Origin of the sequence: Haloferax sp. KTX1, assembly GCF_902410085.1 — an archaeon.
GTDB lineage: Archaea > Halobacteriota > Halobacteria > Halobacteriales > Haloferacaceae > Haloferax > Haloferax massiliensis.
This window is the reverse complement of record NZ_CABPRH010000009.1, coordinates 1-57,371: the sequence shown is the minus strand read 5'-3', so window position 1 is coordinate 57,371 and position 57,371 is coordinate 1. Positions and strand designations below refer to the sequence as shown.

The 57,371-nt window shown below is 68.5% G+C and carries 48 protein-coding genes and 1 tRNA gene (1 of these 49 running past the window's edge); 23 read left to right on the top strand and 26 right to left on the bottom strand.

Annotated elements, in window-relative coordinates; all coding sequences use genetic code 11:
- Nucleotides 1–232, bottom strand: partial view of an NOP5/NOP56 family protein gene (locus tag FY251_RS14220; protein ID WP_148415672.1) — the beginning only. 611 nt of this gene lie to the left of the window's left edge; only the first 232 of its 843 coding nucleotides appear in the window; it begins with the start codon at nt 230–232; its stop codon lies off the left edge, out of view.
- A 115-nt stretch (nt 233–347) separates the two neighbouring features.
- Here FY251_RS14220 and FY251_RS23415 point away from each other — a divergent pair, with 115 nt between their 5' ends.
- The 8 genes from FY251_RS23415 (at nt 348) to FY251_RS14185 (ending at nt 4,782) form a co-directional block, all read left to right on the top strand.
- Nucleotides 348–482: a rubrerythrin-like domain-containing protein gene (locus FY251_RS23415; RefSeq protein ID WP_139043109.1), complete on the top strand. Its 135-nt coding sequence runs from the start codon at nt 348–350 to the stop codon at nt 480–482.
- Complete coding sequence (locus FY251_RS14210) at nt 479–901, top strand: hypothetical protein (RefSeq protein WP_148415671.1); 423 nt, start codon at nt 479–481, stop codon at nt 899–901. The genes FY251_RS23415 and FY251_RS14210 overlap by 4 nt, the downstream gene beginning before the upstream one ends.
- A gap of 38 nt (nt 902–939) precedes the next feature.
- Nucleotides 940–1,311: a hypothetical protein gene (locus FY251_RS14205; RefSeq protein WP_148415670.1), complete on the top strand. Its 372-nt coding sequence runs from the start codon at nt 940–942 to the stop codon at nt 1,309–1,311.
- Between the two features lie 126 nt (nt 1,312–1,437).
- On the top strand, nt 1,438–2,064 hold the full coding sequence (locus FY251_RS14200) for a DUF6517 family protein (RefSeq protein ID WP_187367419.1): 627 nt from the start codon (nt 1,438–1,440) through the stop codon (nt 2,062–2,064).
- Between the two features lie 82 nt (nt 2,065–2,146).
- Complete coding sequence (locus FY251_RS22610) at nt 2,147–2,302, top strand: hypothetical protein (protein WP_167344110.1); 156 nt, start codon at nt 2,147–2,149, stop codon at nt 2,300–2,302.
- Nucleotides 2,299–3,282: a magnesium/cobalt transporter CorA gene (gene corA, locus FY251_RS14195; protein ID WP_148415668.1), complete on the top strand. Its 984-nt coding sequence runs from the start codon at nt 2,299–2,301 to the stop codon at nt 3,280–3,282. The genes FY251_RS22610 and corA overlap by 4 nt, the downstream gene beginning before the upstream one ends.
- 223 nt (nt 3,283–3,505) lie before the next feature.
- The gene (locus FY251_RS14190) at nt 3,506–4,504 is read left to right on the top strand and encodes a transcription initiation factor IIB family protein (RefSeq protein ID WP_089777662.1); all 999 of its coding nucleotides are present in this window, start codon (nt 3,506–3,508) and stop codon (nt 4,502–4,504) included.
- A 98-nt stretch (nt 4,505–4,602) separates the two neighbouring features.
- Complete coding sequence (locus tag FY251_RS14185; protein ID WP_008574529.1) at nt 4,603–4,782, top strand: hypothetical protein; 180 nt, start codon at nt 4,603–4,605, stop codon at nt 4,780–4,782.
- Nucleotides 4,783–4,839: 57 nt separating this feature from the next.
- On the opposite strand, the gene FY251_RS14180 is transcribed toward FY251_RS14185, so the two are convergent.
- Nucleotides 4,840–5,247, bottom strand: a complete 408-nt coding sequence (locus FY251_RS14180; protein WP_148415667.1) for a translation initiation factor IF-2 subunit beta — start codon at nt 5,245–5,247, stop codon at nt 4,840–4,842.
- Between the two features lie 266 nt (nt 5,248–5,513).
- Here FY251_RS14180 and FY251_RS14175 point away from each other — a divergent pair, with 266 nt between their 5' ends.
- Nucleotides 5,514–5,750 carry a UPF0058 family protein gene (locus FY251_RS14175; RefSeq protein WP_004041569.1) on the top strand — a complete coding sequence of 79 codons (237 nt, stop codon included), beginning with the start codon at nt 5,514–5,516 and terminating at the stop codon, nt 5,748–5,750.
- 166 nt (nt 5,751–5,916) lie between these two features.
- Here FY251_RS14175 and FY251_RS14170 read toward each other — a convergent pair whose 3' ends face one another.
- From FY251_RS14170 to malQ, 4 genes are all read right to left on the bottom strand, one after another.
- Complete coding sequence (locus FY251_RS14170; RefSeq protein ID WP_148415666.1) at nt 5,917–6,357, bottom strand: DUF555 domain-containing protein; 441 nt, start codon at nt 6,355–6,357, stop codon at nt 5,917–5,919.
- A gap of 61 nt (nt 6,358–6,418) precedes the next feature.
- On the bottom strand, nt 6,419–7,333 hold the full coding sequence (locus tag FY251_RS14165; protein ID WP_148415664.1) for a DNA-3-methyladenine glycosylase: 915 nt from the start codon (nt 7,331–7,333) through the stop codon (nt 6,419–6,421).
- 90 nt (nt 7,334–7,423) lie between these two features.
- Nucleotides 7,424–8,368, bottom strand: a complete 945-nt coding sequence (locus FY251_RS14160) for a mechanosensitive ion channel family protein (RefSeq protein WP_148415662.1) — start codon at nt 8,366–8,368, stop codon at nt 7,424–7,426.
- Between the two features lie 65 nt (nt 8,369–8,433).
- Nucleotides 8,434–9,924, bottom strand: coding sequence for a 4-alpha-glucanotransferase (malQ, locus tag FY251_RS14155; protein WP_148415660.1), 1,491 nt, complete (start codon nt 9,922–9,924; stop codon nt 8,434–8,436).
- 207 nt (nt 9,925–10,131) lie between these two features.
- Between malQ and thrS the strand changes: the two genes are divergently transcribed.
- Nucleotides 10,132–12,063, top strand: coding sequence for a threonine--tRNA ligase (thrS, locus tag FY251_RS14150; RefSeq protein ID WP_148415658.1), 1,932 nt, complete (start codon nt 10,132–10,134; stop codon nt 12,061–12,063).
- A 12-nt stretch (nt 12,064–12,075) separates the two neighbouring features.
- Here the strand turns inward: thrS and FY251_RS14145 are convergent, their stop codons facing one another.
- The 3 genes from FY251_RS14145 to FY251_RS14135 form a co-directional block, all read right to left on the bottom strand.
- Nucleotides 12,076–13,518 carry an alpha/beta hydrolase family protein gene (locus FY251_RS14145; RefSeq protein ID WP_148415656.1) on the bottom strand — a complete coding sequence of 481 codons (1,443 nt, stop codon included), beginning with the start codon at nt 13,516–13,518 and terminating at the stop codon, nt 12,076–12,078.
- A 78-nt stretch (nt 13,519–13,596) separates the two neighbouring features.
- Entirely contained in the window at nt 13,597–14,094 is a 498-nt protein-coding gene (locus FY251_RS14140) for a pyridoxamine 5'-phosphate oxidase family protein (protein WP_148415655.1), read from the bottom strand.
- A gap of 36 nt (nt 14,095–14,130) precedes the next feature.
- Nucleotides 14,131–15,438: an MFS transporter gene (locus FY251_RS14135; RefSeq protein WP_148415653.1), complete on the bottom strand. Its 1,308-nt coding sequence runs from the start codon at nt 15,436–15,438 to the stop codon at nt 14,131–14,133.
- A 119-nt stretch (nt 15,439–15,557) separates the two neighbouring features.
- On the opposite strand from FY251_RS14135, the gene FY251_RS14130 reads away from it, so the two are divergent.
- Nucleotides 15,558–15,809 carry a hypothetical protein gene (locus FY251_RS14130; protein WP_148415651.1) on the top strand — a complete coding sequence of 84 codons (252 nt, stop codon included), beginning with the start codon at nt 15,558–15,560 and terminating at the stop codon, nt 15,807–15,809.
- Nucleotide 15,810: 1 nt separating this feature from the next.
- Here the strand turns inward: FY251_RS14130 and FY251_RS14125 are convergent, their stop codons facing one another.
- Together FY251_RS14125 and FY251_RS14120 are read right to left on the bottom strand one after the other, a co-directional pair.
- A complete protein-coding gene (locus tag FY251_RS14125) occupies nt 15,811–16,041 on the bottom strand; it encodes a hypothetical protein (RefSeq protein WP_148415649.1) in 231 nt (76 codons plus the stop codon).
- Nucleotides 16,042–16,155: 114 nt separating this feature from the next.
- Nucleotides 16,156–16,229: transfer RNA gene (locus FY251_RS14120), tRNA-Lys, on the bottom strand.
- A gap of 132 nt (nt 16,230–16,361) precedes the next feature.
- Here FY251_RS14120 and FY251_RS14115 point away from each other — a divergent pair.
- Nucleotides 16,362–17,819 (top strand): DHH family phosphoesterase, encoded by a 1,458-nt coding sequence (locus FY251_RS14115; RefSeq protein WP_148415647.1) that lies wholly within the window; start codon nt 16,362–16,364, stop codon nt 17,817–17,819.
- Nucleotides 17,820–17,823: 4 nt separating this feature from the next.
- Here the strand turns inward: FY251_RS14115 and FY251_RS14110 are convergent, their stop codons facing one another.
- From FY251_RS14110 to FY251_RS14090, 5 genes are all read right to left on the bottom strand, one after another.
- Nucleotides 17,824–18,117, bottom strand: a complete 294-nt coding sequence (locus FY251_RS14110) for a PRC-barrel domain-containing protein (RefSeq protein WP_004041580.1) — start codon at nt 18,115–18,117, stop codon at nt 17,824–17,826.
- 208 nt (nt 18,118–18,325) lie between these two features.
- On the bottom strand, nt 18,326–20,527 hold the full coding sequence (locus FY251_RS14105) for an LUD domain-containing protein (protein WP_148415645.1): 2,202 nt from the start codon (nt 20,525–20,527) through the stop codon (nt 18,326–18,328).
- Nucleotides 20,520–21,023 carry an LUD domain-containing protein gene (locus tag FY251_RS14100; RefSeq protein ID WP_148415642.1) on the bottom strand — a complete coding sequence of 168 codons (504 nt, stop codon included), beginning with the start codon at nt 21,021–21,023 and terminating at the stop codon, nt 20,520–20,522. The genes FY251_RS14105 and FY251_RS14100 overlap by 8 nt, the downstream gene beginning before the upstream one ends.
- Nucleotides 21,024–21,101: 78 nt before the next feature.
- Entirely contained in the window at nt 21,102–22,946 is a 1,845-nt protein-coding gene (locus tag FY251_RS14095; protein ID WP_148415640.1) for an Nramp family divalent metal transporter, read from the bottom strand.
- 122 nt (nt 22,947–23,068) lie between these two features.
- Complete coding sequence (locus FY251_RS14090; RefSeq protein ID WP_148415638.1) at nt 23,069–23,719, bottom strand: helix-turn-helix transcriptional regulator; 651 nt, start codon at nt 23,717–23,719, stop codon at nt 23,069–23,071.
- A 373-nt stretch (nt 23,720–24,092) separates the two neighbouring features.
- Between FY251_RS14090 and FY251_RS14085 the strand changes: the two genes are divergently transcribed.
- The 3 genes from FY251_RS14085 (at nt 24,093) to FY251_RS14075 (ending at nt 30,008) form a co-directional block, all read left to right on the top strand.
- Complete coding sequence (locus FY251_RS14085) at nt 24,093–25,805, top strand: L-lactate permease (RefSeq protein WP_148415636.1); 1,713 nt, start codon at nt 24,093–24,095, stop codon at nt 25,803–25,805.
- A gap of 155 nt (nt 25,806–25,960) precedes the next feature.
- Nucleotides 25,961–29,041 (top strand): FAD-binding and (Fe-S)-binding domain-containing protein, encoded by a 3,081-nt coding sequence (locus FY251_RS14080; RefSeq protein WP_148415634.1) that lies wholly within the window; start codon nt 25,961–25,963, stop codon nt 29,039–29,041.
- A gap of 178 nt (nt 29,042–29,219) precedes the next feature.
- Nucleotides 29,220–30,008, top strand: a complete 789-nt coding sequence (locus tag FY251_RS14075; protein WP_148415896.1) for a CBS domain-containing protein — start codon at nt 29,220–29,222, stop codon at nt 30,006–30,008.
- Nucleotides 30,009–30,050: 42 nt separating this feature from the next.
- On the opposite strand, the gene FY251_RS14070 is transcribed toward FY251_RS14075, so the two are convergent.
- The 4 genes from FY251_RS14070 to FY251_RS14055 all read right to left on the bottom strand — a co-directional run bounded on the left by FY251_RS14070 (nt 30,051) and on the right by FY251_RS14055 (nt 33,242).
- Nucleotides 30,051–31,178, bottom strand: coding sequence for a pyridoxal phosphate-dependent aminotransferase (locus FY251_RS14070; protein ID WP_148415632.1), 1,128 nt, complete (start codon nt 31,176–31,178; stop codon nt 30,051–30,053).
- Nucleotides 31,179–31,247: 69 nt separating this feature from the next.
- Nucleotides 31,248–32,045 carry a winged helix-turn-helix domain-containing protein gene (locus tag FY251_RS14065; RefSeq protein WP_148415630.1) on the bottom strand — a complete coding sequence of 266 codons (798 nt, stop codon included), beginning with the start codon at nt 32,043–32,045 and terminating at the stop codon, nt 31,248–31,250.
- A gap of 222 nt (nt 32,046–32,267) precedes the next feature.
- Nucleotides 32,268–32,789, bottom strand: a complete 522-nt coding sequence (locus FY251_RS14060; protein WP_148415628.1) for a DUF123 domain-containing protein — start codon at nt 32,787–32,789, stop codon at nt 32,268–32,270.
- A gap of 21 nt (nt 32,790–32,810) precedes the next feature.
- Nucleotides 32,811–33,242, bottom strand: a complete 432-nt coding sequence (locus FY251_RS14055) for a DCC1-like thiol-disulfide oxidoreductase family protein (RefSeq protein WP_148415626.1) — start codon at nt 33,240–33,242, stop codon at nt 32,811–32,813.
- Between the two features lie 105 nt (nt 33,243–33,347).
- Between FY251_RS14055 and FY251_RS14050 the strand changes: the two genes are divergently transcribed.
- The 6 genes from FY251_RS14050 (at nt 33,348) to FY251_RS14025 (ending at nt 43,396) form a co-directional block, all read left to right on the top strand.
- Nucleotides 33,348–35,699: a DEAD/DEAH box helicase gene (locus tag FY251_RS14050; RefSeq protein ID WP_148415624.1), complete on the top strand. Its 2,352-nt coding sequence runs from the start codon at nt 33,348–33,350 to the stop codon at nt 35,697–35,699.
- Nucleotides 35,700–35,826: 127 nt separating this feature from the next.
- Nucleotides 35,827–36,984, top strand: a complete 1,158-nt coding sequence (locus FY251_RS14045) for an alpha-1 4-glucan-protein synthase (RefSeq protein WP_148415622.1) — start codon at nt 35,827–35,829, stop codon at nt 36,982–36,984.
- Between the two features lie 124 nt (nt 36,985–37,108).
- A complete protein-coding gene (locus FY251_RS14040; protein ID WP_148415620.1) occupies nt 37,109–38,272 on the top strand; it encodes an iron ABC transporter substrate-binding protein in 1,164 nt (387 codons plus the stop codon).
- Nucleotides 38,273–38,284: 12 nt separating this feature from the next.
- On the top strand, nt 38,285–39,880 hold the full coding sequence (locus FY251_RS14035) for an iron ABC transporter permease (protein ID WP_148415618.1): 1,596 nt from the start codon (nt 38,285–38,287) through the stop codon (nt 39,878–39,880).
- Nucleotides 39,870–41,042: an ABC transporter ATP-binding protein gene (locus FY251_RS14030; protein ID WP_148415616.1), complete on the top strand. Its 1,173-nt coding sequence runs from the start codon at nt 39,870–39,872 to the stop codon at nt 41,040–41,042. The genes FY251_RS14035 and FY251_RS14030 overlap by 11 nt, the downstream gene beginning before the upstream one ends.
- Before the next feature lie 2 nt (nt 41,043–41,044).
- Nucleotides 41,045–43,396, top strand: a complete 2,352-nt coding sequence (locus tag FY251_RS14025; RefSeq protein WP_148415614.1) for a glycosyltransferase family 39 protein — start codon at nt 41,045–41,047, stop codon at nt 43,394–43,396.
- 79 nt (nt 43,397–43,475) lie between these two features.
- Here FY251_RS14025 and FY251_RS14020 read toward each other — a convergent pair whose 3' ends face one another.
- Together FY251_RS14020 and malA are read right to left on the bottom strand one after the other, a co-directional pair.
- Entirely contained in the window at nt 43,476–44,774 is a 1,299-nt protein-coding gene (locus tag FY251_RS14020) for an MFS transporter (RefSeq protein ID WP_187367418.1), read from the bottom strand.
- 362 nt (nt 44,775–45,136) lie between these two features.
- Nucleotides 45,137–47,176 carry an alpha-amylase MalA gene (gene malA / locus FY251_RS14015; RefSeq protein ID WP_305037587.1) on the bottom strand — a complete coding sequence of 680 codons (2,040 nt, stop codon included), beginning with the start codon at nt 47,174–47,176 and terminating at the stop codon, nt 45,137–45,139.
- A 174-nt stretch (nt 47,177–47,350) separates the two neighbouring features.
- On the opposite strand from malA, the gene FY251_RS14010 reads away from it, so the two are divergent.
- On the top strand, nt 47,351–51,886 hold the full coding sequence (locus FY251_RS14010; protein ID WP_148415611.1) for a glycoside hydrolase family 15 protein: 4,536 nt from the start codon (nt 47,351–47,353) through the stop codon (nt 51,884–51,886).
- A gap of 116 nt (nt 51,887–52,002) precedes the next feature.
- The gene (locus FY251_RS14005) at nt 52,003–52,485 is read left to right on the top strand and encodes an SRPBCC family protein (RefSeq protein ID WP_148415609.1); all 483 of its coding nucleotides are present in this window, start codon (nt 52,003–52,005) and stop codon (nt 52,483–52,485) included.
- A gap of 42 nt (nt 52,486–52,527) precedes the next feature.
- Here FY251_RS14005 and FY251_RS14000 read toward each other — a convergent pair whose 3' ends face one another.
- The 4 genes from FY251_RS14000 to queC form a co-directional block, all read right to left on the bottom strand.
- Complete coding sequence (locus tag FY251_RS14000) at nt 52,528–54,651, bottom strand: response regulator (protein ID WP_148415607.1); 2,124 nt, start codon at nt 54,649–54,651, stop codon at nt 52,528–52,530.
- A 118-nt stretch (nt 54,652–54,769) separates the two neighbouring features.
- Nucleotides 54,770–55,651 carry a DMT family transporter gene (locus FY251_RS13995; RefSeq protein WP_148415605.1) on the bottom strand — a complete coding sequence of 294 codons (882 nt, stop codon included), beginning with the start codon at nt 55,649–55,651 and terminating at the stop codon, nt 54,770–54,772.
- A 78-nt stretch (nt 55,652–55,729) separates the two neighbouring features.
- Nucleotides 55,730–56,482, bottom strand: a complete 753-nt coding sequence (locus FY251_RS13990) for a class I SAM-dependent methyltransferase (RefSeq protein WP_148415603.1) — start codon at nt 56,480–56,482, stop codon at nt 55,730–55,732.
- A 96-nt stretch (nt 56,483–56,578) separates the two neighbouring features.
- A complete protein-coding gene (queC, locus tag FY251_RS13985) occupies nt 56,579–57,331 on the bottom strand; it encodes a 7-cyano-7-deazaguanine synthase QueC (protein WP_148415601.1) in 753 nt (250 codons plus the stop codon).
- Nucleotides 57,332–57,371 lie beyond the last annotated feature (40 nt).

The window sequence follows — 57,371 nt, the reverse complement described above, 5'->3', positions numbered from 1 at the left end:
CGTGGGCGAGCTGCACGTCGTCGGCGCGCTCGCGCTCCGCGACGGCCTCGCCGGCGGCGGCGAGCGTCGCCGAGCGGAGTTTGGCGTAGTAGTCGGTCTCGTCGGCGGCGAACCCGGCGGCGACGGCCTCGGCCGGCCAGTCGGCGGGGGCGGGGGCGCGGCCCGTTCGGACTCGCGTCGTCCCGGATTCGGGGTCGTCGGGGTCCGCGCCGGCGAACCATGCGTCTGTCATACTGGCGGATTGCGCCCCGTCCCGGTAAAAGGACACGGACCCGCGGGCGCGGGTCGCCGCCCCCGCAGCATTTCCGTGGTAAGTTTTAACACACCATGTCTCGTACGAATGTTCGATGGAACGCGCTTCGTACGTCTGTCGTGAGTGTCAAACGACCGTGAGCGCCGCGTCGTACCGCTCGACCTGTCCGGAGTGCAGCGGCGAACTGCGGCCCACGTCGGTGACGACTCGCGGGCGCGTCGGAGATTGAACGACGCGCGCGGGTCGTCCGACCCGACCGCCGTCCGCTCGCTCGCAGTCACGACCGACGACCTCGTGACCGCCCTCGAAGCGAACCGCCGAGGCGACGCCCCCGTCGTCCTCCGCGTCACCCCGCCGTTCTACGGGCGGATGCGGGCGCGGATTCACCGCACCGGCGGCGAGGCCTCGGACTACGCCGACCCCGAACCGATACACCTCGACCCGCGGGCCTTCGTCGCCGACGACGCCCCCGCGTACCCCGAAGTGGACGAGACCCGCCCGGAGCCGTACGAGGTCGAAGCGCACCACGAGCGCCACACCGAGGCGGTTCGGGCGTGGCGGTCGGCGGTCCGCCAGCACCTCCGCGAGGCGGTCGCACTCCCGACGGACGCCGGCCCGCACGAGGTCGACGCCAAGTACCTCGGCTGAGCGAACCACTTTTTCCCCGCGGGCCACACCGTAGCGACATGAGCACCGACGAGTACCGCCGCGGGACGGCGGTCGAGCGCGAGCGACAGCGGAAACAGCGCCCGGCGCGCGGCCGCTACCGCGGGGTGCTGCCGGTCATCTACGCCATCGGGTTCGTCATCTTCACCGCCGTCTCGCTGTACATCGGGCCGGAACCGGCGTTCGCGGTCTACCTCGTCACGCACATTTTCTACGCGGGCCTCGTCCGCGCCGACATCAGGTCGCTCCGCGGGCAGGGCATCGACTGGGGCGGGTCGCGGCATCTCTGGTTCGGCGCGGCGTTCGCGCTCCCGTTCGTCGCGCCCGCCTACTACCTCTACAGCGGTCGCGTGATTCGCCGCGAAAACGAGTCGCGGGACCTCGACGACTGAGGCGAAACCCGCAGACTGCGCCGCGGGCCGCACCCAAATTGCGCCGAACACCGGACCGCCCGGCCACCGAACTTATGCCCGGCGAGGGGAAACGACGGGGCAATGAGTTCCAGACGCGTAGTCGCGGTGCTCGCGCTCGCCGCGCTCGTGCTCACGAGCGGCTGTATCGGGTTTCTGACGGGCGAGGAGACGCTGACGTTCGAATCTGAACCCGCCGCGGCTGACGCGACGGTCGCCGAGAACGCCGGCTACGAGACGAACGGGACCGAGACGTTCGCGGTGAACCGCACGCTCTCGTTCGGCGGGCAGGAGCGCAAAATCGCCGCCAGCAACCACATCACGACCTACGAGAAGACGCTTGACCTCGGCTTCTTCGGCGAGGCCAGACTCGGCTCGTTCAGCGTCATCTCGACGCCCGCCGTCGAGGTCGCGGGCCAGCCGCGGAGCCCCATCGGCGACTACTCGAACGACGACCTCATCCGCCTCGTCGACAACCGGTATCAGGGCCTCAGCGACGTCGACCCCGTCAGTTCGCGGAACGTCCAGATGCTCGGACAGACGGCCAACGTCACGAAGTACAGCGCCACCGCGCGGTTCGGCGGGGACGAGGTCGACGTGTACGTCCACGTGACGAAGGTCCGGCACAACGAGGACTTCATCGTCGCGATGGGGCTGTACCCACAGCAACTCGACGGCGAGGAGGAGAACGTTCTCGAACTGATTCGCTCGGTCGAACACCCGTCTGAGGCGTAGGCCGCACGGGTGAACCGCCGACGGTGGCTCGCGGGGTCGCCTCGGGGGTGCCTTTTTCTCGTCGCCGCGGGTCGGTGAGTCCATGACTCGCGTACGGACCGCAGGCATCGCGGTGACGGCGCTCGGCGTCGTCGGCTACGGCCTCGGGACGCTCGTCACCTATCCGGGACGAGCGTTCTCCGTGACGGCCGTCATGGTCGGCATCACGCTCTGGGCCATCGGGGGTGACGTGCGGTGATTTCGGCGCTCGTCTACCGCGACGACGGCGCGTCGGCCTACGAGGAGACCGCGCTGGACGCGGCGCGCGACGCCGACGGGACCACGTGGGTTCGCGCGACCGCCGCCGAGGAGTTCGACCGCGTCGCCGAGGCGTTCGGCGTCCACCCGCTTTCGGTCGAGGACGTGCGGAACGACGCCCGGCCGAAAGTCGAGGAGTACGACGAGTACACGTTCGTCGTCGTTCGGGTGGCGACGCTCCGCGCGGGCGACCAGGTGTTCGAAGAGGAGGTCCAGACCAGACCCGTGGGGCTCTGCTTCGGCGACGACTGGCTCGTGACGCTGACGCGCCGAGAACTGGAGCCGATAAACTACGTGTGGAACGCCATCGAGCGAGAGGAACCGCGGATGCTCAGGTTCGGGCCGGACTTCGTCGCCTACCGCGTCATCGACCGCATCGTCGACGAGTACTTCGGGCTGTTGGACGAGGTCGGCGAGGAGATAGAACTCATCGAGGACATCATCCTCGAAGGACCGGACCCGGAGGTGCTCGAAGGGCTGAACGCGGTCCGGCGCGACCTGCTTTCGTTCCGGAAGACCGTGTGGCCGACGCGGGAGGCCGTCGGCGTGCTCGCCCGCGGCGACCCCGACTACGTCCGCGAGGTGACGGAGAAGTACTACCGCGACGTGTACGACCATCTCGTCGAGTTGGTCGACCTCACGGAGACGTACCGCGACCTCGCGCGCGGCGCGCGGGACATCTACCTCAACACCCTCTCGCAGTCGACGAACGAGGTGATGAAGACGCTCACCGTCGTCGCGACCATCATCCTCCCGCTCACGCTCGTCGTCGGCGTCTACGGCATGAACTTCGACCCCGGCGCGTCGGCGTTCAACATGCCCGAACTCGGCTGGGCCTACGGCTACCCGGCGACGATGCTCGGGATGGCGCTCGTCTCCGTGGTCCTGCTCGTCTACTTCCGGCGGGAGGGCTGGCTCTGAGCGACGAAAGAGATATACTACCCGATTACTCACGCCGACCCGTCGGTTCCCGTCGGCTCAATGACGACAAAGCGGCCACATCGTGCGATTCATCCACACGGGATCGGCGAAACATTTATAAGACTTTCGAACTTACTGTTGGTAAGGCCCCGTCCAAGCCGGATTATTCTTTCGTCTTCTGTGGTCTTCCCGGCCGAGACGTATCCGCGCCTTCCACCCCACCATGAGCGACACCATAACCACCCGAACCTACAGTGCCGACGCAAAGACCCGGGACGCCCGGTCCCGAGAGTCGGAGCGAGACGAATCGCAGCGAGACGAAAAGCAGGTCTGCCCCGAGTGCAGCGGTCACCTCGTCACCGACGAGGAGCACGGCGAGACGATCTGCGAAGACTGCGGCCTCGTCGTCGAGGACACCGTGGTCGACCGCGGCCCCGAGTGGCGCGCGTTCGACTCCGCCGAGCGCGACAGCAAGTCCCGCGTCGGCGCGCCCACGACCAAGATGATGCACGACAAGGGGCTGTCGACCAACATCGGCTGGCAGAACAAAGACGCCTACGGCAAGTCCCTCTCGCCGCGCCAGCGCGAGCAGATGCAGCGACTTCGCACGTGGAACGAGCGGTTCCGCACCCGCGACTCCAAGGAGCGCAACCTCAAGCAGGCGCTCGGCGAAATCGACCGCATGGCCTCGGCCCTCGGTCTCCCCGAGAACGTCCGCGAGACCGCCTCGGTCATCTACCGCCGCGCGCTCAACGACGACCTGCTGCCCGGCCGCTCCATCGAGGGCGTCGCCACCGCGGCGCTGTACGCCTCGGCCCGGATGGCCGGCACCCCGCGCTCGCTCGACGAGTTGGAGAAGGTCTCCCGCGTCGACAAGATGGAATTGACCCGGACGTACCGCTACATCGTCCGCGAGCTGAAGCTCGAAATCAAGCCCGCCGACCCCGAGCAGTACGTCCCGCGGTTCGCCAGCGAGCTCGGCCTCTCCGACGAGGCCGAGCGGCAGGCCCGACAGCTCCTCCGCGACGCGAAGGAGACGGGCGTCCACTCCGGCAAGTCGCCGGTCGGCCTCGCCGCCGCCGCCGTCTACGCCGCCGCCCTCCTCACCAACGAGAAGGTGACCCAAAGCGAGGTCTCGACGGTCGCGGACATCTCCGAGGTCACCATCCGCAACCGCTACAAGGAGCTGCTCGAAGTCCAAGACGGCACCCTGTTCGCGTAAGCGCTCTGTGGTCCCGGTGCGTCCGGTGGCCCGCACTTTTTCTCGCCCGTGCCAGCCCGTAACAACATTTATCCGCGCTCCCGGAGGATATACGGGGTATGGTTGAAGCGTTCGTCCGACTCTTGTGCCCCGAATGTGGAAAGGACTGGGAGACGAATCCGACCGAACTCCCCGCTCACCGCGACAACTACTCGTGTCAGGGCTGCGGCGCGACGCGGCGCACGGCCGAGTTCATGCGGACGGAACGCGACCTCCAGACGCTCAAGCAGTTCGAATAGCGAGGCGTGACGGCGGGGCCGTCTCCCGAACGGGAGCGACCCGCCGGGCGTTCGTTTTCAGATGTCGGGAATCGCCGAGAGCGCGCCGCACGCGTCGCACTTCAGCACTTCTGCGCCCTGCTCCGTGACGAGTTTCGTGTCGGGCGACCCGCACTCGCTACAGCGGACGAACGACTCGACGTACTCGTCGAGCGCGTCGGCGATGCGACGCTGTCTGAACTCGCCGGTAAAGCGCGCTCGACCGCGGTCGTCGATTTGGGCGCTCGTTCCCAGTTCCGTCTGGAAGAACTTCAGGACGTGCGTCGCCTCGCGAGCGAGCCGGTCGTGGGTCGCCGCGAAGTTCTCGTAGACCGTGACGTTCCCCTCCTGTCGGACCGCCGGCTCCGGGACGCTGAAGCGGTCGCCGCCTTCCGCCACGTCCGACGACTCCGAGAGCGCGCGGTCCAGTTGGTCGTCGTAGTCCATGCGCGACAGTACGCGCGCGCCGGCGTAAAATTCTCACGACCCCCGGCGCGCGCGACCGGCGCTCGGCGCGCGCCCTACATAGCTATATAAACTGCTCGTGAGATTCCGCCGAGGCTCACTATCGACGGGCGAAACAACAAACGAATTGCAAACTGACGAATACGAAATTTTCCCTGAGACACCCATAATCGGCGGTTTAAGGGAGTCGGATGCTAACGTGACTCAAGATAATACTATATCCCTCCGGTCTCAAGCCGTGGTTGCTCATGAAGAAGCAGGAACTCATCCACCTGCACGGTCTGCTCGCAGAAGTCCACACCCAGATTGAGGCCTGGGAGGACGAGGAAATCAGTCTCGTCGAGTACAACGAACTCGGCGTACGACCGACATCCATCCACAAGTCCAAGACGGACCACAAAGCAGCCGTGTTTAAACTGGCGAAAGGAATCACCGGAGCGATGCGCGAGGCCGAACCAGAGCCGCTCGCACCGCAAGCCGACTGAACCGAGACAAGAAACGCGTTCTCCTCTACGACCCTACACCCGAGAGCGACTGCGCCGTGCTCTCGCGGACGACGACGCTCCCGAGCGACTGCCGCGTCGAAGCGGTGGATGAGTTCCGTACAGGCAGAAACAGCGGGCGGGACTGAGGCGGCGGTCCGCCGACGCCTCAGCGGTCGTCGACGAGGTCGTCGAAGTCGACGAGCGTTTCGTCGGCGTCCGACGCACCGGTTTCGGCGCGGGTGTCGCCCTCGCCGTCCGTCTCGACGGACTCGTCGTCGACTCGTTCGACCGACAGCACCTTCAGCGGGATGTTTTCGAGGCGTTGGCCGATCTCCTTCCGGGCGATGCGCGAGGCGTGTTCCTCCTGTTCGACGTTGAACACCGTCATCTCCAGTTCGAGGGCGACCAGCGCCTCGTCCGCGGCGATGAAGGCGGGTTGGAGTTCCTCGCCGCCGGGCGAGGTCCGAGCGCCCATGCTAATCTCGACGTACTTCAGGTCGGGATTGAGCATCTCCCCGGTCTTCGAGATGGCGATGCGAATCGCCTCGTCGACGGTTTCTACGTCGTACACCGGGACCGCGGCCTCGACGACGACTCTGCAGTCCATGGGTACGAGGAGGTAATGTGCCGAAGGGTATCAACCTTCTTGCCACGCCGTCTCGCGGCGCTCACTCCCCGCCTGAGCGGAGGTAGTGAAAGACGTACGTCTGGGTGTAGCCGGCGTAGCGGCCGCCGAGGCGCTCGCGGATGGCCCGCGAGGTATCCGCGTAGTTCCCCCGGTCGCAGTCGGGGTAGTGCTCCTCGATGGCCGACCGAATCCACGTGTCGAGCGGGACGGCTTCGAGGTAGTCGAGCGAGAACAGGAGGACGCAGTCCGCGACCTTGTCGCCGACGCCGACGAACGTCGTCAGGAAGTCGCGGGCGTCCTCGTAGTCGCGGCCGCGGGCCTCGGCGGGCGTCGCCTCGCCCGTGGCGACCATCTCGGCCGTCCGCCGGACGTACGGCGCGCGGTAGCCGAGGCTGAGGTCGCGCAGTTCCTCCTCCGTAGCCTCGGCCAGCCGCTCCGGCGTCGGGTACGCGAAGTACGTCTCGCCGTCGAACTCGACGCGCTCGCCGTAGCTCTCTCTGAGCCGCGACTGCATCCCGAAGATGCGGGAGACGCGCATCTGCGCCGAGCAGATAAAGGAGACGAGACAGCCGAACGGCGGGTCGCGGACGAGCCGCATGCCCGGATACGCCTCGTAGGCCCGCCGAAAGAGCGGGTCGTCGGGCATCTCGGAGACGATGGCGTCGAGGTCGTCGTCGAGGCGGAGCAGGTGGGTCAAAAGCGGGACGGCGTCGAGGTTCGACTCCCACTCCAGCGCGCCGTCGGTCTGGCGGACCCTGACGACCGCAGACTCGTCGGAGACGCCGTCGAGCGGCGGGACGACGGTCTGGTACCACGCGTCGCCGCCGTGGGCCGCGTCGCGCTCGTACATCCGGCCGTCGGGGCGGTCCCAGAGGTACGACTGGCCGCTCTCCAGCGTCGATTGGAGGTCGAACGCTCCGTCGAGGCTCGCGAGGTCGATGACACCCGTCTCCATCGCTTCGACGTTGGGCGCGGGGGATTTGCGGGTTTCGATGCCGGCGGGCGAGGCGGCGACCCGCGGCGCACCATCTCAGGTCGCGTCGCGTCAGCGGTTGCGGCTCACCGGGAAGCTGACGCGGTCCGGGTGGTCGCCCAGACGGTCGAGAATGCGCTCGTACAGCCGGTTTTTGACGCGCTGGGCGCGGGTCGGCGGGACGAGCACGCGGAGCCGGAAGACGACCCACGACTCCTCCTGTGCGACGTTGACCGTCGGACCGTCGGCCACGTCGAGGTCCAGCGGCGACTCGGCGAGTCTGTCCCGGTAGCGCTCCATCGCGGCGTCCATGTCGTCGCCGAGCGCCTCGTCGGCCACCTCCAAGAGGAGTTGCCGGACGAACGGGAGGTCCGTCTCGTAGGACACCTGCACCGGCACCTCGGTCCAGACGCGGTCGAACAGCGCGCCGTAGTTGACGACCTCGGAGGAGAGCACGAGCGAGTTCGGGACGGTGACGGTCCGGCCGGTCGGCTGGTTCGACGCGAGGGGGCCGCCGGTCTCCCAGAGCGTCGTGACGAGGAAGTCGACCTCGGCCACGTCGCCGGAGACGGAGCCGATGTTGACGCGGTCGCCGACCGCGTACGGCCGCTTGACGAGGATGTAGAACCAGCCGATAAAGGAGAGAATCGGCTGTTGGAGCGCGAAGGTGACGGCGAAGCCGATGACGCCGAAGGAGACCAACACGCCGAGCCACTGTTCGGTGAACGCCCCGAGGACGCCGACGAGCGCGACGCCGCCGAGCCCGAGTCGCAGGACGTTCCGAACGTCGTGGGCGCGGCGGCGGTCCGCGATGCGCGCGACGAGGAACGCGGCGAGAAAGCGGTAGACGCCGTAGGCGACGAGCGCGACCGCGGCGGCCGACAGCCCCGTCGAGAGGAGCAGGTCGGCGTTGGGCACGTCGAAGTCCGAAAGCGGGGTCGTCGCGCGGACGAGCGCCGAGAGGACCGCGGCGAGGAGTCCGGCGGCGAACGCGCCGAGACCGAGGCGGCGAGACATACCGTGGCCGTCGGGTGGGCGACCCAAAAAGGTGTAGTCGAACCGAGGCGAGGGGGGCGGCGACCTCAGTTGCGGATGTGGAGGTCCGTGAGGTTCGCGAGGCGGTCGGCGACCGCGCTGTCGAGGCCCTCGCGGGTGACGCGCCACTCCCAGTTGCCGGTCTGCGTGCCGGGGGTGTTGAACCGGGCGTGCGAGTCGAGGCCGAGGAGGTCCTGCGTCGTCGTGAACGCGAGGACGGACGCGGAGTTCCAGACGGCGTCGATGATGGACCAGTGAATCTCGGAGCCGTCCGCGCCGATGTTGTAGTGGAGGCAGTCGCGGGTGCGGTCGTCGAGGTCGCGGTAGTAGCCGACGAACGTGTCGGTGTCGTGGGTCGAGGTGTAGGCGACGGAGCTCTCGGGGTAGTGCATCGGCTGGTACATGTCGCCCTCGCGGCACCAGTCGGCGTACTGCGGGACGCGCATGCCGGGGAAGGCGAACCGGTCGCGGAGGTCGACGAGCGAGGGGTCGAGAAAGCCGAGGTCCTCGACGATGAAGGGGAGTTCGCCGAGTTCGCGCTCGACCGTCTCGAAGAAGTCGTGGCCGGGCGCGTCGCGCCACTCGCCGTTTCCGGGGTCGTCCGAGTCGGCGTCGATGGCCCAGAACTCGTCGAAGCCCTTGAAGTGGTCGATGCGGGTCACGTCCACGAGGTCGAACAGGCGGCGGAGGCGGTCGAGCCACCAGCCGTAGCCGTCCTCGCGGAGCGTCTCCCAGTCGTACAGCGGGTTACCCCAGCGCTGGCCGGAGTCGTCCGGGTTCGGCGGGACGCCGGCGACCACGGCGGGTTCGTTCGACTCGGCGAGGTCGAACGCCTCGGGGGCGGCCCACACGTCGGCGCTGTCGAGCGCGACGTAGATGGGGAGGTCGCCGACGAGCGTGACGCCCTTCTCGTCGGCGTAGTCGGCGAGGGCGCGCCACTGCTCGTCGAAGCAGAACTGGACGAACTCGCGGTAGCGAATCTCGTCGGCGTACTCCGCGCGGGCGTCGGCGAGCGCGTCGGGGTCGCGGGTCTTCAGCTCGGTCGGCCAGTCTATCCACGCCCGCCGGAACTCGTCTTTCAGGGCGGCGAACAGCGCGTAGTCTTCCAGCCAGCCGGCCTCGCGCTCGCGGAAGGCGTCGAAGGCGGCGCGGTCGTCCTCGGTGGCCTCGACCTCGAAGCGGTCGAAGGCGGTGCGGAGCCGCGAGCGCTTGTACTCGCCGACGCGCTCGTAGTCGACCGCGTGGGGGTCGAAGTCGGGGACTGGTTCGAGGTCGTCGTCGGTGAGCCACCCGCGCTCCGCGAGCCCGGTGAGGTCGATGAGAAGCGGGTTGCCGGCGAACGAGGACGTCGATTGGTACGGCGAGTTCGCCATCGCCGGCTCGGTCGGCCCGAGGGGACAGAACTGCCACATCGACTGTTCGGCGTCGGCGAGGAAGTCGACGAAGGCGCGCGCGCCGTCGCCGAGGTCGCCGATGCCGTGGGGTCCCGGGACCGAGGTGACGTGCATGAACACCCCGCTCTGTCGAGAAAGTCGCATACCCACAGGGTCCGCGTGCGACCCAATTGGTACTTTGGGTCGAAACGGCGGGCCGACGACGAGGGCACGACCGCGGGGGAGGGGACCGCGTCGGGCCGACGACGGCACAATAGTTGTGCTAGCAAATCGCACGAAATCGGGCGCGAGCGGGCGTCGCTCGCGCCCGTCTCAACAACACTTATTCTCCCCCGTCCGTTCCGTGCGCGTATGAGTGAAATCGCTGTCATCCTCCCCGACGGGACGGAACTCTCCGTCGAGGAGGGTGCGACGGTGCGAGACGCCGCGTTCGCAATCGGCCCCGGCCTCGGCAAGGACACCGTCGCCGGCGTCGTCGATGGCGAACTCGTGGACAAGGAGACGCCGCTCCACGACGGCGCGGACCTCGTCATCGTCACCGACCAGTCCGACGAGTATCTCGACGTGCTCCGCCACTCGGCGGCCCACGTCTTCGCACAGGCCCTCCAGCGGCTCCACCCCGAGGCCAAGCTGACCATCGGCCCGTGGACGGACGACGGCTTCTACTACGACGTGACGAGCGTCGACCTCGAACAGGAGGACCTCGAAGCCATCGAAGACGAGATGCGCGACATCATCGAGGAGGACCTCGACATCGAGCGCGTCCTCGTCGACCGCGAGGAGGCCCTCGAAAAGTACGCCGACAACCCCTACAAGCGCGACATCCTCGAAGACGAGGCCGCCGGCGACGACGAGCTGTCGTTCTACCAGCAGGGCGAGTTCGAGGACCTCTGTAAGGGGCCGCACGTCGAGTCGACGGGCGAAATCGGCGCGGTCAAGCTCCTGAACATCTCCGCCGCCTACTGGCGCGGCGACGAGGAAAACGACACGCTGACGCGGGTGTACGGGACGGCGTTCGAGTCCGAATCGGACCTCGAAGAGTTCCTCGACATGCGCGAGGAGGCAAAGGAGCGCGACCACCGCAAGCTCGGCCAGGAGCTGAACCTGTTCGCCATCGACGAGACGACGGGGCCGGGCCTGCCGCTGTACCAGCCGAACGGCAAGCGCATCCTCGACGAGCTCGCGGACTACGCGAAACAGCTCAACCTCGACGCGGGCTACGACCCCGTCGAGACGCCCCACCTGTTCCGGACGGAGCTGTGGAAGAAGTCGGGCCACTACGAGAACTACGTCGACGACATGTTCCTCCTCGACGTGAACGACGAGGAGTACGGCCTGAAGCCGATGAACTGCCCCGGCCACGCGACCATCTTCGACCAGCAGTCGTGGTCGTACCGCGACCTGCCGGTGCGCTACTTCGAGGACGGGAAGGTCTACCGGAAGGAACAGCGCGGCGAGCTGTCGGGCCTCTCGCGCGTCTGGTCCTTTACCATCGACGACGGCCACCTGTTCGTCCGCCCCGACCAGATAGAAGACGAGATCAACCTCATCATCGACAACATCCTGACGGTGTTCGACACGTTCGGGCTCGACGCCGAAGTCGCGCTCGCCACGCGCCCCGAGAAGTCCGTCGGGAGCGACGAAATCTGGGAGCAGGCCGAGACGCAGCTCCGCGCGGTCCTCGACGACAGCGGCATCGACTACGGCATCGAGGCCGGCGACGGCGCGTTCTACGGCCCGAAAATCGACTTCGCGTTCAAGGACGCCCTCGGTCGCAAGTGGGACGGCCCGACGGTCCAGCTCGACTTCAACATGCCCGACCGCTTCGACCTCACCTACACGGGCGAGGACAACGAGGACCACCAGCCGGTGATGATTCACCGCGCGCTCTACGGCAGTTACGAGCGCTTCTTCATGGTGCTCATCGAGCACTTCAACGGCAAGTTCCCGTTCTGGCTCGCGCCCGAGCAGGTCCGCATCCTGCCCATCTCGGACGACCAGCTGGGGTACGCGAAGAAGCTCCGGTACGAACTCGGCGACTTCCGCGTCGACATCGAGGACCGCTCGTGGACGCTCGGCCGGAAGATTCGGGAGGCCCAGACCGACCGCGTCCCGTACATGGTCATCGTCGGCGGCGACGAGGAAGAAGCCGGAACCATTTCCGTCCGCGACCGCAAGGAACGCGAGGCCAAGGACGTGAGCGTCGAGGAATTCCGCGACCACCTCCGGGGCGAATACGACGAAAAGCGCCCCGAGCCCGACTTCCTCGCCGACGAGGAGTGAAGCGCCCGGCCGTCAGGCGGTAACTGATTCTCTGTTTCGGCGGTTCCGCGCCGCCGCGTCCAACTCCCGCCGAACCGTCGTTCGGAACGACTCGTCTCTGATGAGGTTCGCGAGCACGCCGAAATGTCCGCAGTCCCACTCGCGGCGATTCGGCCTCGGGACGCCCCACTCGTCGAGGAGCGCGCGGGCCGTCGAGACGGGAGCCATCTCGTCGCGGGTCCCGACGAACGGGAAGACGCGTTCGGGCGCGAGACACGGGTCTTTCGGCGGGTTCAAAAGCGGCGCGAACTCGTGGAGCGCCGCGCCGGTCCAGCCGGCGGCGTCGAGCGCGTCGTCGATGTCGAGCAGTCTCGTGAGTTCCCCCGCGAGGAGCGTCTGGTCGATTGCGCCGGGCATCCCCGCGGGGAACAGCAGGTCGGGGCGCATCGACTCGGGCCAGTCGCCGCACCGACCGCCGACGTGGAGCGCGATTGTGCCGCCGAGGCTGACGCCGCCGACGCCGACGACCGGCGCGCCCTCGGTCCGCGCCCAGTCGGTGAGAACGGCGGTCTCCAGCGCGGCCGCCGAGTAGAGCGTGAACAGGCCGACGGGCGCGCGGGCGATGTAGGGCTCGCCGCTGTACCGGCCCAGTAGCTCGCGCCGGCCGTGCCACGGCGCGTCGGGAAGGACGACCCGGTAGCCCTCGGGGGCGAGCGCGCGGCCGACGTACTCCTCTTCGGGCCAGTAGGTGAGCTGGTCGTCGAACGTCCCCCAGCCGGAGTGAAAGACGAGCGTCGGTAGGTCGGCGTCGGTGGCGTCGGCGGGCTCGTACACCCGCGCGGTCGCCCGGTCGCTGAGGTGCGGCGAGGGCGACCGGAAGCGGAGCAGGTACTCGACGGTTCCCGGCCCGCGAACGGTCGCGGAGCGCTCGACGCGGGGGAACTCCTCGGCCGCGCTGGACTCGGCGAAACCGTACAGTCGCTCGGGTTCGGCGAGCTCGTGGTGCCAGCGGGTCCGCGCGTCCTCGGGCGACGGCGTCTCGAACTTCACCGGCGGCACGAGGTGTTCTTTCGGGAGGAAGCCGAAGATGTCGGTCGGTTTGGCCCGCCGTTCCGACACCTCGCGGCGCTCGCGCTCGACGGCGACGCGCTCGTCGGGCGTCGACTCGGCGTCACCCCAGAAGACGCTGTCCCAGCGCTCCATCGTCTCGTCGTACGCGCCGCGGAGGCGGGCGTACTGCGCGAGAGCGCGTTCGATTCGGTCGTGGAGGTGCGGCGCGGGGGGCGCGCCGACCTCGCGGAGGTAGGCTTCCGGGCCCTCCGAGAGCGCCACGTCGGCCGCGGCCCGAGCGCGGACGACGCCGAACTCGCGGGGGAGCGAACGAGTCTTGAACGCCTCGAACGGGCGCGAGGTCAGCAGTCGGCCGGCGGGCGAGGTGAGAAACCGGTGTACCGCCGGAGTTTCGAGGTGGTCCATACCGTGTGATACGAGTGACACGATAATGACCCTAGGCCCGCGTGCCGGGGAGTGAGAACGGTCGGGGTCGGTCGACGGTTAGGCCGAATCGAACCGCCACCGCGTCGCGTCGGCGGGGAATCCGGACCACGCCAGCACGCGCTCGGGTCGAATCCGAAACACCGGCGTCCCGTGGCGAATCCCGTACTTCGCCTCGTAGGCGTCATCGATGCGAGCGAGCGTGGTTTCGTCCGCCGTCTCCGCGTCCAGTCGCTCGGCGACGCCTTCGAGGATGACCACGTCGGTCCCGCTTTCGGTGTGGACCGCGAGGCGCGGGTCGCGAGCGAGGTTTCTGACCCATCTGGTCCGCTCGCCGCCGCCGCAGTGGAACGCGCCGTCGACCCAGACGCCCCAGACCGGGCGGGCGTGCGGTCGGCCGTCGGGACGGGTCGTCGCGACCCAGAACACCTCGCCGTCGGCGAACGCGGTTTCGACGACACGCCACTCTAGAAGCCCTCCCTTCGAGTCGGGAATGCCGTAGCTCGCTTCGGTCTCGGGGCGGTCGCGGGTGGTCGCGGGCGGCGCGTCGTCGGGCATGAGACAGAGAGGGGCCGCGAGGGGGTAAGCGCGAGCCTACCACGCCGTGAGCGCGTCGGTCCCGTGGGTCCACGTCAGGGCCGCGAGGAAGGCGAGGACGCCGGTGATGGCCGCCGCGCCGCCGACGAAGAACACCCACTCCATGCCGACTTCGGCCATGAGGTAGCCGCCGAGGAGGGGCGCGACGACGCTGCCGGGCCGCCAGAGGAGTTCGCGGATGCCGAAGCTACTGGCGACGCCCGCGCCGCCGGAGCCCTCGTCGGCGAACAGCGCCATGCTGGCCGGTTCGCGGAGGCTGTCGGCGACGCCGAGCAGACCCGCGAGGCCGACGAGCGGGAGGAACGCGGGCGAAAGCGGACCGAGCAGGGGGAACGCCGCGGGGAGCGCGAGCGCCTCGCCGACCGCGGGCGAGAAGGGGACGGCGAGCGCGATGAGGCCGTAGAGGCCGCCGCCGACGAAGACGAACCGCGCGCGGCCGTAGCCGTCGGAGACGCGGCCGGTGTAGGGCTGACAGAGCATGTTGGTGAACTTCTCGGCGACGACGGTGGCGGCGACGGCGATGCCGCCGTATTCGAGACCGCCGGAGGCCGCGGAGACGCCGGCGTAGATGGGGACCCACGTCCGGACGAGGGTGACGGCGACGGCGTACTGGACGCGGAACGTCGCCATCGTCAGGATGCGCTCGTTGAGCGCGAGGTCGGTGAACGGAAAGCCGCGGACGCGGGTCTCGTCCGGCGGGAGGAACACCCAGATGGCGACGACGGCGATGGTCAGGAGAACCGTGATGACGACGAAGATGGGCGTGAAGCCGAACAGGTCGTAGAGGATGCCAGCGCTGATACTGCCGAGGATGGAGGCCGCGAAGCGGGCGGCGTTCGCCTTCCCGATGTGGTTCGCGCGCGTCCCCTCGCGGGCGAGTTCGCCGACGAGCGCGAGCGACATCAGCCCCGCGCCGGTGACGGCGACGCCCTGTGCGGCCCGCGCGACGATAAACGAGAGACTGGAGTCGACGAGCGGAAAGGCGGCGTAGACGACCGCGCCGAGACCGACCGTGCCGGCGAGCACGAGGCGTTTGTCGTGGCGGTCGCCGGCCCACGACAGCGGCACGACGGCGACGGTCTGGGCGAGCGTGAACCCGGTGGTGAACATTCCGATGACGAAGCCGCGGGAAAGCGAGAAGCCGCCGAGCGCGAGGCCGCCGAGGGCGAACTCGGGGACGACGACCGCGCTCGGGTCGAGTTCGTTGATGTACTTCGGAAGCAGGGTGACGAGCGTGATGAAGCCGAAACCGCCGGCGAACCGAGTGAGATACAGCGTCCAGAATCTGAGGCGGGTGCGGTCCATGGGCTCTGTGCGGCCAACCGGCGAAAAGAAGTTCCGGAACCGGCGGTCGCCGTCGGCGAGATAAAAGCCCGTCAGATAGCGGCAGTGGGCTTTATCGTTCAGGACGAGTGACACATTGTATGGAACAGGTGGGTGGAGAGACGACGGCGAGAGGCTCGGAGACGCGCCTCGTTCGGGTCGAGCGGGAGATGAACGACCACGGTGCGATGACCGTTCGGGTGGTCGAAACCGGAGAGCTACGCACCGTGGTGGCGTGTTCGACTTCGGACCTGCGAGCGCGACTCGCCTCGACGGCGGCGGGCGCGGAGTTCCCGCTTCGACTCGCCCCGTCGCCGGGGCGCGGGAACTCGTGGGTCGCGCTCGGGCGGTGAGTCAGGAGTCGAATAGGAGTTTCGCGCCGACCGCGAGGCCGCCGAACAGCGCCACGAGCACCGCGCCGGCGACGACGTCCGACCCGAACAGCACCCCGAAGTCCGGGGTGAGCGCGGCGAGGAACCGTCCGGGGTCGAAGCGGTCCTCGACGCCGATAGCCAGTCCGAAGACGACGGCGACGAGGAGCGTGATGAACACGAGGACCGCCCCGGTCCTGTCGTTTTGGTTCATACTCGTAGCGTTCGGAGCGGGATATAAAACACCCGAGGGCGCGAGTGAGTCGACTATCCGACACGAACGCACGTCGAGCGCCCGGACTATCGGTGCGAGTTCGAGATGAAAGAATGGGCCGGACGCGATTTGAACACGCGACCGTCTGATTAAGAGTCAGACGCTCTGCCTAACTGAGCTACCGGCCCTTGCAATCTCTCGTAACTGCCGGTAGGTAAAATGACTTTCCTTTCTGTACGACGACGGCAGGGACGCACACGCGCGAAACAACGGACAAACGGTGGGTGTTAAGTGGCGGCCGACCGGAGTAGCGGGCAACGATGAGTGCAGGGGTCAGCATTTCCTCGATGTCTACGTACGCGATACTCGGCTGCGGGAGCGTCGGGCACGCGGTCGCCGAGGAACTGACAGACGAGGGAAAAGACGTCCTCATCCTCGACAAGGACGAAAGCCGCGTCGAAGCCCTGCGCGACCAGGACTTGAACGCGCAGACGACCGACATCGCCGACCCGGAGCTCGCCGACGCCGTCGCCGGACGCGACGTGATTCTCATCCTCTCGTCGGACGTCGAGGCCAACAAGGCCGCCGTCTCGACCATCCGCGACCGCGACGAAGACCAGTTCATCGTCGTCCGCGCCTCCGACCCCGTCTCCGAGGACGAACTGACGAAGCTCGGGGCCGACGTGGTCATCAACCCCTCCGAGGTCATCGCCGACTCCGCGCTCCGGAGCGTCGAGTCCGGCGAACTCGAATACAAGGCCCGCCAACTGGCCGATATCCTGCGCGACACCGACCACGGGATGGCCATCCTCACCCACGACAATCCCGACCCCGACTCGCTCGCCTCGGCGGTCGCCTTACAGGCCATCGCCCGCGAGTACGACGTCGAGGCCGACATCCTCTACTCGGGCGACATGGGCCACCAGGAGAACCGGGCGTTCGTGAACATCCTCGGCATCGAACTCACCCCGCGGAGCGACTCGAAACCGCTCGAAGAGTACGGCGCGGTCGCGCTCGTCGACCACATGAAGTCGGGGATGCCCGACCTCGGCGACGCCGACATCACGGTGTTTATCGACCACTTCGAACCCGACGACGGCATCGACGCCCGCTTTACCGACGTGCGGCCGAACGTCTCGTCGACCTCTACGATTCTCACGAAGTACATCCAAGAGTTCGACCTCAGCCCGTCGCAGGCGGTCGCCACGGCGCTCCTCTACGGGATTCGCGCCGAGACGCTCGACTTCAAGCGCGACACGACCCCGGCCGACCTGACCGCGGCGGCGTACCTCTACCCCTTCGCCGACCACGACACGCTCGAAAAGGTCGAGTCGCCGTCGATGTCGCCGGAGACGCTCGACGTGCTCGCAGAGGCCATCCAGAACCGCGACGTGCAGGGGTCGCATCTCGTCTCGAACGCGGGGTTCATCCGCGACCGCGACGCGCTGACGCAGGCGGCCCAGCACCTCCTGAATCTGGAGGGCATCACCACGACGGCGGTTTTCGGCATCGCCGACGACACCATCTACCTCGCGGCGCGGTCGAAGGACATCCGCATGAACATCGGGAAGATTCTGAGCGACGCCTTCACCGGCATCGGCGAGGCCGGCGGCCACTCCACGCAGGGGTCGGTCGAGATTCCGCTCGGTATCTTCACGGGCATCGAGTCCAACGACGACAACCGCGACACGCTCCTCCAACTCACCGAGGAGGCGGTAAAGCGCAAGCTCTTCCGTGCGATGGGCGTGGAGGGCGGCGAGAGCGGAAACGGAAGTTAGAGCGTCAGGCGACGAGCGACTCTTCGTCTTCTTCTGGGTTCTTCAGGCGCTCGATGACGTCGTTGATGAGGATGACGTCGCCGACGGCGCGAACCCACCGATACGGGATGAGAACGCCCTTCCCGGGTTCGATTTGGTTGCGGAACAGTTCGTCGTTCAGCGCCGTCAGCGCGAGGCCGGTGACCGTCTCGTGGTCCAAGTCGAGGCGGACGTCTTCGACCTCGCCGACGAACACACCGTTGTTCGAGTAGACCTCCCGGCCTACGAGCGTCGTAATCTCTTCGGGCGTCCCGTCCATATCCGCCAACATGGGATGCCGGGTCTTAATTGTTCGTAGCCCGGGAGTCGGGGCGCAGACGCGCGGCAGACGGGCGTCCGACGCCGACGGGAAATCGCCGGATGGGGACGTGTTGTTCGGTTGAGAAGACGGCGAGAGAGTCGCCGCGAACGACGGGTGAGACGAGGGGGCGAAATCGGGGCGAGACAGAGGCCGAGAGCGGGGTGCGTTACCGCCGCGGCGCGACCAGTTGAATCGGGTGTTGCGTCGGGCGGCTGAGCAGCGAATCGAGCTGTTCGAGACAGGAGGTGCCGCTGGCGACGACCGTGCGGTCCCTGTTCTCGTCGGTCTGGAACTGCCCCTGTAACTCGGAGCCGACGTCGACGCTGAGTTCGTAGTACTCGGACTTGTAGCCGAACGAGCCGGCCATGCCGCAGCACTCCACGTCGGAGGTGGCGACGTCGTAGCCGAGGTCCGAGAGGACCGCCTCGGTGTGGCCTTCGAGACCGAGCGTGCGCTGTTGGCAGTGACTGTGGTAGGCGACGCCCTCGCCCGCGCCCGCCGAGAGCGCGTCGGCGTCAGCGCCGTGGTCCAGCAGGCCGAAAACGTACTCCATGACCTCGTAGCTGGCCTCCGAGATGCGCTCGAAGGACTTCTCGGGGAGGAACTTCTCGTACTCGGTTCGGAACATCGCGAGGTCCGACGGCTCGATGACGACGATGTCGCGGCCGTCGTCGATGTGCTCCGCGAGGCCGGCGTACACGTCGTGGGCGTGGTCCTCCGCGGTCGCAATCATCCCCTGCGAGAGCGGGGCGCGACCCGAGGAGCGAACGTCGGGGACGATAACGTCGACGCCGAGGGCTTCGAGGGTACGGACCGCGGCCTTCCCGCGTTCGACCTGCACGTGGTTCGTGTACACGTCGGGGTAGACCACGGCGGTTCGAACCGGGTCGTCGACCCGCGAGGTTCGGCTCTCGAACCAGTCTTTCAGCGTCTCGCGCCGGAATTCGGGGAGTTCGCGGCGGGCGTCGATGCCGAGGAAGCGCTCCATGAGGTCGCGGGAGACGTCGAGTCCGGCGGCCCAGTTGGAGACGGGCGCGAAGAAGCTCCCGACCTTCGCGGCCGTCTCGAAGTTACCGAAGAAGCGCTTCTGGAGACTGACGCCCCCGGGTTCCTCGTCGGGGGTGAGTCCCTCGACGAGCCAGTCGAGTTCGGAGACCTCGCCGCGGTTGATTCTGTCGCGGACGACCGTGTTTATCCACGGGATGTCGATTTCGACCGGGCAGGCGGTGGTACACCGGCTACAGCCGGTACAGAGGTCGTTGAACTCCGCGGCGCTGTCGAGGCCCTCGACGCCGGCCTCCCAGCCGGTGCCGATGCCGCCGGAGTACGTCTCGCCGCCGAAGGCGTGACCGCCGACGTGCTGGAAGTTGGCGCAGACGTTGGAACACGCCGAACACCGGATGCAGTAGAGCGTCTCGCGGAGTTGGTCGTCCTCGCGCATGTCGAACCGCCCGTTGTCGATGAGGACGAGGTGGAAGTCGCGGTCCGTCTCGGTCGCCGAAAGCGGCGTGTCGGGGGCGTCGAAGTCGACGGTCGGCGACTCGACCGGCGGCGTCAGAAGCGAGATGTAGGAGGTGATGTCCTGTCCCGTTCCCGACTTGCCGATGAGTTCGACGAAGGGCCGGAGGTCCTCGACGGTCGGGATGACCTTCTCGACGCCGGCGACCGCGACGTGCGTGTCGGGCACGACGGCCGTCTTCCGGGCGTTGCCCTCGGAGGTGACGAGCGCCATCGTCCCGGTGTCGGCGGTGATGAAGTTCGCGCCGGTCATGCCGACGTCCGCGCCCTCGATGAGTTCGCCGAGCTGTTCGCGGGCGAACATGGTGAGTTCCTCCGCGGTTTCGAGGGGTTCGTCGGGTTCGAACGTCTCGTTGAACAGGTCGGCGATGGCGTCCCGCGACTTGTGGATGGCGGGCGCGACGATGTGCGACGGCGACTCGTCGGCGACCTGCAGGACCCACTCGCCGAGGTCGGTCTCGACCACGTCGATGTCGGCGGCTTCGAGGTCCTCGTTGACCTCTATCTCCTCGGAGGTCATCGACTTCGACTTGACGACGCGCTCGGCCTCCTTGTCCTCGCAGACCTCGCGGACGTACTGGTTCGCGTCGGCCGCGTCGTCGGCGATGTAGAGCGTGCCGCCGTTGGACTCGACGGTCTCGCGCAGTTGGTCGATGAGTTCGGGGAGCCGCTCGATGGCGTCTTCCTTGATCGCCCGCGCTTCGGACTTCAGCCCGTCGTAGTCGTCGAGCGACTGGACCGACTCGTAGCGACCCTCGTTGAACCCGCGGGTGCTCGTGCCGACGGCGTCGCCCTCGGTCTCCATCAGTTGTCGAATCTTCGCCGCCTTGGCCTCGCGCGCCTCACTCATCGATAATCACCACGTGGACCTCCTTCGGACCGTGCGCTCCCTTCACCAGCGCGCCCATGTCGGCGGTGGCGCTGGGGCCGGTGGCGATGATGGCCGAGGAGTGTCCCGTGCGGAACTCCTCGCCCAGCCAGTCGAACGCCTCGGGCATCCCGGGGACGATATCCGACCGCCGGAGGACGGCGACGTGGAGGTCGCCGAACAGACTCACCGGTTCGATGCCGTCGGGCGTGCCCTGCACGACGACGCTGCCGTAGTCCGCGATACCCAGCCCCGCGGCCGTGATTCCGGCGTTCGCCTCGCGGAGGTCCGCGGGGGTCGGGTCCGTGTTCACCCAGTCGGGGAGATCGACCCCGTCGTACGGGAGTTCCACGCCGATGGTCGGGTCCGAACAGACGCTTTCGAGCGCGTCCGCCAGCCCATCGGGAGACGCGTGTGTCCAGCCTACTTCGAGTCGTTCGAGGGAGTCCTCGAACGTCGCAACCGTGCCGGTTGACATACGTGGAGCTAGCGCGTTCTACATAATCGTTCTTCGGGTTCAGACACCACGCTGTCGGTTAATTATGAACGATTCGAGTCAGGGGAATCGGCCGACTGCTTCGTCCGCGTCGGCGACCGTTCCGGCCGCCTCGCGCTTGCCGGCGGCGGACTTCGTCACCGCGTAGGCCTGCACGACGAAGTAGCCGGCCCAGAGGAGGTAGCCGCCGGTCCCGCTGCCGAGGACCGTCGGGGCCGTCCGGAACGTCGCGAGGCCGAGAGTGGTCAGCCACGTCCCGACGAGGAGGACGCTGAAGTAGCCGTAGAAGCCCGTCGCCCACCACATGCCGACGACGCGCGCCCAGCCGGGTTGGACGTGTTCGGGGAGCCGCGTCGTGTTCATCACGAGGACGAGGGCGGTGTAGGGCCACATGATCACGCCGGACATCGCGGCCCCGACGACGAGGAAGAAGAACGGTTCTTGGCCCTCGAACGGCGAGGAGAAAAGCAAGATGATGACGACGCCCCAGACGCAGAAGGCGGTGAGGAGCCGCCAGAACAGCTTCGGGAGGTCCCAGCCGGCCTCGCGGCCGTAGGACTCGTAGAGGGCGTCGGCGCTGTTGCGGACGAACGACTCGACGATGGCGTACTCGGTGGTAAACAGCGCGACGAAGAGGACGGCGAAGACGAGAAACGAGCCGACCGGGCCGAGAAGCGGGACGACGTCGCCGAGCCACATCTGGATGGCGTTGGCGGTCGACCCCGACGCGTAGCGCATGGCGACGCTCATCAGCGCGGGGGCGACGAGGAGCAGGCCGAACACGAACGTGAGCAGGTGTTCGAGTTGGACGACGCGCCACCAGCCGCGCCAGCGGCGGAGGTTCGTCAGCGTCGGGCGGAACGCGAAGCCGTCGCGCTGGATGGGTTCGGGGTCGTCGCCGCGGAGCGGGTTCTTCACGCGCCCCTGATAGTTGCCCATGCCGTAGCCCTTCTCCCGCATCCAGAGGCTCTGCGAGAGGTTCAGGTAGCCGCCCGCGCCGGCGAAGGCGAGGCCGCCGAGGAAGACCGCGATGTCCAGTCCATCGGGGAGCGTTCCGACCGACCCCGCGGCCGCGGGGAGGTCGGCGAACTCGACCCACGAGCCGGTGACGGCGACGAGGAGCAGGGCCGCGCCGATGGCGACGAACAGGAGGCCGATCTGGAACACCTCGACGGCGTTGTACATGACCGACGACACCTGATACGAGAGCCAGATGACGCCCATGAGGGCGGCGGCGACGAGTTTCCACGTCGCGAGCGACGCGCCGAAGAGCGCGACCGACCCGTCGAGTCCGAGCGCCGTGGTGGCGACCTGCGCCGCGCCGGCGGCCCACCCCGGCCAGCCGAGGCTGATGAGGCCGCCGACGAGGAACGCCCACGGCCAGTACGACCCCACGCGTGCGAACGCGCGGAAAATGCTCTCGCCAGTGGCGAGCGTCCAGCGCTGGAGTTCCGTGTTGATGAGGAACTGCGTGAAGACGCCGACGACGAACGCCCAGAACACCGCCCAGCCGTACTGCGCGGTCAACACGGGCCAAAAGAGCGTCTCGCCGCTCCCGAGCGACGCCCCGAGCATGATCGCCGAGGGGCCGACGACGTGGCCGACGCGCGGGACCCGCGGGAGGTCGGCGAGGCGGAACGACCCGCCGTCGCCCGACTCGGGGTAGTCGTCCGAGTCGTCGGACTCCTCCAGTTCCTCGTAGCGAAGCGGGAGATACCACGTGCCGCGGTACTGCTTTCCCTCGACTTCGGAGGCGTAGACGTCGTCGCCGCCGGCGACGCTCGGTTCCGTCGAGGGCGCGGACTCCGAGAGGTCCGAGAGGTCCGCGTCGGAGTCGTCCGACTCGTCGAGCGCGTCCGACCGCGCGGACGCGTCGGCGTCGGAACCGGGGCGACCGTCGCTCACGAGACGGGACACCCCGGAACGGAACTATCGGACGGCGAATCGCTTGACATCGATGCGTTTGCCGGAATTGTGGCCCGATGGTGTATAAATTCGTAGGGTGGCTGTGGCGTTCGAAAGCCGGACTACCCGCCGAGGAAGTGCCAGATGTGGCCGCGCTCTTCCGGCGGGTCGACGCCGGGCAGTTGCTTGAGCGCCGGCTGAATCGCGTTCCACCAGCCCTCGGCCGACTCGAAGCCGGCGGGGTAGTCGTGGTACACGTCCCGCAGGAAGTCCGCCTTCTTCGCCTCCGGGTGGTCGGTGAGGTACTGGTACGCCGCCGACAGCGCCTCGCGGCGGGCGTCGAGCATCGGGCCGCTTCCGGGAAGGTCCGCGCGCTCGATGGCTGACGAGACCGCGGGCGGGTGGTCGAGGGCGTCCGAGTCGTCAGGACCGTCGGCCTCGCCCGAGGCCCCGGTTTCGGAGGGCGAAGTCGGGTCGGTCGAGTCGGCGGCCCGCCCCGATGTCGACTCCCCGCGGGCGGGCATCGGAACCCAGAACACCCGGCTCCGAGCGCCGACCTTCCGGGTGGCGAGGTCGCCGCGTTCTTCGAGTTCGTTCAGTTTGTTGTGCGCGGTGCGCCGCGAGCAGTCGAGCGCCTCCATCACGTCGGTGGCGGTTAGCGGGCGGGCGACATCGTCGCGCTCCGCGAACACGTCCAAGACGGCGTCCAGCGAGATGCGTCCCACGTACTGTCCGTGCTCGTTTCGAGAGCGCGCGCGAGACTCATCGTCCATGATAATTCCAGTTTACACGACTGCATAAGCCTTTGCACACGAGTGCATTACCTATTCACTCGTGTATTATGGCCGGGAAACACGTATGAATCGGTTAATTCGAGAATCGGTTTTTCCAAAATTGGCTCCGAACACGAATCGCCAGGATAGACCGTGATAGTTGCGAATTGGGCGTTTAACGCCATCTTTGACTCGGTATCCACGAGTGAACTGGGTTGTGTACTTCGGGTAAGTCGACTGCCACCAGTATGTCATGAATAGCGACGAACGATAGATATTTATCACAAAAGTTGTGTAGCGGATTCCACGATGCACCGCATCAGGCACGAATCTGGAACGGCACAGGCTGGAACGAACTGTGGGGGTGTGCGGCATGGTTAACGCGACCGACGCGCTCGTCGCCCTGCTCCCGCTCATCACTATCGCCTATCTGATGGTCGGGCGGTACTGGCCCGCGACGCGGGCGATGCCCGTCGCGTGGGTCGTCGCAATCGGGGCCGGCGTCCTCGGCTGGGGCATGACGCCGCAGTGGATTATCGCCTCGACCATCAACGGCTTCATCACCGCCTCGAACATCCTGTACATCGTCTTCGGGGCGATTCTGCTCCTGTACACGCTCAAGCAGACCGGCGCGTTCGACGCCATCAACAACGGCTTCGCCTCCATCAGCGAGGACCGCCGCGTGCAGGTCGTCCTGCTCGTGTTCCTCATGGGCTCGTTCATCGAGGCCGCCGCCGGCTTCGGCACGCCCGCGGCAATCGTCGGCCCGCTCCTCGTGGGCCTCGGCTTCCCGCCGCTCGCGGCTGTCGTGGTCGCGCTGACGGGGAACCTCATGGCCATCACCTTCGGCGCGGTCGGCACGCCGCTCATCATCGGAATGATAGACATCTTCGACGACGTGCCGGTCATCACGAACGCGCTCGACGCGCAGGGCATGGGCGTCGAACAGTGGGTTTCCGAAATCGCCGTCTTCGCGGCGATGAACCACGTCGTCGTCGGCATCCTGCTTCCCTTCATCGGCGTCGCGATGATGACGCGCTTCTTCGGCGAGGAGCGCTCCATCAAGCCGGCGCTCGCAGTGCTCCCACTCACGCTGTTCGCGTGGGCGTCCTTCTCGGTGCCGTACTTCCTGACGGCCTACTTCCTCGGCCCGGTGTTCCCCGGCCTCGTCGGTGCGATGGTCGGACTGCTTCTCACCGTCTCCGCGCTCAAGGCCGGCTTCTTCCACCCCGACGAGGAGTGGGACTTCGCGCCGCAGACCGAGTGGCCCGACCACTGGGTCGGCGACATCCAGCCCGGCGAGACGAGCCAGCGCGGCGGCGCGGTCGCCGCCGACGGGGGCGCGGTCCAGCAGATGCCGCTTTGGAAGGCGTGGACGCCGTACGTCCTCGTCGCGGCGCTGCTCGTCGTCACCCGCGTGTTCGACCCGCTGACGGGGTTCCTCACGTCGAACCTCGTCTTCGAGTACGCCGACATCTGGGGCACGGGGCTGGCCGGCGACTTCCAACTGCTCTACCTGCCCGGCGCGGTGTTCCTCGTGGTCCACCTCGCCACCATCGGCCTCCACGACATGGACGCGAAACAGGTCAAAGCCACGTGGGCCGAGACCGTCGAGAAAGTCACGCCGGCGGTCATCGCGCTCCTGTTCGCGGTCGCGACCGTCCAAATCATGCTCCAGTCGGGCAACGCCACGGGCACCGACAGCATGCTCATCGTCCTCTCTGAGGGCATGGCCGGCATCGCGGGCGGCGTCTACCCGTTCTTCGCCGCCTTCGTGGGCGCGTTCGGCGCGTTCCTCGCGGGGTCGAACACCGTCTCCGACATCCTGTTCGGCACCTTCCAGTACGGCGTCGCCGACCAGATCGGCACGCCGAAGACCGTCATGCTTGGCGCGCAGGCGGTCGGCGGGGCCATCGGCAACCTCATCGCCGTCCACAACGTCGTCGCCGCGCTCGCGGTCGTCGGCCTCGTCGGCGAGGAGGGCCGCGTCATCCGCCTCGAACTCATCCCGCTTCTGTACTACGGGACCGCGACCGGCGTCCTCACGCTCCTGTTCAGCTACGTGCTGTTCCCGGGCGTGTTCTGAGCGCCGGCGTTTTCGATTCGACTCGACTCGACTCGTCCGACTGAACCAACCCGAACCGAACCGACTCGCAAACCACCCGCGCGCGACCCGGAGCGACGCCCGTCACCGGGTGTCTTTATCCGTTCACGCCAACCGACATACGACAGAGCTAATCAATGGCATCCAACACGCACGAACCGGCCACCGACCCCGCGCTCGCTGGCGATTACGACTACGTCAGCGACGACGTCGAGCGGCCGGGGCTGGTCGACGACCTCGAATCCCTCGTCGAGGGCGACGTGCGCTTCGACACCTACACGAGAACGCTGTACGCGACCGACGCGTCGGCCTACGAACAAGTCCCCATCGGCGTCGTCATGCCGACCTCGACGGCCGACGTGGCGGCGGTGATGGAGTACTGCGCCGACCGCGAGATTCCCGTGCTCCCCCGCGGCGGCGGCACGAGCCTCGCCGGCCAGACCGTCAGCGAGGCGGTCGTCCTCGACCTCGTCCGCCACATGGGCGGCGTCGAGGAGATCGACCCCGAAGCGGGGACGGCCACGGCCGAAGCCGGCGTCCGCCTCGGCGAACTCAACGAGGAGCTCGCGCCTCACGGCCTGAAGTTCGCGCCCGACCCAGCGTGGGGCGACCGCTCCGCGCTCGGCGGCGCGATCGGCAACAACTCCACCGGCTCGCACTCGCTGAAGTACGGCAAGACCGACTACTACATCGAGGAGTTAGAGGTCGTCCTCGCGGACGGCACGGTGACGACGTTCGGCGAGGTGAGCGTCGACGAACTCCGCGAGTCCGGCGACCCCGACGGCGACCTCGAAGCGCGCATCTACGCGGAAGTCGCGCGGATACTCGACGAGGAGGCCGACGAGATTGCAGAGCGCTTCCCCGACCTGAAGCGCAACGTCTCGGGCTACAACCTCGACATGCTCGTCGACGAGATGCGCGGCGAGCGCCGCACGCCCGACGACGCCGGCATCGACGACGACTGGGAGGCCGGCCGCGTCAACCTCGGCCGGCTCATCGCCGGGAGCGAAGGCACCCTCGGCATCGTGACGAAGGCGACCGTCTCGCTGGAGGCGATTCCGAACACCGCGTCGGTGGCGCTTCTCACCTACGACGACGTCATCGACGCGATGCACGACGTCGCGCCCATCCTCGAACACGAACCCGCCGCCGTCGAGGTGATGGACGACGTGCTTCTCGACCTCGCGCGCGACACCGCCGAGTTCGCCGACGTGGTCGGGATGCTCCCCGAGGGCACGGACTCGACGCTCCTGGTTGAGTTCTACGCCGACTCCGACGAGGCGGGGAAACAGAAGGTGGCGAACCTCATCGAAGACCGCGTCATCGACCCCGACGGCACCGAGTTCGACCCCGACGAGGGCTCGGCCTCGGTGACCGAAAAAGAGCGCCGCGCGACCGACTTCATGGAGGCCCACGACGCCGACACCCGCGCGAAGTTCTGGAAGATGCGCAAGTCGGGGCTGCCGATTCTCCTCTCGCGGACGACCGACGAGAAGCACATCGCGTACATCGAGGACACCGCCATCCCGGCCGAGAACCTCCCGGCGTACGTCTCCGACTTCCAAGACATCCTCGACGAGCACGACACCTTCGCGTCGTACTACGCCCACGCGGGGCCGGGCGTCCTGCACATCCGCCCGCTGGTCAACACGAAGACGGCCGAGGGCGTCGAGACGTTCGAGGCCATCGCCGACGAGGTGACGGACCTGGTCGTCAAGTACGGCGGCTCCGTCTCCGGCGAGCACGGCGACGGCCGCGCGCGCACCCAGTGGAACCGCAAACTGTACGGCGACCACCTCTGGAACGTCTTCCGCGACCTCAAGACCGCGTTCGACCCCGACTGGCTCCTCAATCCGGGGAACATCTGCGGCGACCACGACATGACCGAGAACCTCCGCTTTTCCCCCGACTACGAGTTCGACGCCGGCTTTGAACCGGCGCTGAACTGGGACAACGACAACGGGTTCGAGGGCATGGTCGAACTCTGTCACGGCTGTGCCGGCTGTCGCGGCCAGCAGTCCACCGTCGGCGGCGTCATGTGTCCGACGTTCCGCGCCGCCGAAGAGGAGATTCAGGCGACCCGCGGCCGCGCCAACATGCTCCGGCAGGCCATGAGCGGCGGCCTCCCGGAAGACGAGCTGTTCACCGACGAGTTCGTCGACGAGGTGCTCGACCTCTGTGTCGGCTGTAAGGGCTGTTCGAAGGACTGCCCCAGTGAGGTGGACATGGCGAAGATGAAAGCCGAGGTCGTCCACGAGTTCCACCAGCGCAACGGCTCCAGCTTCCGCGACAAGCTGTTCGCCAACATCGACTCGCTGTCCAAACTCGGGTCGGCGGTCGCCCCGCTCGCCAACGCGGCGACGAAGGTGCCGGGCGCGCGGACGCTCATGGAGAAGACCGTCGGCATCGCCAAGGAGCGCTCGCTTCCGACGTTCCATTCGACGAGCTTCGTCGAGTGGTTCGAGAGCCGCGGCGGGGCGGGCGTCCCGGAGGCGGCGGCCGACCGCAAGGCGCTGTTGTTCCCCGACACCTACACGAACTACAACCATCCCGAGGTCGGGAAGGCCGCCGTGGCGGCGCTGGAGGCCGCGAACGTCCACGTTCGGATTCCCGATGGCGTCGCCGGCTCCGGTCGGCCCCCGCACTCGAAGGGCTTTCTCGACAAGGCCCGCGCCGACGCCGAGCAGAACGTCGAGGTGCTCGAACCGTACATCGAGGAGGGCTGGGACGTCGTCCTCTGTGAGCCCTCCGACGCGGTGATGTTCCAGTCGGATTACCTCGACTTGCTCTCAGGCGACGACGTGGCGGCCGTCGCCGAAAACGCCTACGGCGTCATGGAGTACGTCGACGCGTTCCGACTGGACGAGTCGCTGTCGTTCCGCCCGCAGGACGACCACCTGACGTATCACGGCCACTGCCACCAGAAGTCCACGAAGAAGGACCACCACGCGGTGGGCGTCCTCCGCCGCGCCGGCTTCGAGGTGGACCCGCTGGACTCGACGTGTTGCGGGATGTCCGGATCGTTCGGCTACGAGGCCGAACACTACTCCATGTCGAAGGCCATCGGAAACATCCTCGAAGGGCAGGTCGCCGAGAGTCCGGGCGACGTGGTCGTCGCCCCCGGCGCGTCCTGCCGGACGCAACTGGAGGACATGGACGGCGCGACCGACGACCCGCCGCACCCCGTCGAGGTGCTCGCGCGCGCCATCGACGCGTAAGCGACACCGCGGCGGTACTTCGACGGTCCTCCGACGGCGCTTCGACGGCGCGGCACCGCGGGCCCGACTCGGACGCGACGCCGACCGCCGTCGCTCCTCGTTTTTCGTCGCAGATACGTTTAGGGCGCTCGGCGGCCAACCGCGGGACGACCGAGATGCGAGGAATGCCATGACACCGATGGAACTCGACGACGTGCGCGTCGACGCGTACATGACGACCGGCGTGGAGACCGTCGGCCCGGGCGCGTGGGTCACCGACGTGGTCGACAAACTCAAGGCCGGCCCGCAGTACGGCGGGCTCCCGGTCGTCGACGACGAGCACCGCCTCCTCGGGTTCGTCGGCGCGATAGACCTCTTGGAGGTCAACGGCGACGTGCGGGTCGAGTCGGTGATGAGCCGCGACCTCGTGGTCGTCCGCCCGGAGATGACGGTGAAAAACGCCGCGCGCGTCATCTTCCGCACCGGCCACCAGTTCCTCCCCGTCGTCGACGACGACCGGGTGCTGCTCGGCCTGTTTTCGAACGGCGACGCGGTGCGGAGCCAAATCGAGCGGACGACGCCCTCGAAGGTCCAGAGCACCCGCGAGATGCTCGAACGGACCCACGACACGTCCATCGGCGTCGACGAGCGGGAAGTCGAGGTCGGCTCGCTGATTCCGACCCAGCGGGAGGTGTACGGCGACGAGCTCGAAGGCCGGAAGTACGAACTCCAGAACGGCCTCGCGGAGCCGCTCATCGTCGTCTCCCACGGTCCCGAGACGCTGCTCGTCGACGGCCACCACCGGGCGATGGCCGCGAGGCGGCTCGGCATCGACCGGATGCTCGCGCACGTGCTGACGGTCTCGCCGGAGGAGGTCGACGAGTTGGGTCTGCGCAGGATGGCCCGCCTCGGCGGCCTCCGGTCGCTCGCGGACGTGGAGGTCAACGACTACCTCCAGCACCCGCTCATCGAGAAGACCGAACAGTAGGCGGACGGGAAGCGGGAGGGCGTGAACGGTGGGTGCGGCGGGCTACTCGGCGAGGTCGTCGAGCGCGTCGCCGAAGGCGTCGAGGCCGGGTTCCATCGCCTCGGGGTCGCCGCCGAGCGAGATGCGGAACGACCCCGGCGCGTCGAAAAATCGGCCGGGAACGACGAGGACGCCGCGGTCCCACGCGGCGTCGACGACCGCGTCGCCGTCGGCCGAGGCGTGGTCGAGGAAGGCGAACGTCCCGCCGGCGTGGATGCGCCCGTCGAGGTCGTCGCGGTCGGCGACGAACGTCGCCAGCAGGTCGTGGTTCGCCGAGAGGTGTTCGCGGGCGGCGGCCTCGATGTCGTCGCCGTGGTGGAGCGCGCGCCGGGCGAGCTTGGTGCTCGGCTCGGCGACCGCGGGCAGGTACATCGACGCCGAGCGGGCGCGCTCGACGACCTCCTCGGGCCCGATAATCCAGCCGACGCGGAGGCCGCCGAGCCCGTAGAACTTCGTCAGCGACCCGGTGACGACGGTGTTCTGCAGGCCGGACGCGGTGGTGCCGCCGAAGGGGCCGTCGACCGCGGGGTCGACGAAGGGCGCGTACACCTCGTCGACGAGGAGGTAGCCGCCGGCGTCGCCCGCGGCCGCGGCGACCTCGGCGAGTTCGGCGCGCGGCGTGAGTTTGCCCGACGGGTTGTGGCGGTTGGTGACGATGGCGTAGGCGAAGGCGTCGGTCGAGGCCCCGTCGAGGCGGTGCGGTTCGAGTTCGTAGTCGTACTCTGGCGGGCGGACGAAGCGGTCGACGCGCGCGCCGAGCGCCTCCGACGTGGCCACGAGCGGCTGATAGCCGGGTTTTTCGACGAGTACCTGCGGGCGCGGGGCGTCGGCTTCGTCGCGGTCTTCGTCGGCGTCGGTCGCGAGGTCGAGGAGGGCGCAGGCGGCGAGGAAGTTCGCGTTCGTCGCGCCCGCGGTGACGAGGACCGACGACTCGGAGACGCCGTAGCGTTCCGCGAGCTGGCCGGCGAGCGTCGCGTCCTCGGGGTCCGAGCGACCCGCGAGAACCGGCGGAACGAGGTCGTCGCCGCGCCGGGACGAGCCGAGGTCGCTCGTCGCGAGGTCGTGGGTGGCCTCGGCCGCCCGGTCGACAATCCACTCCAGATAGGGGATTCCGGGAAACGTCGTCGTCATTAGGACTCCTTCGCGGTCGCTCCCGTAAGTCGTTGGGGTCTCGGGGACATCGGCCGCAGGCGGCGGGGCTCAGCCGCCCGACGGCCGGGGGAGCGGCGCGGCGTCGTTCCGCCAGTCTTCGATGCGTTGTCTGGCCCACGCCACCGCCGGCCGCGACTCGTTGTAGATGATTCCCGCGAGGCCGCGCTCGGAGTACGCGACGAGAAACGCGACGGGGCCGTCCGGGAGGTCGGAGACGACGAGGCTGTAGGGAAGCGAGTCGACCGACTGAAGCGAGAAGGAGTCGACCGACCACGCTTCGGCGAGCTGCGGCCGATAGGCGGTGACGAGTCGCTGGATCACGTCGTCGGTGGCGACGAGGTCGACCGGGGTGCCGTTTTGGACGACGGTCCGGTAGTAGGCGTCGACCTGCGAGGGGAGCGCCCCGCGGACGCACCCGCGCACCGACTCGGCCTCCTCGACGAACGACGTGAGCTTCGAGAGCGCGGGGCCCGAACCCCCGTCGGCGACGGCGATGGCCTCACAGCCGTCGAGGAACGCCGGCGCGAGCGGCACGTCCGAGTCGAGCGAGTCGAGCACCGCGGCGGCCGCGTCGATGTCGTCCAGACACTCGACGAAGTGCGAGTACGTGTCGAGCGCCATTCGACCGGCGAGCGTCGGGCGATGGACGCCGTCTTTCGTCTCGACGAAGCCCGCGCTCTCTAGCTCGCGGAGCCCGCGGTCGACCGTCGACCGCGACACCGGGAGGTCGCCCGCGAGTTCCGCCGTCGTCCGAGGCTGGCGAACGACGGCGGCGAGCACGTCCGCCCGCGACGCGAGCACGTCGAACACCTCATTCGCCTCGGGCTGAACCATGTCGAATCTCATGCGCGTGTTACTACTTAAATGGCAGGAGGGAAGAGCGTTAGAATATAAATGAACGAATTGCTTTTATAGTTCGAGTCATCCGCTGAGTGAGTGATGCGATGGGTGAAGTAAAGCGTGTAGCGGGAGTAGAAGGGTGTGCCGGGGTGCCTCTGACAACCGGCTTATCGTCCGAACCGGGGTGCCCGGTCCGGTTCGGGCGTCAGAAGGGGAAGACATTCCCCTTCACATTTTGCTTCGAAACGCTTCTTCGACGAGCGGAATCGCCGTCTCCACCGAGTCGCCGCGCGCGAGGTGCGCGTCGCACGAGCAGTCCGACGAGCCGAAGCCGTCGACGCCCGCCGCACCGAGCGACGACGCGAGTTCGGTCGCCACCGCGCACTCCACGTCGCGGTCGGTGACGCAGACGACGCGCGCGAGGTCGACGGCGGGGGAGCCGCCGAGGTAATCGACGTGCCAGTGGCGAGCGTCGTGGTCGCCGGCGGCGACGCGTCGGTGGCGGAGAACGCGACGGAGACCGCCCGTCCCGAACGCGCTCCCGACGTAGACGTAGGCTCCCGCCGAGAGGCGGTGTTCGCCCAGCGCGCCGACCTCGATTGTCGTCTCGGGCGCGTCGAAGACCAGCGCGTAGGTCCCGACGGGCGAGCGGGAATCGAGCGCCAGCGGGTCGGCGTCGGTGCCGAGGACCGCGGGGTCGAGCGAGTGGACTGTCGGGGCGACGTCGGTCGGGTTCCGCGGGGCGGTCATAGTCGGAGTACGTCCGTCCGGTTACGAAAGCTCGGCGGGTCGCTTTTCGGCGTTGTCGAGGAGGACCGCAAACAGGTCGGCCGCGGCGGCGTCGAGGTCGTAGACGCTGTGGACGTCGTCGGGGTCGCGGCCGCGGCCGCTGGCGACGCCGACGGCCTTGGCGATTCTGTCGTAGTTGTCGCGGACGAGACTGCCGAGGAGGCCGGGCATTCCGGCTCGGTCGGTGAGCTCTTTGGCGGCGGCGCGACCGGCGTACACGCGGCGCTCTCGGCGATCGACGAACACCATGGCGAACGGCACGTCCGCGAACTGGGCGTCGAGGAACGCCTGCGCCGCGTCGTCGTACCACGAGATGGCTTCCACGTCGTCGAGGCGCTTCAGCGCCGACGCGGCGACCGAGCAGTAGGCGCATTCGCCGTCGTAGATGAGCACGGCGTCCGCGGACTCGTTCATACCTTTCGTCGGGACGCGGAGAACAAAAACGGCGCGGCGGGCGTGCCGCGTGCTATCAGTTCCGACCTGCGACAGCGTTAGGGCGACCACGTCCGCAGTGGGCGTGTGGACGACCTCATCGAGTGGCTCCGGACCAGACCGTACTACGAGGGGCAGATTCGGTCCCACCGCCGGTTCGAGGCGCGCGACCCCGCCTTCGCCGACGTGGACCTCGAACCGCGGTTGGCGTCGGCGCTCGACGACCGCGGCATCGACCGACTCTACCGGCATCAGGCCGAGGCGGTCGAGGCGATCCGCGACGGGGAGAACGTCGTGTTGGCGACGCGGACGGCGAGCGGCAAGAGCCTCGCGTACACCGTGCCGGCGTTCGAGCGGGCGATGGACCACGGCGGGCGGACGCTCTATCTCGGCCCGCAGAACGCGCTCGTCGCCGACCAACTCGACACGCTGTCGGAACTCGCCCGGGGCCTCGGCTTCGGCAGTCGCGTCTCGGTCGACCAGTACACCGGCCGGCTGTCGAAATCCGAGAAGCGCGAGGTGAGAAAGCGGATGCCGACGGTGCTGCTTTCGAACCCGGACATGGTACATTACGCGCTGCTCCCGCACGCCCACCGGCTGTGGGAGTGGTTCTTCTCCTCGCTGGAGACGGTCGTCATCGACGAGGTCCACGGCTATCGCGGGGTGTTCGGAAGCCACGTCGCTTTGCTCATTCGCCGACTCAAGCGCGTCTGCGAGCGGTTCGGGGCCGACCCGCAGTTCGTCTGCTGTTCGGCCACCATCGGCAACCCAGTCGAACACGCCGCGCGCATTACGGGCGAGCGCGAGGACTCGTTCGCGCTCGTCGACGAGGACGCGAGCGGGACCGGCGAGACCGACTGGCTCCTCTGGAATCCCCCGGAGTACGACAATCCCGACGCGGGCGGGTCGGGGCGGCGGCGCTCGGGCCACGTCGAGACGAAGAACCTCTTTGTCGACCTCGTCGCGCGCGGGCACCAGACGCTCGCGTTCACCCGCGCCCGACAGGCCGCCGAGCGGTACGCCTCCGAGAGCGCGAGCGACCTCCGGAGTCGCGGCGAACACGCGCTCGCAGGCGAGGTGGCGGCGTATCAGGCCTCGCTGACCCACGACCGGCGACGGGAGATAGAGGCCGGCCTGCACGACGGCGACATCGCGGGGGTCTGGAGCACCAACGCGCTCGAACTCGGCGTCGACGTGGGCGGCCTCGACGTGGTGCTCATCGACGGCTACCCCGGCACGCGGATGTCCGCGTGGCAACAGGCCGGGCGGGCGGGTCGCGGCGACAGGCCCGCGTTGGTCGTCCTCGTCGGCGGCGAGGACCAACTCGACCAGTACCTGATGAACCACCCCGCGGAGTTCTTCGACGGCGACCCCGAACGCGCCGTCTCCGACCCGGAAAACGACCACCTCCTCCCCTCGCACGTCGCCTGCGCGGCCGCGGAGAACTGGCTCTCGACCGACGACGAATCGTACTTCGGCGGGTCGTTCCCCGGCGTCGTCTCCGACCTCGAAGCCGGGGGCACGCTGGCGCGCCGGGAGACCGACGACGGCCTCCGGTGGACCCACGACGGGAGCGAGAGCCCGCAGCACGCGATGAGCCTCCGGACCATCACCGACCGCGAGATACAGTTGATGGACTCGCGGAACGACGAGACCATCGCCACGCTGGCGTTCGACGACGCGCTTCGGGACGCCCACCCCGGCGCGGTCTACCACCATCAGGGTCAGACGTACGAGGTCGCCGAGTTGGACTTGGACCGCGACGTCGCCCGGCTCCAACCCACGTGGGCGGACTACTACACCCGCGTCCTCCACGACAAACACATCACGGTCGAGCGGGACATCCTCTCGAAGCCGCTGTCGGCGCGAGACGACGTGGAGGTCCGGTTCGCCGAGGTGACGATGCGAAAGCGGATAACGGGCTTCGAGCGCCGCGACCCGAAGCGCGGGACGACCGTCGGCCAGCAACTGCTCGACCTCCCGGAGACGAGTCTGCGGACGAAGGCGCTGTACTTCACCGTCCCCGGCGACGTGGAAGCGGAGATGCGCGAGCTATCGAGCGACCGCCCGGAGGGCCGCGACTACGGCTTCAACGGCGGTATCCACGCCGCGGAACACGGCATGATTTCGCTGTTCCCGCTCCGACTCCTCTGTGACCGCGGCGACATCGGCGGCCTCTCGACGCCCTACCACAGCCACACCGACCAATCGACTATCTTCATCTACGACGGCCACCCCGGCGGGGTCGGCATCACGCGCGCCGGCTACGACATCGTGGAGGGACTGATGCGGCAGACCGCCGAGCTGATTTCGGACTGCGACTGCGAGGACGGCTGTCCGTCCTGCGTGCAGTCGCCGCAGTGCGGCAACGCGAACGACCCGCTGGCGACGGACACGGCGGTCCTGCTGTTGGAGTCGCTGACGGGGACGCGGGCCTGAATCCGGCGGGGCGGTGCGAACCGCCAGCCACCGCCGACCCGGCGGGTGAAATATCACGATACCGGCATTTCAGGGCCGCTATTCCGAACCAACAGCTATTTTTGGGAACCCTAAATCTATAGGAGCAATGAACGCGGACATCTGCGTCGTCGTCCCGACCATCCGGGAGTACGAGTGCATGCGGGCGTACTTCGATAACGCGCGCGCACACGGTTTCGACCTCGACCGGTTGTTCGTCCTCCTCGTGACGGAGGACTTCTGCGACACCGAGGGAATGGCGTCGATGCTGGACGACGAGGGGGTTTCGGGCGCGGTCTTCGACGAGGCGGCCCGCGAGGAGTGGTACGACGAACGCGATATCTCCGAGTACTCGCACCTCGTGCCGGCGGCGAGCCACGCCCAGACGAGCTTCGGCCTGTTGTACATGTGGGCGCACTCCGAGTTCGACTACGGCGTCTTCATCGACGACGACACGCTCCCCCACGACGAGTGGGACTTCTTCGGCCGCCACATGGCGAACCTCGACCGCACCGACGAGGTGGAGTCGGTGTCGAGCGACGAGCGCTGGGTGAACGTCCTCTACCAGAACGCCGACGAACACGGGCTGTACCCCCGCGGCTACCCCTACTCGGCGATGGACGAGACTGTCGAGACCGGGACGCGCGAACTCCGCGACGTGGTCGCCTCGCAGGGGCTGTGGACGAACGTCCCCGACCTCGACGCGGTCCGCATCCTGATGGACGGCGACCTCGAAGGGCAGGCCCAGACCCGGACTGACTTCGGCGACTTCGACGGCGATTTCGTGGCCGAACCGGGACAGTACCTCACCGTCTGCTCGATGAATCTCGCGTTCGAACGCGAGGTAATCCCGGCGTTCTACCAGCTCCCGATGGACGACAACGAGTGGGAGGTCGGCCGCTTCGACGACATCTGGTCGGGCGTCTTCCTCAAGCGCGCCGCCGACGTGCTCGGGAAAGACGTCGTGACGGGCTACCCGCTCTGCGAGCACAACAAGGCCGCGCGGCCGACGTTCGACGACCTCAACAACGAGGTTCCGGGGCTCGAACTCAACGAACACCTCTGGGAAGTCGTGGACGCGGTCGGCGGCGACGCCGACAGCTACGCCGGCGTCTTCGAGGCGATGGCCGACGCCCTCGCCGACGGCGACTGGTCCGAGTACCGCAACGGCGACTTCTTCAACTACGTCGGCGAGCACATGCGCGACTGGCTGGACTGCCTCGACGCGCTCGCCGCGCCGCGGGTCGCCGCCCCGGCCGACGACTGATTGGCCGACGGCTCGTTGACGGCGCGTGCCGCCGAACAACCCACCGTCGCTCCCGCTTGCGATTCGGCCGCTTCGGTCGGCGAACCGGTAGGTATAAATGATTTAGGGAGGCCTAAATCCATATATGCACGAACGCGACCGAGAGCCTCGCGGCCACAGTCGTCGCCGGTTCATCGCGACGACGGCGGCCCTCGGGGTCGGCGCGCTCGCCGGGTGTACCGGCGGCGACGAGGAGACGGAGACGACGACCGAGTCCGGCGGCAACGAGTCGGTCGGACAGATCGGGTCCGGGCGCTCCCCGTTCGGCGACCGCGAAATCACCGGCGGCGTGTCCGTCACGGAGATGCCGGACCTCTCGGGCGAACTCACGCTCTACTCGGGTCGCGGGCAGGCGCTCGTCGGCGAACTCGTCTCCTTCTTCGAGGAGTACTACGACGAGTTCACCATCCGCCCGCGGTACAACTCGGCGGCCGAACTGGTCAACCAGATTCAGACCGAGGGGCAGAACAGCCCCGCGGACGTGTTCTTCTCGGTCAACGCGGGTTCGCTCGGCGCGCTGAAGGACGCCGGTCGCACGCAGGACCTCCCGAGCGAGGTGCTCGACCTCGTCCGCGACGAGTTCCACGACCCGGACGGTCAGTGGACCGGGACCTCCGGTCGCGCCCGGACCGTCCCGTTCAACACCGAGCAGTTCGACGAGTCGGGCATCCCCGACGACATCATGGCCTTCCCGGACACGGAGGCGTTCCGCGACAACATCGGTTGGGCCCCGACGTACTCCTCGTTCCAGGCGTTCATCACGGCGATGCGCGTCCTCGAAGGCGAAGACGCCACCAGAGAGTGGCTCCGGGGGATGCAGGACCTCGGCGTCACGGAGTACAACGACGAGTTCCTCGTCTCGCAGGCCGTCGCCGACGGCGAAATCGGCGCGGGCTTCGCCAACCACTACTACATCCAGCGCATCCTCGCGGGGCGACCGAACGCGCCGCTTACGACCGCGTTCACCGCGGGCGACGCCGGATCGATTTTCAACGTCGCGGGCGCGCTCGTCCTCGACAGCACCGACGACGCCGAACTGGCGAGCAACTTCGTTCGCCACCTGCTTTCGGCCGAAGCGCAGGACTACTTCGCGCGGACCACCTACGAGTACCCGCTGGTCTCCGGCGTCGACCCCATCGGCGAACTTCCGAGCATCGACGAACTCAGCCCGCCGGAGGGCCTCGACCTGACGCAGCTCTCGGACCTCGAAGGAACCGTGGAACTCTTGCGTGAGGTGGGCGTCCTCTGAGGTAGCTCACTCATGGCGACCGAACAGCAGACGGGGACCGGTGGGGGAGACGACGAGCAACCGCTCGGTCTGACCGTCGCCAGCGGGGCCGTCGCCGCCGCCGTCGTCGTCCCGCTGTTGTGGCTCGTCAGGACCGCGCTCGACGTGGGGTTCGCCGAGGCGGTGTCGCTCGTCACCCGGCCGACGACCGTCGAAGTGTTCCTGAACAGCGCCGTCCTCGTCACGCTCGTCACCGCCGCGTGCATCGGGCTCGGCGTCCCGCTGGCGTATCTCACCGTCCGGACCGACCTGCCGTTCAGGCGCTTTTGGACCGTCGTCGTCTCGCTCCCGCTGGTCATCCCGAGCTACATCGGCGCGTTCGCGTTCGTCTCGGCGTTCGGCCCGCGAGGCGCGTTCCAGCGGCTCTTGGCCCCGCTCGGCGTCGAATCGCTCCCGGAAATCTACGGATTACCCGGTGCCGTTTTGGTGCTGACGCTCTACACGTACCCGTACGTGTTCATCACCACCCGGGCCGCGCTGAAGTCGATGGACACCACGCTCATCGACGCCGCGCGGACCCTGAACCACAGCCGCTGGGAGGCGTTCAAGCGGGTGACCGTTCCGCAGATTCGCCCCGCGGTCGCCGCCGGCTCGCTCCTGACGGCGCTGTACGTCCTCTCGGACTTCGGGACGCCCGCCATCATGCGGTTCGACGCCTTCACCCGCGTCATCTACGTGGAGTTCGGGGCGTTCGGCCGCGACACCGCGACGCTCCTGTCGCTCCAACTCATCGCCGTGACGCTCCTCATCTTGACCCTCGAATCGAAGATTCGCGGCGACGAGCGCACGACGACCGGCGGGCGCTCGGGAAGCCCGATGCCGCTCGGCCGATGGAAGTACCCGGCGCTCGGTTTCGCGGCGCTCGTCGCCACCGTCGCGCTGGTCGTCCCGCTCGGCATCCTCTTCACGTGGCTCGCGCAGGGCGTCGCCGCGACGAGCGGGTCGCTCGCGTTCCAGCCCGAGTACGCGTTCAACTCGGTCCTCGTCGCGGCGGCGACCGCTGGCGCGGCGACGCTCGCCGGCCTGCCCGTCGCGTATCTCGCCGCGCGGCACCCCTCGCGGCTCAGTTCCGTCTTCGAGCGCGCGACCTACGTCGGCTACGCGGTTCCGGGCGTCGTCCTCGGGCTGGCGCTCGTCTTCTTCGGTAGCTCGTACGCGACGCCCATCTATCAGACGCTCTACCTCCTCGTGTTCGCCTACGTCATCCGTTTTCTCCCGCAGGCCATCGGGTCGCTCCGGGCGTCGTTCCTCCGGGTCGACCCCGCGCTCCCGGAGGCGGCGCGGACGCTCGGCGAGACCCCGTCGGGGGCGTTCCGTCACGTGACGCTTCCCCTCGTCGCGCCCGGCCTGTTCGGCGGCGCGGCGCTCGTCTTCCTGACCACGATGAAGGAACTGCCCGCGACGCTCCTGCTGCGCCCCTCGGGGTTCAGCACACTCGTGACGCACATCTGGACGGCCTACGAGCAGGGCTACTTCGGCCAGGCCGTCGTGCCCGCGTTCATCCTGCTTTTCGTCTCCGGACTCTCGATGCTCGTCATCATCACCCAAGAGGGATACGATGTCAAATAGCACACTCTCGACCACCGACCGCTCGAACCGCACGGAATCCACCGGCTCTGAGGCCGACGACGCCGACGCCGCCGGCGTCCTCGAACTCGACGGCGTCTCGAAGTCCTACGGCACCGAGTCGGTCATCGACGACCTCTCGCTCAGCGTCGAGGAGGGCGAAATCCTCACGCTGCTCGGTCCCTCGGGTTGCGGGAAGACGACGACGCTCCGGCTCATCGCCGGACTCGACCGCCCCGACGGGGGCGAGGTCCGACTGAACGGGAACGTCGTCTCCGGCGGCGACACCTTCCGCGCGCCCGAGGAGCGCGGCGTCGGCGTCGTCTTCCAGGAGTTCGCGCTGTTCCCGCACCTCACCGCGGCCGAGAACATCGCCTTCGGGCTGAAAGACCTCAGTGAGTCCGAGCGCGACGAGCGCGTCGCCGACCTCCTCGACCTCGTGGGACTGGAGACCCAAGGCGACAGCTACCCCGACGAGCTCTCCGGCGGCCAGCAACAGCGGGTCGCTCTCGCGCGGTCGCTCGCGCCCGAACCCGCGATTCTGCTCCTCGACGAACCCTTCTCGAACCTCGACGTGGACCTCCGCGTCCAGATGCGCGAGGAGGTCCGCCGCATCCTCAAGGAGGCCGGCGTGACGGCCGTCTCCGTCACCCACGACCAGGAGGAGGCGATGTCCATCTCCGACCGCGTGGCCGTGATGAACGACGGCGACCTCGAACAGGTGGGCGAGCCCGAGCAGGTGTTCCAACACCCCGAATCGCGCTTCGTCGCCGGCTTCCTCGGCTACGCTGGCTTCCTGCCGGGGCGCATCGCGGGCGACGTGGTCGAGACCGAACTCGGGACGGTCGGCCGCGACCAGATTCACGGCCTCGCGCCCGAGTACGACGACACCGACATCGACATCCTCGTCCGCCCCGACGACGTGTCGGCGCACCCCTGCGACGGCGGCGGCGACGGCCACGGCGAGGTCGTCGGCAAGCGCTACCTCGGGCCCACCATCCTCTACGAGGTCGAACTCCACGGCGGCGACAACCTGCTGTGCATGCACAACCACGACGAGACCGTCCCGACCGACGGCTGCGTCGAGGTGACGCTCGACGCCGGCCACGAACTCGCGTGGTTCCCGCGCGAACAGCGCCCCGAGACCGGCCTCTACTCGGACTGAGGATGGGTCGGCGAGACTCGAACTCGAACACCGGCTGGTCGCTCCCCTTCGGCGGGCGGGTTCGAGCCGCCGTCCGCCGCCTCGCGTTCGATTTCGATTTTACCATCGACATCGACCGTACCCGGACTCGGCGGCGACTCGCCGCGCTCTGCGTCTCGCTTTGCGTCGGCCTCGTCGTGACGTGGCTCGCGGTCGACCTCTTTCCGTACCACACCGTCAACGACGACGAGGGCGTCTACCTCACGCAGGCCGCGATGCTCCTCGAAGGGAAACTGTTCCTCTACCCCGGCCCGCTGACCGAAGCCGTCAGGCCGTGGTTCTTCGTGGTGCAGGAGACGCCGAGCGCCCCCGGCGGCGTCCAGCTCTACTCGAAGTACTCGCCGGCGGTGCCGGCGCTGTTCGCGGTCGGCCTCGCGGTCGGGCTTCCGAACCTCGTGTTGGGAGCCGTCGCCGCGGTGTCCGCCGCGCTGGTCTACACCCTCGCGGCCGACGCGTTCGACCGGACGACCGGCGTCGTCGCGGCGGGCCTGCTCGGCCTCTCGCCGCTGTTTCTCATCACCTCGGCGACGTTCCTCGCGTACGCGCCGACGACGATGCTCAACCTCGGGTTCGCCGTCTGCTACGTCCGGGCCGCCCGCCGCGACTCCTCGGGCTACGCCGTCGTCGCCGGCGCGCTCGTCGGCGCGGCGTTCTTCGCCCGGCCCTACACCGCCGTCCTGTTCGCGCTGCCCTTCATCGCCCACTCGCTGTGGGCGCTGGCGACCGCCCGGCGCGCGGGGACCGGTTGGGTCGTCTTCCGCCGGTACGTCGCCATCGCGCTCCCCGGCCTCGCGTTCGTCGGCCTGACGCTCGCCTACAACGCCGTCGTGACGGGCGACCCGCTCACGTTCCCGTACATCGCCTTCGCTCCGCGGGACGGCATCGGCTTCGGCGAGCGGGCCATCCTCGGTTACGAGGTCGCCTACACGCCCGCGATGGGCGTCGAGACGGCCGTCGAAGCGCTCGACATGCTCGCGACGCGCTGGGGACCGATGGGCTGGCTCGGCACCGTCGCCGCGGTGTTCGGTCTCGGCGTCACCGCCCGCCGCTGGTGGGGCCACAAGACCGGCCGAAACCTCCGCGGGAGCGCGAGACGCCGCCACCACGGACTCGGCGGCCGAGACCGCGCGTTCGCCGAACTCTCCGACGACGCCCTCGCCTGCGTCGTCGCGGGCGTGTTCGCCTCGGTGTTCGTCGGCAACGCCGCCTTCTGGGGGACGCACAACGGTCTCCGAAACGGCCTCATCGACCTCCTCGGCCCGTTCTACCACTTCGACGCGCTCGTCCCGCTCGCGGTGTTCGGCGCGGCCGGAATCGTCGCCGGCGCTCGCCTCCTCCGTCGACTGGCCCATCGCCGCTTTTCGGCCTCGGAGGCCCGCGGCGTCGTCTTCTCGGTGCTTCTCGTCTCGGCGCTGTTCGCCGGCGGCGTGACGGTCGGAGCCGTCGAAGACCCCTACGACGAAAACCGGCTCCGAACCGAGAACCTCGCGGCGACCTACGAACCGCTCCTCGACGCCGGCTTCGAACGGCCGCCGCTGACGCCGTCGGTTCCGGGTGTCGGTACTGGCGGTTCTGGAGTCGGTGACGGCGGCCTCGGCGTCGCCGGTGACCCGGCCGCCGCGGGCAACGACACGAAGGCGCTCGTCTTCCACCCCGACCCCTACGGCGACTGGTCGGCCCATCCCTTCCAGACGCTCCGCAACGACCCCGGGTTCGACGGCCCGGTGGTGTACGCCATCGACGGCGGGGCCGAACGGGACTTCGCGGTCCTCGGCGCGACGAACCGGACGCCGTATCGATTCACCTATCGGGGAGCGTGGACCGGAGCAACCGAGTCGGTCGAACCGGAGTTGACCCGCCTCGACGTGCTCGCTGGCGAGCGGGTCGACGCGACGACGACGCTCGGCGCGCCCGCGGGGGCGAACACGGCGTCGGTCCGCGTCGAGACCGAGGAGGGGTACGCCCGCTACGACGCCGCGACGGCCGAGAACCTGACCGTCGAGTGGTCGCTTTCGCCCGACGGCGTGGCCGTGACGAACCGCCCGCTGGCCGCCGGTCCCGAGCGACTGTCGATTCCGCCCGGCGCGAGCGAGGTCGACCTCGCGGTGACCTACGTCGGCGACTTCGGCGAGACGGTCACGTACCGACAGACCGTGACGGTCGAGCGCTCGGGCGGCGAGGTGCGCGTCGTCTGGCCGCCGGAGACGCGCGTCTGCCGGCTGACAACCGACTGCGGGACCGAAGGCGAGTGGGTCGGCCCCGACGGCGACTACCTCGACGGCGTCTCGGTCGAGACCGACGCGCGCGTCGCCTGAGGCGGGCGTCGAGAGCCGGCGGCTCGCGGGCGGTGAGCGTCGGGCGAAAAAATGGAAATGAAACGTCGCGGTCGGCGGCTCAGTCGTCGGCCGGGCCGGTCGAGCCCGACGAGCCGAGGAAGCCGTCGACGGTCGCGCGCTTCGCGATGTGCGGGCGGTAGACCCACGCGTTCAGGAGGACGATGGGAACCATCGTCGCCGCGACGAGCGCGTAGCCGACGTGCAGGTTCGGCAGGAGCACCGACGAGTAGACGAGCGGGTAGGTGATGCCGCCGATGGTGCCGACGCCGCCGACGACGCCCGCGACCGCCCCGGAGCTGTTGGGGAACATCGCGGGGACCTGCGCGAAGATAGCGCCCTCGGCGAACGCGCAGGCCATGCCGACCATGAAGCCGGCGGCCACCGCGATGAGGACGGTCCCCGAGAGGCCGGCGAGCGTCATGACGAGCATGGAGACGACGATGAACGACAGCGCCACGAACGTCCACTGTTCGCGGTAGCGACCCTTGAACACGGGCAGGATGTCCATCTCCCTGCGCGCCAGCACGTCGCTGACGTAGCCGCCGATGGGACGGAGCAGGCCGGCCGCGACGGAGAACGTGGCCGCGAACGTGCTCGCGAGCACGAGGTTGTTCGTGTTGAACGCCTCGCGGTAGTAGGTCGCGAGCCAGCCGTTCATCGAGAGTTCGAGACCGAAGCTCATGACGTAGGCCAGCGCGAGGGCGACGGTCCCGTACCGGGTGGCGGTGTGGACCCACTGCTTGAGCGTCGCGTTGTCGGCGGTCGCCTGCCGGCGCTCGTCGTTCGCCGCGGCCTCGCCGAGGAGGTAGTAGGCGACCGCGAGCAGAATCGAGACGATGCCGGTGTAGAAGAACGCCGCCCGCCAGTTGGTCTGGAACAGCGGGCCGCTCCAGTCCGCCCCGAACACGCGGGGCAGGATGAGCGCGCCGCCGGCGGCCCCGGCGTTCCCGACGCCCGCGTAAACGCCCTCGGCCATGCCGAGGTTCTCCTCTTCGAACCACTCCGAGACGTGCTGGATGCCGATGACGAACGTGATGCCCGCCGTGGCGACGATGAGGCGCTCGACGAAGAACACGGTGTAGCTCTCGGCGAAGGCGCTCGCCATCGAGAACACCCCGACGTAGCCGAGGACGATGGCGAACACGACCGGCGCGCCGAACTTGTCCGAGAGCCACCCGGTCAGGATGCGGCCGAACGGGGCGAGCCAGATGGCCGCGCTCGCTAAGATGCCGATTTCGGCGAGCGAAAGCCCGAACTCCTCCGCCATCGGCCCCGTGAAGGGCGCAAACGAGAACCAGATGAGAAACGAGAAGTTGAACCCGATGGTGGCGAGAAGGAGCGTTCGCCACTTGGTCATCCTTACGAGACCCATACGCAAACCTCCGAAAGAGTAGCACAATTGTGCACAGTTTCGCCGTTATTCTGCATTGATTTGGACATCATGTAGCGAGTAGCACAGAGGTATCATAGAAAAGTGCTGTCCACAATGTCCCATATACACCTACCGAATGTTTAGAGAATCGAACCAAATATGGAGTGTATTACCGATATTATCCGATAATATACCGGGAGATACTGTGGACATACGTCCAAAAACGTTGGGAGCGTATGAATCTGGTGGTGGGGTCTCCCCGGACGCGAGACGCTCGTGTCACCCGGCGAGTCCCGCCGCGTCGGCGAGTTCGACCCCGGTCGGAATCGGGTCGCGGCGTTCCGGGATTACGCGAGCGGGCAGACGACCACGTCGTCGACGCGGATACCGCCCTCGGCGGCGACGGAGTCGCCGGAGACGACGTCCGTCGCGTCGACCGCGAGGTCGCCGACGTCGACCGTGGCCGCGCCGGGTGCGAAGTTGAGCGCACAGAGGTACGAGCCGTCGTCGTGGTCGCGGACGAACGCGACCGCGCGGTCGGAGTCGGCCTCGTAGTCGATGCGGCGGAACGCCCCGCCGTTCCGGAGCGCGGGCGTCTCGTCGCGGACCTCGATGAGGCGCTCGTAGTGCTCGCGGACGTCGTCGCGGGCGTGGTCCCACGCGAGGGCATCGCGGCGGCCGCGCTGGCCGATCTCCTGTCCGCCGTAGACCATCGGCACGCCGGGGAGCGTAAACAGCGCGCCCGCGGCGGCCAGCGCCTCGTCCTCGCCGCACTCGACGATGTAGCGCGTCTCGTCGTGGTTTTCGAGGTAGAGCATGAACGCCGCGTGGTCGGGGAAGCCGACCTGCGTGCGCTGGTCGACGGCGTCGAGGATGCGCTCTGCGGGCTCGTCGCCGCGGCCGACCTGCCGGAGCGTGAAGTACAGCGTCGTGTCGAAGTGCATGTCGAACATCCCCTCGTGGAAGTCGGCGATGTAGGGGATGGTCTCGTCCAGAAGCAGGAACTCGGGGTCTTTCGCCTTCACGCGGTCCCGAATCTCCTGCCAGAACGTGTCGGGGACGGCCCACGCCATGTCGCAGCGAAAGCCGTCGACGACCTCGGCCCACAGGTCCACCGCGTCGAGCAGGTAGCGCCGGACGTCGAGGTTCCGGTGGTCGAAGTTGGCGATGTACTCCCAGTCGAAGTAGGTGCCCGGCTCGCCGTCTTCCCGCCACTCGTACCAGTCGTAGTACTCGGAGTCGGGGTTCTTGTAGGCGTCCTCGAAAAAGGGGTGGGCGCGCGCGGAGTGGTTGAGCACGAGGTCGAAAAGCACCTTCATGCCGCGGTCGTGGGCGGCCTCGACGAACCGCTCGTAGTCCTCGCGGGTGCCGAGGTCCTCGGCGACGTCGTAGAAGTCCACGATGTTGTAGCCGTGGGGCGCGTGGTCGTTCTCCAGCACGGGCGTGAGCCACAGGCAGTCGACGCCGAGCGATTCGAGGTAGTCGAGCCGCGTTTCGAGCGCCTCGAAGGTGTTGTCGGCGTCCTCGACGTCCGAGGCGTAGCCGCGGACGTAAATCTCGTACAGCGTCACCTCTCGGGCCCACTGCGGCGGGTCGTTCGGCCGGGAGACGGAAACGGACGCCTCCTGCGCGCCGGAGCCGTCGGCGCGGCCCGTCACGTCGGCCTGTACTCCCTCCGTCTCCGCCTCGGCGACCCCGCCGTCGACGAGGGCCTCGCGTTCGACGGTCACGGAGTCGGGCACGCTGTACGTCTCGTCGAGGGCGACCGCGTGGACGCGAAGCCGGTCGCCGATCTCCGAAAGCGGGACGCGGAGTTCCCAGCCGTCGGTCTCGACGACCGCGTCGTCAACGTCGTCGCGGTCGTCGACGACGAACTCGACCACGAGGTCGTCGCGGTCGGTGTCGCTGTCGGGGTTCGGTCGCGGGTCGGCGCGGACGACGACGACGCCGTCTTCGACGGTCGCGTCGAGCCTGATGCGCGGGCGGCCGCCCCGTCCTCGCTGGGCGTCGCCGACACCGCTTCCGGAGCCGGACGCGCCCCCGCTGAACCCCGTCGGGCGAGCGGAGCCGCTCTGTCCGCTGTAGCCGCTCATTCCGCTCATCCCGCTCGCGCCGCTCCTGACCGAGCCGGCGGGCAGGTAGGAACCGGGAAAGACGCGGATGGTGAGCGCGTACGTCACGTCGGGCGCGTCGAGTTCGACGACGTACCGGCCGGCCGCGTCGGGCGTGAACTGCACGACTGCGGTGTCTTCGTCGAGTTCGAGGCTGCTGGCGACCGGCGCGCTCCGAACCCGCCACGCGTAGTCGGCGTCGGGGTCCGGGTCGCGAGGCGCGAGTTGTACCGACTCGCCGACAGCCATGAACTGCGGCGGTCCTGGGTGTTGCATACTCACAATGAACGTGCCGGGTGACTTTGAGTTTACCCCTGATGGAACCGGCGTTCCGGTGAGAGACGGGTCGTACCGAGTCGCCTCGGCGTCTCCCGAATTCGTCGGTATACAGGCATAAATGATGGCAAACGTGCGGCCAATACTTATGGTTCGAGACCCTCGTCTACCTCTATGCGACTTCGGACCGCGTTAAACGAATACAAACGCGACCGGGGCGGACGCTTCCCAGAGGAGTGTCAGACCTCGGACGGCGCGTTTTCGGGCCACGGGGACCGGCTCGTCTACGTCGGCCTCGACGGCTCCCTCCGGGACTACTCCTCTTCGCTTTCGGGCCTCTACGGCATCGACCGCTCTCGGTTCGGCATCGAGACGGACGGCGAGACGCACTGGTTCGACGAGCTGGAGTCCGTGCGGCAGCACTACTACCGGGAGACGAGCCTCGTCGAGACCGAGTACGACGCCGGGGAGTACACCGTCCACCAGTACGACCTGACCCTCGGCCGCGCCCACGTGACCCACGTCGAACTCCGCGGTGCGATTCCGACCGACGCCCACCTGACCGCGTTTCTCACCTTCGCCCCCGAGGGCCGAGAGACGCGGGTCGGCCGCCTCATCCACGAGGCCGGCGGCCCGAACGACACCCAAGCGGTCGAGGTGTTCCACCGGAACGAACACGACTACGTCACCGCGTCGACCGGGCTGACAGACGTTCGCGGCCAGATTCCCGAGCGGTTCGACGAGATTCTCTCCGACGACGTCTTCGACTTCCCGCGGGAGGCCGTCCTCGACCGCTACGAGGACACCCACCTCTCGGGCGACGTGGTCGTCAGCGCCCCGCTCGAACAGGAGGGCCGCGCCGCGCGGACCACCCTCGTCACCCAGCTTTCGGACCACAACGAGATGGCGCGGACCGACGCCCTCGCCGACCTCCGACACTGCTCGGTCCAGCACGCGACCGCGGACGCGCTCCGCGACGCCGCCCGCGAGCAGGCCGAGGTGTTCGTCCCCGACGGGACACCGCGCGAGCGAATCGTCCGCGCCGACCTCCGGGCGCTGTCGCTTCTGACCGCCCCCAGCGGCGCGCGCATCGCCGGCCCCGAGTTCGACCCGTTTTACGCCCACTCCGGCGGCTACGGCTACACGTGGTTCCGCGACGACGCCGAGGTCACGCAGGCGCTCGCGCACGCCGACGACGCCTTCGACCTCGGCCTCGGCGACCGCCTCGCGACGAGCGCGGAGTTCTACTGCGAGACGCAACTCGAAGACGGCACGTGGCCCCACCGCGTCTGGGCCGTCGACGGGACCGTCGCCCCCGGCTGGGCGCACGGCCGCGTCGAGGGCACCGGAGACGAGGAGTATCAGGCCGACCAGACGGCGAGCGTCGTCGCCGCGCTCGCGTCGCTCCTCGCCGAGCGCCGCGACGAACTCGACGACGAACTCGTCGGGCGCATCCGCTCGACCGTCGCGGCGGGCGTCTCGGGAATCGACAGCAGTCTCGAATCCGACGGGCTCCCGAAGCCCTGTCAGAACGCGTGGGAGAACATGAGCGGCCGGTTCACGCACACGGCCGCGACGTTCCTCCAAGCGTACGCCACGGTCGCCACCGCGCCCGTGAACGACGACCTCCGGGAGCACGCCGCCGAGCAGGCGACCGCGGTGTACGAGGGGCTCGACGAGCTCTGGTCCGACGAGCGCGAGGTGTACGCCCTCCGCATCGACCGGAACGGCGACCTCGACGACCGCCTCGATTCCTCCACGTTCGCCCTCGTCGACGCCGTCGACGCCTACGCCGACATCGAGGAGGTCGAGGGGAAGACCGCCGACCGACTCGTCAAGCACATGGCCGCGACGCTGAAGGGGCTCTATCGGAACCCCCGCGGCGACGTCGCCGGGTTGGTCCGATTCGAAGAGGACTACTGGCGCGCCGACGGGCAGGACGGCGAGAAGGTCTGGTCCGTCTCGACCGCGTGGGGCGCGAACGCCGCCGCGAAGTTCGGCGTCCTCTGCGACCGCCTCGGGAAGGACGGCCGCCGGTTCGTCGAGCGCGCGACGAACCTCTACGAACTGCTCCAGCCCGACGGCCCCTTCACGACCGACGCGGGCTACCTCGCGGAGCAGGTGTTCGACGACGGGCGCTTCGACAGCGCGACGCCGCTGGGGTGGCCCCACGCCATCCGGATGGAGACGACCGCCATCCTCGCCGATATCGACGCGCTCCCCGCGCCGAAGCCCGCGCCGACCGGCCCGGAGAACCGGCCGCGGTGGACGACCGGCGAGAAGTACGGCATCGGCACCGTCGCCGACCACTACGCCGACGACCCCTCGCGCGTCTGGTTCACCCTGACCGAGGGCGCGCTGACCGAGGTCCGCTTCCCGCGGGTCGACCTGATGAACCTCCGGACGCTCGACTTCCTCGTCGTCGACGCCGACCCGAACGACGAGTACACGGCGCGGACCCACAACGAGACCCGCCGCGACGACCACGCGGACACGGTCGAACGCCGGGCCGAAATCGTCGACGACGACGCGCTCGTCTTCCGCCACGTCGTCACCGAGACGGGCGACGGCCGCGGCCACGAATGGGAGCTCACCGTCGAGTACGTCCTCGACCCCGAACACGACGCGATGCTCGCGGACGTGCAGTTCGAGTCCATCGACGGCGACGACTACGAGCTGTACACCATCGCCGACACGGCGCTTGCGAACACCGGGACGAAAGACCGCGGCATCCGCCTCGGCCAGCTCGGGAGCTACCACCTCGTCGCCCGCGACGCGGGCGCGTTCGACGCCGGCGACGGCCACGAACCGCTTCTCATCGACCGGGACGGCAGGGAGTACAGCGTCGCCATCGCGCTCACCGCCGCCGGCCGGTTCGAGTGGGCGACCGTCGGCGTCGCCGGCTCGCGGTATCTCGCGGACTTCTTCTCGAAGGGCGAACTCCCGGGCGCCCAAGAGCGTGTCGACGACGAGAACGTCGTGCTCGTCGGGCGCATCGGCACGGGCGACGAACTCGGCGAGACGCTGGCGCTCGGCTTCGCCGAACACGCCGACACCGCCGCCGCGCTCGGCGAGGCGGCCGGCGCGCTCACCCGCGGCTACGAGACGGCCCGGTCGGCGTACGTCGACTCGTGGGCCGACTTCCTCGCCGACAAGGAACTCCCCGGCTCCGTCGCCGACGACGACGACCTCGCCGCGCAGTACAAGACCGCGCTCATGAGCCTGCGGGCGGTCGAGGACAAGACCTACCTCGGCGCGGGGCTCGCCTCGCCGTCGGTCCCGTGGGGCGAGGCCGTCGCCGCCGAGGAGCCCAAGGGGTACGGCTACAACTTCGTCTGGTCGCGCGACCTCTATCAGGTCTTCACCGTCTTCGAGGCCGTCGGCGACGTCGAGACGGCCATCGACGCGCTGGAGTACATCTACACCTACCAGCAGGACGACCGCGGCTTCATCCCGCAGAACACCTACCTCAACGGGCGGACCCGCTGGGGCGGCGAGCAGATGGACAACATCTCGTTCCCGCAGGTGATGGCGTACATGCTCCACGAGCGCGGCGTCGCCTTCGACGACGTGGCCTACGGCTACGAGAACGTCAAGCACTCCGCGGACTACGTCGCGCGGAACGGGCCGCCGACTGCACAGGAGCGCTGGGAGGAGGAAGCCGGCTACTCGCCGTCGTCCATCGCGGCCGAGATCGCCGGCCTCGGCTGCGCGGCGGCCGTCGCGCTCGACGAGGGCCACGCCGAGGACGCGCTCGTCTGGCTGGCGCTGGCCGACGACTGGACCGAGCGCGTCGACGACTGGACCGCGACGCGGACCGGCACCGACCGCAACACGCACACGCCGTACTACGTCCGCATCACCCGCGACGGCGAACCCGACGCCGGGCACCTGCGGACGCTGGCGAACAACGGCCCGACGCTCGACGAGCGCGAAATCATCGACGCGGGCTTCCTCGAACTGACTCGCCTCGGTATCAAGCCCGCCGACGACGAGATAATCCGGAACTCCGTGAAGGAGGTCGACGAGACAATCCGCGTCGACACGCCCCACGGACCGGCGTTCTACCGGTACAACGGCGACGGCTACGGCGAGCGCGAGCGCGACGAGGAGGGCGCGCCGTGGTCCGTCGACGCCAAGGGGAAAGGCCGCCTGTGGCCAATCTTCACCGGCGAGCGCGGCGAGTACGAACTGCTCGCGGGAACCGAGGAGGGCGACCTCGCACCGGACAACCTGCTGCGGACGATGGCCGCCTTCGCCAACTCCGGCCGCATGCTCGCAGAGCAGGTCTGGGACCGCGAGCACGCGACCGACTACAACTGGGAGTTCGGCGAGGGCACCGGCAGCGCGACCCCGCTTGCGTGGTCGATGGCCCAGTTCGTCCGCCTCGCCCACGGCGTCGACGCGGGCGAACCCGTCGAGACGCCCGCGTTCCTCCGCGAGCGGTACGTCGAGTCCGACCGCCCGGACGGACCGACCCTCCGCGTGAGCACGCGCTTCAAGGGCGACAAACTCGTCGTCTCGGGGCAGACCGACGCCGCCGTCGTCGCGGTCAAGACACCCGGCGAGACCCGGCTCGTCGAACCCGACGGGGAATCGTTCGAGGTCGAGGTCGCCATCGAGTACGGCGAGAATCAGGTGACCGTCGCCGCGGCGACCCACGAGGACCTGACGAAGGCCGGCACGACCGTCTCGCGCTTCACGCTCTGAGGCGGCGCGACCGACCGGCCGCCGACCTCGGCCTCGGCCTCGCGGTCGGCGACGCTTTTCTGTTTTCGACCGATTCCGCCGGCACCGCTTTTCCGTCTCCGGCCTAACGGTCGGGTATGCCGGTCTACCAGCGTCGAACCCGCATCGCCGCACCGCTCGAACGCGTCTGGGAGTTCCACTCGGACGCGTCCGGACTGGAGGCGCTCACCCCGGCGTGGATGCACCTCGAAATCGAGTCGGTCCGCGGCCCCGACGGCGAGGACGACCCCGACGAACTCGTTTCCGGGACGGAAATCGAGATGTCGATGCGACTGTTCGGCGTCGGCCCGCGCCAGCGCTGGACCTCGCGCATCCTCGACCGCGAGGCCGGAGAGACGACGGCGTGGTTCCGCGACGACATGGTCGGCGGCCCCTTCCCGCGGTGGGTCCACACTCACCGGTTCGTCGCCGACGGCGACGAGACGGTACTCGAAGACCGCGTCGAGTACCGACTCCCGTTCGGCCCGCTCGGCGACCTCGCGGGCGTCTTCGGCGGCGTCGGCTTCGAGGGGATGTTCCGCGGGCGTCACGCCGAGACGAAGCGACTGTTGGAAGAATGAGAGACCGCAGGACGGGGACGGGGGGGCGGCCGCGCCGACGGCTCAGTCGTCGCTGAGCGAAAAGCGCGGTTCGACCTCGGAGCGGACGCCGCCGATGTCGAACTCGAAGCGCGCGCCGCCGAGGTCGGGTTCGGGGGCGGTCACTTCGATGTCCCAGCCGTGGGCCTCGACGATGCTCTCGACGATAGAGAGGCCGAAGCCCGTGCCGGACTCGGAGGTCGTGTGGCCGTGCTCGAAGACGGTTTCGCGCTCGGCGTCCGGGATTCCGGGGCCGTCGTCGGCGACGTAGAAGCCGGTCTCGGTGGGGCCGACGCGGACGATGAGTTCGTCGGTCGCGCTCATCGTCGGCTCGGAATCTGAGGGACCGGTGGCGGACGTATCGGTAGCGGTGGCGTCGTCGAATGAGGTCCGACTGCCCGTCGAGTCGTGCTCGACGGCGTCACCGGACGCAGTCCGGTTGCCTGTGGAACCGTGTTCCACCGCGTTCCGAAACAGGTTCTCGAACGCCTGTTGGAGTCGCCCCTGGTCGGCCTGCGTGGACCCGAGGCCGTCCTCGACGACGAGCACCGCGTCGTCGCCGGTGTCGACCGCCTTCCACGCCCGCTCGGCGACGTTCTCGATGGCGATAGAGCGCGTCTCGCCGACCGTTCGTCCCTGTCTGGCGAGTGTGAGCACGTCGTTGAGGAGCGTGTCCATCCGGGTGACGCCGTCGAGTGCGCGGTCGAGATAGGTCACGTCGTCTTCCTCGCGGGCGAGTTCGACGAACCCCTTGGCGACGTTGAGCGGGTTCCGGAGGTCGTGGGAGACGACCGACGCGAACTCTTCGAGGCGGTCGTTCTGCCGCTGGAGCTCGCGCTCGCGTCGCTGACGGGCCAGCGTGTGCGTGACGTTGTTCCCGACAGAGCGCAGGAGGTCGACCTCGGTGTCGGTCCACGAGCGACTCGTCTCGACCACGTCGAAGACGACGAAGCCGACGAGCGCCCACTTCGACACCATCGGCACGGCGACGAAGCCGCCGGTCTCGGCGTCGGTGAGCACGCGCTTCGTGTCCGACGCCTCGGGCGGGAGGTCCGAGACGCGATGGAGGCGGACGTTCTCGAAGCGGTGGAGTCGTTCGAGCAACCAGCGGGCGTCTTCGAGGGCGACGCGCTCGGGGTGGTCGCGTCGGTCGCCGCCGCGCCAGTCGTGCATCCGGGCGGCGACGTTCGTCTCGTCGTCGTAGAGGTAGACCGAACAGCGGTCGAGGTCGGCCACCTCGCCGACCGACTGGAGCGTCCACTCGATTTTCGTGCCGATCTCGTCGGTCTCGGCGCTCATCAGCGACGTGGAGGTGTCTAAGACGGCGTCTTTCAGGCGCGTCTCGTAGCGCAGTCGGTTCCGCCGGCGGCGGCGCTCGGTCACGTCCTGTAGCGTCCCGATGACCGCGGGTTCGTCGTCCTCGGTGGGGCGGAGCGCGAGGTGGCCCTCACAGAGGAGGTCGTCGTCGTGCGGGTACGCCGGGCCGGGCGACAGCACCGTCTCGAAGCGCTCCGTGTCGGGGGCGTCAGGGGCGACGACCCGCTCGAAGGCGGCGCGAATCTCGTCGTCGGACTCGGCGGCGAGGTCGGCGAACTCCCGGCCGATGACGGCCTCTCGGTCGTAGCCGGTGAGGTCGCAGAAGACGCCGTCGGCGGAGGTAAAACGCCCCGCAGAATCGAGCGAGTAGACGCCGCTGTCGAGCACCTCGATGGCGGTGCCGTAGCGCTCGGAGGCCGCCTTCGCGCGGTACTGCGAGACGGCGTTGACGACGCGGTTGGCGAGGACGGTGTACTGGTCGGTGCCGGTGTCTTTCTGCATGTAGTCGGTCGCGCCGACGCGGAAGGCGTCGCGGGCGACCTCCTCGGAGCCCTTGCCGGTGAAGAGGATGAAAGGGAGGTCGGGGTGTTCGGAGCGGACCGCGCGGAGGAACTCCAGTCCGTCGATATCGGGCATGTCGTAGTCCGAAACGACGCAGTCGAGTCGTTCCTGTCGGAGTCGTTCGAGGGCGTCCGCCCCCGAGTTCGACGTCGAGACCGACAGGTCGACGTCGCCGGCCTCGCGTTCGAGGTAAATCGACACGAGGTCCGTCAGACTGGGTTCGTCGTCGACGTGGAGGACGCGTACGTCCGCCCCCGACCCGTCGTCCATACCGTGTAGCGGCCGTTCATCATAATGAGCGTTGTGACGCGGTTATCACCGCCGATAACTGATGCAGCGAGTTCGAGTCCGGGTTCTGAATCGGAGGAGCCAGCGCAGAGAGCGCCGTTCAGGACGCGCTGACATAGATGCCGCCGAGGACGACAGCCCCGCCGAGAACCGTCGGGAGCGTGGGAATCTCACCGAGGAGAAAGAGCGCGAGTATCGTACTGCCGACGGGTTCGCCGAGGAGCGAGACGGAGACGACGCTCGATTCGAGATGGGCGAGCGCCCAGTTGATGACGGTGTGACCGAAGATGCCCGGCCCGACGGCCATCCCGAGAAACAGGAGCCACTCGCGGGGCGGATAGCCGGTAAGCGGGTCGCCCCGGCCGACCGCGACGACGAGGAGCGCGGCGGCACAGACCGTGTAGACGACGACCACGTAGGGGACGAGAGAAACCCTGCTTCGGACGCTTCGGCCCGTGAGGACGTAGGCGGCCGCCGTCACGGCTCCGACGACCGCCAGTCCGTTTCCGAGAAGCGGCCGCGGCGCGCCGCCGGCGGTGAGGAAGTCGGAGACGGACATGAGCGCCATGCCCGCGAGCGCGACGCCGATGCCGGCGGCGGTGCGGCGACTCACGCGCTCGTCGAGGACGGCCCACGCGCCGACGGCGACGAAAAGCGGTTGGGACTGCACGAGCGTGACGCTCGCGGCGACCGTCGTGTGGTTGAGGCTCTCGAACCACGACGCGAAGTGGGCCGCGAGCGCGACGCCCGCGCCCCCGGCCGCCAGCAGGTCGCGCCCAGAGATGGTCGCCAGCGCGTCGCGGTGGCGGACGAGCGCGACGGGCGCGAGGAGCGCCACGGTGAACAGGACCCGATAGAACGCCTTTATCAGGCTCGGCGCGGCGCTCCAGCGGACGAGGATGGCGCTCGTGCTCACCGCGAGGACGGCGATGCCGAGGCCCGCGAGCGGCGAGATCGGGGCCTCGGAGTCGGGCGTTGACACACCCCCACGTCGCGGGGGGTCCGCTTACCGTTTGTGGGTCTCGGCGGGTCGCGGGACCGAAGCGGCGAGCCTGCTCACCTACTCCTTCCGCGCTCGAATCAGCGCCTTCGGGTTGGCGAACGAAACGACGGAGTCGCCGTCGAACTCCACGTCGAACAGCGCTTTCGTCTCGTCGGACGCCTCGCGGAAGCGACGTTCGAGTTCGTCTCGGTCCGCGGGCGAGACGTTCGTCCGCTCGGTCCACGGGTCGAACCGGAGGCGTATGGCGGCGGTCTCGACCGCCTCGACCGACAGGCCCTCGGCCTCGAACCACTCGCGCCACCGCGAAATCGGGTGGAGTTCGACGTGGGTCGGGTCGCGGAGCACCTCGACGCCGTTGAGGAACTCCGCGAGGGACGCGTCCTCGGGCGCGACGTTGTCCTCGAAGGCGAAGACGCCGCCGGAGTCGAGGACGCGCGCGACTTCGGCGACGAACGCCTCGGGGTCGGGGAAGTGGTGCGCGGCGATGCGGCAGGCGGCCGCGTCGAAGGAATCGTCCGCGAAGGGAAGGCGCTCCGCGTCGGCGACGACGCCCGCGACGGGGTACTCTCGGACCGCGGTGGCGACCATTTCCGGGGCGGCGTCGGCCGCGACGACAGAGCCGACCCCCGCGTCGGCTATCGCGCCCGCGGTGTGGCCGGCCCCGGTCGCCACGTCGAGCGCGCGGGTCGCGCCGCGGCACCACGACGCGAGCGTCTCGCGGTCCTCGCCGAGGCGGTGGACCTCGCTGTCGAAGTACGACTCGGCGGCGCTTCCGAACTGGGCGGCGGTTCGGCGTTTCTCGTCGCTCATGGTCGGGGTTCGCGCAGGTCGGTGAAAAAGGGACGCGAGGAGACAGGTCGGGACGCGGGCGAAGGGCTGTCCGCGTCGGCGGCGGGCAGAGGGGCGCTACGACGCGTCCGCGTCAGCGTCCGCGTACTCCGGGCGCTCGGCGTACGGAATCGGGTCGCGCTCGCCGAGGTTCTGGAACGCCTGCAGGCGGAACGCACAGGAGTCGCAGGTGCCGCAGGCCGGTTCCTCGGCGCGGTAGCAGGACCACGTGTGCTCGAAGGGGACGCCGAGTTCGAGGCCGCGGCGGGCGATGTCGGTCTTCGAGTCGTGGACGAACGGCACTTCCAGCGAGATGGTCGTGTCGGGCTTCGTGCCGACGTCGACCATGGCCTCGAAGGCGTCGAAGAACTCGGGGCGGCAGTCGGGATAGCCCGAGTAGTCCTCGGAGTGCGCGCCGACGAAGACGGCGTCGCAGTCGTTCGCCTCGGCGTACGAGACGGCCATCGACAGGAGGTTGGCGTTGCGGAAGGGGACGTACGAGGTCGGAATCTCGTCGGCGTCCATGTCGGCGTCGGCGACGGCCATCGAGTCGTCGGTGAGCGACGACGCGCCGATCTGTTTCAGGTGGCTCGTCTCGATGTGGAGGAAGTCGCTGGCGTCGAGTTCGTCGGCGAGCGCGCGGGCGCAGTCGTACTCCTTCGACTCCGTCTTCTGGCCGTAGGAGGTGTGGAGCGCGTAGAGTTCGTAGCCGCGTTGCTTGGCCTCGTAGGCGGTCGTCGCGCTGTCCATGCCGCCGGAGAGGAGGACGACGGCGCGCTTCTCGTCGGACGTGGTCTCGGTATCGACGTCGGTATCAGTATCGTGAGTCATCGTTGTCGTGGACTGGTTCGGGGGGCGTTCGGAGTCGGTT

What these genes read in the sequence shown, in the direction of transcription:
- FY251_RS14105 (WP_148415645.1), bottom strand. Translation starts at nt 20,527, where the DNA reads ATGAGTGAGGCGCGCGAGGCCAAGGCGGCGAAGATTCGACAACTGATG.
- FY251_RS14100 (WP_148415642.1), bottom strand. Translation starts at nt 21,023, where the DNA reads ATGTCAACCGGCACGGTTGCGACGTTCGAGGACTCCCTCGAACGACTC.
- FY251_RS14010 (WP_148415611.1), top strand. Translation starts at nt 47,351, where the DNA reads ATGCGACTTCGGACCGCGTTAAACGAATACAAACGCGACCGGGGCGGA.
- FY251_RS14165 (WP_148415664.1), bottom strand. Translation starts at nt 7,333, where the DNA reads ATGGAGACGGGTGTCATCGACCTCGCGAGCCTCGACGGAGCGTTCGAC.
- FY251_RS14175 (WP_004041569.1), top strand. Translation starts at nt 5,514, where the DNA reads ATGAAGAAGCAGGAACTCATCCACCTGCACGGTCTGCTCGCAGAAGTC.
- FY251_RS22610 (WP_167344110.1), top strand. Translation starts at nt 2,147, where the DNA reads ATGACTCGCGTACGGACCGCAGGCATCGCGGTGACGGCGCTCGGCGTC.
- FY251_RS14045 (WP_148415622.1), top strand. Translation starts at nt 35,827, where the DNA reads ATGAACGCGGACATCTGCGTCGTCGTCCCGACCATCCGGGAGTACGAG.
- FY251_RS14040 (WP_148415620.1), top strand. Translation starts at nt 37,109, where the DNA reads ATGCACGAACGCGACCGAGAGCCTCGCGGCCACAGTCGTCGCCGGTTC.
- FY251_RS14085 (WP_148415636.1), top strand. Translation starts at nt 24,093, where the DNA reads ATGGTTAACGCGACCGACGCGCTCGTCGCCCTGCTCCCGCTCATCACT.
- FY251_RS14070 (WP_148415632.1), bottom strand. Translation starts at nt 31,178, where the DNA reads ATGACGACGACGTTTCCCGGAATCCCCTATCTGGAGTGGATTGTCGAC.
- FY251_RS14180 (WP_148415667.1), bottom strand. Translation starts at nt 5,247, where the DNA reads ATGGACTACGACGACCAACTGGACCGCGCGCTCTCGGAGTCGTCGGAC.
- FY251_RS13990 (WP_148415603.1), bottom strand. Translation starts at nt 56,482, where the DNA reads ATGAGCGACGAGAAACGCCGAACCGCCGCCCAGTTCGGAAGCGCCGCC.
- queC (WP_148415601.1), bottom strand. Translation starts at nt 57,331, where the DNA reads ATGACTCACGATACTGATACCGACGTCGATACCGAGACCACGTCCGAC.
- malQ (WP_148415660.1), bottom strand. Translation starts at nt 9,924, where the DNA reads ATGCGACTTTCTCGACAGAGCGGGGTGTTCATGCACGTCACCTCGGTC.
- FY251_RS14035 (WP_148415618.1), top strand. Translation starts at nt 38,285, where the DNA reads ATGGCGACCGAACAGCAGACGGGGACCGGTGGGGGAGACGACGAGCAA.
- FY251_RS14080 (WP_148415634.1), top strand. Translation starts at nt 25,961, where the DNA reads ATGGCATCCAACACGCACGAACCGGCCACCGACCCCGCGCTCGCTGGC.
- FY251_RS14030 (WP_148415616.1), top strand. Translation starts at nt 39,870, where the DNA reads ATGTCAAATAGCACACTCTCGACCACCGACCGCTCGAACCGCACGGAA.
- FY251_RS14090 (WP_148415638.1), bottom strand. Translation starts at nt 23,719, where the DNA reads ATGGACGATGAGTCTCGCGCGCGCTCTCGAAACGAGCACGGACAGTAC.
- FY251_RS14190 (WP_089777662.1), top strand. Translation starts at nt 3,506, where the DNA reads ATGAGCGACACCATAACCACCCGAACCTACAGTGCCGACGCAAAGACC.
- FY251_RS23415 (WP_139043109.1), top strand. Translation starts at nt 348, where the DNA reads ATGGAACGCGCTTCGTACGTCTGTCGTGAGTGTCAAACGACCGTGAGC.
- FY251_RS14005 (WP_148415609.1), top strand. Translation starts at nt 52,003, where the DNA reads ATGCCGGTCTACCAGCGTCGAACCCGCATCGCCGCACCGCTCGAACGC.
- malA (WP_305037587.1), bottom strand. Translation starts at nt 47,176, where the DNA reads ATGCAACACCCAGGACCGCCGCAGTTCATGGCTGTCGGCGAGTCGGTA.
- FY251_RS14110 (WP_004041580.1), bottom strand. Translation starts at nt 18,117, where the DNA reads ATGGACGGGACGCCCGAAGAGATTACGACGCTCGTAGGCCGGGAGGTC.
- FY251_RS14060 (WP_148415628.1), bottom strand. Translation starts at nt 32,789, where the DNA reads ATGACCGCCCCGCGGAACCCGACCGACGTCGCCCCGACAGTCCACTCG.
- FY251_RS14130 (WP_148415651.1), top strand. Translation starts at nt 15,558, where the DNA reads ATGGAACAGGTGGGTGGAGAGACGACGGCGAGAGGCTCGGAGACGCGC.
- FY251_RS14135 (WP_148415653.1), bottom strand. Translation starts at nt 15,438, where the DNA reads ATGGACCGCACCCGCCTCAGATTCTGGACGCTGTATCTCACTCGGTTC.
- FY251_RS14020 (WP_187367418.1), bottom strand. Translation starts at nt 44,774, where the DNA reads ATGACCAAGTGGCGAACGCTCCTTCTCGCCACCATCGGGTTCAACTTC.
- FY251_RS14125 (WP_148415649.1), bottom strand. Translation starts at nt 16,041, where the DNA reads ATGAACCAAAACGACAGGACCGGGGCGGTCCTCGTGTTCATCACGCTC.
- FY251_RS14160 (WP_148415662.1), bottom strand. Translation starts at nt 8,368, where the DNA reads ATGTCTCGCCGCCTCGGTCTCGGCGCGTTCGCCGCCGGACTCCTCGCC.
- FY251_RS14185 (WP_008574529.1), top strand. Translation starts at nt 4,603, where the DNA reads ATGGTTGAAGCGTTCGTCCGACTCTTGTGCCCCGAATGTGGAAAGGAC.
- FY251_RS14115 (WP_148415647.1), top strand. Translation starts at nt 16,362, where the DNA reads ATGAGTGCAGGGGTCAGCATTTCCTCGATGTCTACGTACGCGATACTC.
- FY251_RS14205 (WP_148415670.1), top strand. Translation starts at nt 940, where the DNA reads ATGAGCACCGACGAGTACCGCCGCGGGACGGCGGTCGAGCGCGAGCGA.
- FY251_RS14170 (WP_148415666.1), bottom strand. Translation starts at nt 6,357, where the DNA reads ATGGACTGCAGAGTCGTCGTCGAGGCCGCGGTCCCGGTGTACGACGTA.
- FY251_RS14065 (WP_148415630.1), bottom strand. Translation starts at nt 32,045, where the DNA reads ATGAGATTCGACATGGTTCAGCCCGAGGCGAATGAGGTGTTCGACGTG.
- thrS (WP_148415658.1), top strand. Translation starts at nt 10,132, where the DNA reads ATGAGTGAAATCGCTGTCATCCTCCCCGACGGGACGGAACTCTCCGTC.
- FY251_RS14025 (WP_148415614.1), top strand. Translation starts at nt 41,045, where the DNA reads ATGGGTCGGCGAGACTCGAACTCGAACACCGGCTGGTCGCTCCCCTTC.
- FY251_RS14145 (WP_148415656.1), bottom strand. Translation starts at nt 13,518, where the DNA reads ATGGACCACCTCGAAACTCCGGCGGTACACCGGTTTCTCACCTCGCCC.
- FY251_RS14000 (WP_148415607.1), bottom strand. Translation starts at nt 54,651, where the DNA reads ATGGACGACGGGTCGGGGGCGGACGTACGCGTCCTCCACGTCGACGAC.
- FY251_RS14055 (WP_148415626.1), bottom strand. Translation starts at nt 33,242, where the DNA reads ATGAACGAGTCCGCGGACGCCGTGCTCATCTACGACGGCGAATGCGCC.
- FY251_RS14075 (WP_148415896.1), top strand. Translation starts at nt 29,220, where the DNA reads ATGGAACTCGACGACGTGCGCGTCGACGCGTACATGACGACCGGCGTG.
- FY251_RS14140 (WP_148415655.1), bottom strand. Translation starts at nt 14,094, where the DNA reads ATGCCCGACGACGCGCCGCCCGCGACCACCCGCGACCGCCCCGAGACC.